Genomic DNA, 57671 nt, shown 5'->3' with positions numbered 1-57671 from the left:
CGCTTTCGAGGTTCAGCATGTGCCGGATCGGGCAGCACTCGATCGAAATCCCCCCCGCACCGAGGATGTCCCTCGCATCGCGGGCGATGTCCAGCCCCATCCGCACGTTGTTCCACTTCGCCATGCTCACGTGGCTGTGGTGCAGCATCCCCTGGTCTTTTAGTCGCCCGAGCTGCAGCGCGAGCAACTGCCCGGTCGTGATCCGCCGGGCCATATCCGCCAGCCGCCGCTGGATCGTCTGCGTATGTGCGATCGGCTTGCCGAAGACCACGCGGATCTTCGCGAACTCCAGCGCCTCCTTGAAGCACGCAATGGCCGAGCCAATCGCCCCCCACGCAATCCCGTACCGCGCCTGCGTCAAACACCCCAGCGGCCCCTTGAGCCCCACGACGTTCGGCAGCCGCTGGCTCTCCGGCACGCGGACGTTGTCCAGGAACAACTCGCTCGTCACACTCGCCCGCAGCGAAAACTTCCGCAGGATATCCCGCGCCGTGTAACCCGGCGTCCCCTTCTCCACGATGAAGCCCATGATCCCCTGCTCGGTCTTCGCCCACACGATGGCGAGGTCCGCGATCGTCCCGTTCGTGATCCACATCTTCGCCCCATTGATCACCCAATCCCCGCCCTTCTTGACCGCGTGCGTCTTCATCGTCCCGGGATCGCTCCCCCCGTCTGGCTCGGTCAGCCCGAAGCAACCGATGCACTCACCCTTCGCCATCCGCGGCAGGTACTTCGTCCGCTGCTCTTCCGTCCCGTAGGTCAGGATTGGGTACATGCACAGGCTGCCCTGCACGGACACAAAGCTCCGCACGCCGCTGTCCCCGCGTTCAAGTTCCTGACACACCAGCCCGTAGCAGACATTGTTCAGCCCAGCGCAGTCGTATCCCTCAATGTTGCAGCCGAGCAGTCCCATCCCCGCGATCTCCGGAACCAGCTCCTTCGGAAAGCGATGGTCCTCAAACGCCTTCGGGATGATCGGCAGGACTTTCTCATCCACCAACCGCGCGACCGCCTCCTGAATGGCGATCTCGTCCTCGGACAAGAGCGAGCGGACGTTGAAGTAGTCAAACGCGCTGGGCGTCTCGACGGATCGGCTGGCGGTGGCAGTCATGATGCACTCCGATTCTTTCCTGACGGTGGTGATCCAAATTCAAGCTTCACTAATCAAGCATCGATCCGGAATTGTACCAAAATGCACAGAACGGGCATCCCGCCGGGTGATTGCGCCTCGCAATCGCAACAAAACCAGCTGAGCGGGTTGGTATTTTTACCACGTCGGCCGCTCAGGCCTTGATCCGGTCACTCCGATTTGGTTACCATTGCCCTTGAGTTCGAGCTTGCCCTCATCGGCAAGAAATTCGGGATCGAGGCGGAAAGAGGTGTTCCCATGTTCAGAGCGGCACTCTTGGTTTCAGCATTGACGGCGATGGTGTCAGTCAGCCCGGCGATGGCCACGATCCACGTCTACGACTTCGTCATGGATGGATTCCAGGAGACGCCCCCGGTCGCCACTCCCGGCACAGGCAATTGCCATGTGACGCTGGACGATTTGAGTTTTGATTACACGGTAAATTGCACGTTCTCGGGTTTGATCGGAACCACCAACAACGCCCACATCCACGGCCCCGCCCCGATCGGTTCGCCCGCCAGCGTCATCGTCGGCCTTACTTTCGATTTCGGCGTTACCGCGGGCAACATCACGGGCGCCGGAACTCTCTCGGCCGTCAACGCCCAGCACGTCCTCGACGGCAACACGTACGTAAACCTGCATACCACCTTCCGCCCCGGCGGCGAGATCCGCGGCCAGATCGTCCCCGAGCCTGCGACCGCGATGCTGCTGGCCTTCGGCGGACTGATTGCGATCCGGCGGCGACGTCGCCGCTGAGAATCAACTCCCTTTCGAGTTTCCAAATCAACTGGTAGATGCGCGGGGCCGATCTCGCGATTGTCCTCCTTTATTGAATCGCGAACTCCTCGGGATGGGCGCGGATGTACTTAATCCGAAGTTCACTCACGTTCTCTTTGAGCTTGAAGAACTCGTCGTCGATCTTTCCCAGGTCGACGTCGGGGTAGGTCTCCATGTACTTCTTGACGGACTTGTCCGCCTTGAATTGTTTCTGTCCGGGTTCGGCACGCACGAACGCGGCAATGGCCCGCTTTGTGAGGGTCGCGTGCTTCTTGGCCTTGATGAGCGTGAATCCGCGAACGGCGTCTCGTACGAGCCAACCGTTGTTGTTGGAAAAGAACTGGTCGTAACCGCCATTGTTGACCTCGCCCTCCACGGTAAAAGTGGAATAGATCATCTTCATCCCCTTGGGCAGCTTCTTAAACGCCCCTTTGCTTTCGCCGCCCTCAGGGCCGAAGATCCGCGCGAGGCACTGCGTGTGCAGTCTCTCCTCCAGTTTCTCATCCGGGATGGACGCGATTATTTCGACCGTGACCGGCTCCGGCTTCCCAAATGTGCCGGATGCGCGGACGACCGCGCCCCCACCATCACCACCTCCTTTCGAATCATCCCCCGCCTCCTCAATGTCCGCGCGCAAAGCCAGCAGGGATTTCTTTAGGTCCTGACGATTGTATTGGTTCGCCTGGCTGACCATCGAGCGAAAAAAGGCCTGAAGATATTGGTCTTCGTCAAATTCGGCGGCCCGGCGCCGTCCGCCCCCGGTGTAGGCCTTGTCGAACGCCACTGTATGCGCCAGATCGGCCATCGGCAGCAAAGCCACCTTGTGGTCGTCGAAACCTTCCATCGTCGACAGAATCTGCATGGCCTCGGCGCGAATCTTCGCCGAATCATCGGACCGCTGGCGCATGCGATTCCAAAAGACGAAACCAAAGACCAATAGCCCGACGGCGATGCCGGTGAGGGTTCTCCCGCTCATGATAGGCCTCCTTCTGGTGGACTTGACGCCCCTAGTATGCCCGAAAAGGCGCCCAAAAATCAATTGGCGGGATGTGCGGTACTGGTACAGTTTCAAATAATAGGTGAAAGCTGTGTTTTTTGAACGGTCTTAATCTCGTTCTTTCGGGGTCCATAGACAACCCTCACCAAATATGTACACGGCGATGGATTAGAGCCCCAGCCGTCTTTGTTTGACTCAAAGCCGCCTGGCGTCTCACCTTCGATTACTACTTCGTCGCGGCCATCATCATCATCGCACCATGCCATATCTCCGACTTTCCAATTAGGGGATTGCATTGATTTTCGCCTCCTAGATCAGCCCTACCAATTGTTCGAGCGTCCACGGCTTATCGGCCAGCCCGCAAGCCTGAGCGGGCGTCTTACCCTTGAGGGTCATGTGCTTGCGACACCAATTGTAGTGCATGACGAAAAGGCTGAAAGAGTGGCCGTGGTTTTCGATTTTCTTGGAGTGACCGTTCGTCAGCCGCGTGAACCGGCGCATCGACATCCGTATCGTGAGGTTCGACCGTTCAACGTGGCTGGTCGAGATATGGGCCGGGTCGGGGTAGCCGATCAGGGTTTCATGCTTGCATCCGATGCACGTGGCCGGGCTGTAGTGGGCTTCGCGCGAGCGATCCTCTTTGTACACCTTGATTAGCTGCGCGTAATCGACCATCGACCCGAAAGCGTTTTTGACCGCCTCGGGGTAGGCCGGAAAGCCATCGGTCGTTAGCTGGGTGTGGCTGTTCACGCGGCTGGCAAGGTCCAGCATGAAGATATCCGCATCGGCCGCGCTGCGCTGCCCGACGTAGTACGTGACGATCATCTTGGAATCGCTGTCGAGAGCGGTCCACGTCCACACGTCGCCGTAGCTGATATCGCGTAGCTTCGTTTTGGCGACGTTCTTAGCCTTGCAGAAATTGAAGCTCCAAACCTCATCGCACTGGACACGGGCGGGCTTGAGGCCGCGAACGTGGTCATCGTGGTATCGGGCGCACGCGCAGCCCAAGTCTTTCAGGAGCTTGAGGATCGTCACCTTCGATACGCCCGTCATGCGGACTATCGAATTGATGCTCATGCCCTCAACCAGGGCCGAAACGACCGCGACACGCTTGGCTGTAGGTAGCTTGTTCATACTGTACAAATATACTTGCTCGACAAGGCATTGTCAAGTGAAATTATCGAATTTCGTAAAACGATAACTTGACAAAACGTGGTTGGCAAGCCCAGAATAGCCCCATGAGCGAAAACCAGTCGGAACATCGAACCGTAGGGGATGCCCTGAGAGACTGCTTGGGCCGTCGCGGCTGGACACAGGCCGACCTTGCCCAAGTGATCGGAAAGACCACGGCGGCAGTGAATGAGATCATCCAAGGCAAACGATCTGTAAGTCCTGAGATGGCCGCGCTCTTCTCGGCAGCGTTCAACACCAGCGCCGGGTACTGGCTGGTTCTAGATGCGGGGACGCGAGTAACAGAAGAAGAATTGGAGGAAGCGAGGCGGCGCGCTCGCCTGTATCACATCGCGCCGGTTAGAGAAATGGTGCGCCGGGGATGGATAAAGCCAGCGGCGGATTTAGCTGGCGTCGAGGCCGAATTGAAAGCGTTTTTCCGCGTCGTGTCTTTGGAACACGATCCAATCCTGTCGGTGGCAACACGAAGACAGGCGGCCGAAGAATCGCCGCTGTCGTCGCAGCAACGTGCATGGTGTTTTCGAGCGCGGAACCTGGCGGCTGATTTACTTGCCCCCCCTTTTGATGATCGTCGTGTTGACGAGTGCGAAGAAAAACTAAAGGGATTACTGGCCCACGCACCTGAAGCCGCTCAGATATCACGGCTGTTGGCTACATTCGGGGTAAGGTTTGTAGTGATCGAGCCGCTAAGTGAATCGAAAATCGACGGAGCCGCACTCTGGTTGGACGACAAGAAGCCTGTGATTGCTCTCTCCCTGCGGCGCGATCGCATCGATTCATTATGGTTTACCCTGTTTCACGAGTGGTCCCACATTCGGCACAAGGACGGTCTTTCGATTGATTCTCGCCTAACCGGCGAGGACGCCATACCGACAGAATCTAAGCCGTCGTTTGAGCAACGGGCCGATTCCGAATCAGCCGCCTCGCTCATACCCCCGGACTCGATTGACTCGTTCATACGGCGCATCGCCCCTTTTTACTCCAAGGAGCGCATTATCCAATTTGCACACCGAAACAAGGTTCATCCTGGAATCGTCGTCGGCCAGTTGCAGCATCGCCGAAAGATTCGCTGGAGCGCGAACCGTGAAATGTTGGCAAAAATCCGCCAGCGCGTTATTTCTACTTCCGTAGTAGATGGCTGGGGAAATACAATCGGATAGCGAGGTTTTAGTATGGCAGCGAAACGTAGGACATCAGCCAAGTTGGAGCAGGCCCAGCGGGACATCAACGACTACATGGCCGAAACCGGCGAAGAAGTTGTTGACATGATGAAAGTCGCAGATTGGCGGATTAAGAATGGAAGATGGAAGCCGCCCCGTATTAGTCCGACCACACTTTGCGCGCGCGAACTCTCCCGCGCGGCTCGACAAGAATTTTACGTTGACCCCCAAGGGCGCGATGTCCGCAAGAAGCACTGTTTCACGTTCATAGATCAAGGCGGCCAGTATCGATGGCTTTGGTTTGATATCATCAACGCGGACGAGCAACAGATGCACAAGTCTGCACAAGCGCGAAGGCGGATGGCGCTCGGCGACGTATCGCAACTTAACACCGACATCTCGTCGTTCAACGATAATAACAAGTACGGCGCACATATCGACATGAGTTTCAATTTCGACGAAGACCTGGCCGAAATGGAACATCCGACGGTTTATCCTGGCGATGAGGAGGACGAATACGACGACGCCGATGATGACGATGATGGAATGGGGGTTACTGTTTCCACCTAGCGGCAGCGGCCTTTTTCGCAATTTCCTTGCGTTTCTTCGCGGTGAGCTTCTCCGCCCTCGCCTTGCCGCCCTTGCTCGCGCCCAGCTTGCTAAGCGCCACCGCAGCCTGATTCCGCGTATCAGGCTTGTCCGGCTCCGGCTTGTCTAACGGCTCGCCCGTCAGCTTCTCGCCGATGATGTGTTCGAGGTTCTCGCGGGCGATCTGGGCCGTATCGCGACGGGTCTTTTTCTTCGCCATGCCCCCATTATACCACACGCCCCGGAGCGGCTAGGATTTCAAACTGTACCAGTACCGGATGTGCCCGGTCGGCCGCAAAAAAACAGGATAACCTATAGCTTGAGTTCCCATGTCTCCGCCGCGAGTGACCGCCCGAAGCTGTGATGCCGCTCCGAGCCGACGCAGTGAAAGCCCGCCCGCTCATAAATCCGCCGCGCGGCGTACAAATCGCTCTGCGTCCAGAGGGCAATCTTCCGATAGCCAGCCGCCCGCGCGAACCGCACACATTCGTCGACCAGTCGCCCGCCGATGCCCAACCCCCGCGCCGTCGGCTCCACCAGAAACAACCGCAGCTTGGCCGTCGCCGTCGCCCCCTTCACCAGAAAGATGCACCCGGCGTTGACGCCGTCGCGTTCGGCGATCCAACAGCGGTCGCGCTTGGCGTCGAATTTCTGGATGAATTCCGCGACAATGCCCGCCACCAGCGCCTCGAACTCTTCGTTGTAGCCTTCCTCCTGGAAATACAACTCGCCATGCCGCTGAACCACCCAGCCCATGTCGCCCGGTCGCGGTTGGCGAATACGAATCGCGGTGGGCTCACTTCTTCGGGGTTCCCCAAGAAGCGTCTCAATCACCTGCATCGCCGCTACCAGTCGACTCTGGTTCGTCGCGGACACCCGCTTCAGGAGGGCGGCCACAGCGTCGTGCGATCGCCGGTCAAGTGGCGAAAACGCTTTGCGCCCCGACGGTGTCAGTGAAAGAATTAGGCTGCGGCCGTCTTCCAGTGATCGCCGCCGTTCGATCCACCGCCGCCGGCGAAATCCAGCAAGAATCCGACTCGCATAGCCGGCATCCATATCCAACTCTCGCACCAGATTGCTCGCGGTCGTTTCTTTCCGCTGAGCCAGCTCGTACAACACGCGAACCTTGGCCAGGGAAAAACCGCTGTCAAGATAATCGTCGCGTAGAAGCCCGATCTGCCGGACATATAGCCGGTTGAACCGGCGAACGGCGGCAACACGCTGTTCGAGGGCGCTGGCGGCCATTGACTCATTGTTGTCCAAATAGTTGACTTTGTCAACTATTTGGGCGAACGGGGGGCCGGGTCCAAGTCCCGTCATTTCGTAACACCTTATTTCTCCTTCAACTCCAGCGCCCCCGCCCACCCATCCTCCGGCGGAAACGCCTTGAACTCCTGGCACGCGTCGATGTACCGGCTCGCCCCCGCGTCGTCGAACCGCCGCGCGAGGATTCGCGTAAAGTGAACGATGCACTCATCCCACTTCCGCTGCTTGTAAAGCTCGACACCCGCCTCGAACCGCTCGATGTACTCCCGCTGCTCCGCCGAAAGCGAGCCCTTTCGCCCGACGATCTCATAGACCGGCACCGTCCGTCCCTTTCCCTTTACCTGCAACTCCGCCAGATACCGAAACTCGTACCGATCGCGCACCGCCTCCCGCGTCGGCCCCGAAACGAGAATCTGCGTCCCGAACACCTTGTTGGCCGGCTCCAGCCGCGCCGCCAGATTCACCACATCGCCGATCACCGTGTAGTCCGTCTTGAGCACCGAGCCCATGTCGCCGTTCTTGCACGGCCCGCTGGCCAGCCCGATGCGCATGTACAGCGCGTCGAAAATCTTCGTCGCCGGGTCGCTCCGCCGATCCACCTTGAGCTTCTCCAGCTCTTCCATCGCCTCTAGCGCCGTCTCGCACGCCGCCTGCACATGCTCCGGCAGCGGATCGACCGACGGGTTGTAAAACGCCATGATCCCGTCGCCCATGAACTTGTTGATCAGCCCCCGCCGCGCCCAGATGACCTGACTCATCCGGTGCAGGTACGTGTTCAGCACGTGCTGCGTCACTTCCGGGTCCTGCTCCTCCGTCATCGTCGTGAAGCCCCGCAGGTCGGAGAAAAAGCACGTCACCTCCCGCGTCTGCACCGTCTTGAACGCCAGCGCCGCCTCCGGGCTCTCCGCGATCCTCGCGGCGATGAGCGGCGACGTGTATTGCCCCAGCTCGCGGGCAAACAGCCGCCGGTCGCGCTCTGCCGTCAATTGACGAAACAGCGTCACGAACGCCCAGGTGACAAACAGGGTCGCCACCGGCGCGACGAGCAGCACCCACCAGTTCATCAGCATGAAGAACACGTACGCGTTGACCAGTGTGTAGGCCGCGATCAACCCCAGCGTCAGCGTCAAGGCGATGCGCGGCCCGCGCGCGCTGGTAAACCAACTGACGACGGCCCCGCCCAGCAGCGAGATCCAGATCCCCAGATTCCTGCTCGGCGGCGTGATGAACTGCCCCTGCAAAATCCCGTTCAGCACATGCGCGTGGCACATCACGCCGTTCGTCTGCGAGTCGATCGGCGTGCTCACGATATCCCCCTGCGCCGTCGCGGCGAACCCCAGGAACACGTACTTGTCTTTGATCAGGGGCCCCAGTTCGTCCCGCACCGCCGCCATGTCGCGCTCCAGCGCCTCATTGGCCGCCCGTAACCGCGCCACATCCTCCTGAATGATCCGTTGTGCGCCCTTGAATCGCTTCGCCTCGGCCGCCGTGGCCGGATCCGCCAGGTCCTCCGCCGTCAACCCATCGATGTCCTGGCACATCATTTCGACCGCCGAGACCGCCAGCTCCTGCTCCGCGCGAATCTGCGTCAGCATCGCCTCGGATTGCCGCTCCATTTCCGCGACCTCCGCGGCGGGGCGATTCTCCAGCAGTCGCGCAAACCGCGCCCGCCGGGCCAGCGCCAACTGCTCGTTCACCCGCTCGCGATAGGGATTGTCCGCCGCCACCACCCGCGCAGACTCCGCCGGTCCGCTCGCGGTCACCACTTGATACTGGCCTTTGCTGGCGGCAATCACTTCCGCTAGTGCATAATTGATCGCCGTCTCGTTGCTGCGGATCTGCCGCCGCGCATCGGCCAGCACCCAGACCTTCGCCGCCGAGATATGCGGAAAGTCCCGTCCCAGCCGCCAGAATTTGCCCGTCGCCGTCCACGGAATAATGAGATTGCCCCCGTCGTCGAGCGGCATTCGCACGGGCGCTCCCTCCGCCCGGGGGATCGACAATACGCCCGCTTCCGACATCGTCGCCCCGCCGATGTCCAGCCCCATGATCTGCCGCGCCGCCGCCAGCCCCAGGTGCGCCAGCGCACGGCCCTCGTAATTCATCAGGATCGGCACGCGCCGCACCGCGCCGTCCGCATCCGCGCGAAAGTTGACTGCCGCAATGTCCTTCGCGGCCCGCCCCAGCGTATTTAACAACGGCACCGGATCATACGCCCGATGCAGCCTCCCCCGCGCGCTTGAGTCCAGCGGCGCGGTCGAGCGCCGCAGGGCCGCGAGCCCCAGTTGGGTACGAATCGCGCTCAGCACATCGGCCCGATCCGCGGTCTGCCGGTCTTTGTCCGCGCCGAGGATAAGCTCCAGGACTGTGTCCGGCGTGGCGCCGTCCGCAAAGTGCCGCCCGACCAGCTCCACGGCGACCTCCGTCTTCACGCCCGCGACCACCGCCGCCGCCTCCGCCGGCGTGCATTGCAGCCGCTCGGCCAGTTCACGATCGCTCAGCGTAAACCGCTGCAAGAGGACGTCTCGCATCCTCAGCCGCAATAACTCGCGCCCAACCCTCGCCCGCTCCTCGCGCGTGTCCGGCAGCGACAAAAACTGCAACACCTCGTCGATCGTCGCGTCTTTTTTTCGCGACCACCACCGCTTCAATCGCTCGGCCGCGAGTTCCGGCTCGCGCGGATCGCGAACCTCGAACTGCGACGCCATGATGACGTTCCCGCCCGACCGTATGGCCTCCGCCAGCTCCAGGTCGCCATAGACGCGGTTCTCCTCTGAAATCCGGCCGACGACGGTAACGCCCCCGTCCATGGGCACCGCTTCGTCCAATCGCGGATCGTCGTCGTACGGCCGCTCCGGCTCGCTGAGCAGCAAGTCCACCATGACACACGCCGGCTTCAATTCCTGCAGTGCCGCAAGTAACTCCCCCGTCTGCCGCCGGCGCCACGGCCACCGCCCGACGCGCTCCAGCGAGTTATCATCAATATCCACATGCACAATCGGCGTGGTCGGCATCAGCCGGTTGTACTCTTTCACCCTCCAATCCAGGGTCCAGAGTTCGGGCTTCTGCCGGGTATCCAGGGCAAAAAAATACATGACGCACAGCGTCGTCACCGCCATGCCGGTCAGCGTCCCACTGAGTTGTTGCCGACGTTTCAGGGTCAAGGAGATGTGCCTCGCACGTGTAGCGGCCGGCGTCAGTATATCTTCTTGATCGTGGCCCCGGGATAGTAGGTCGCCAGGATCTGCCGGTGGTCCATCCCCCGCCGCGCCTTCGTCTCCATCCCGTACTGGCACAGGCCCATTCCGTGCCCGAACCCGCGGCCATCCTTGAAAATGAAGTTTCCGCCCTGTGCCACAATCGTGCACTTCGTCGACTTCACGATCCGCCCGCCCATGGAAAGCCGAAAATCCTCGCCCATCAGCGTCTCTTTTTGCCCGCCGGAGCCGATCAGCTCGATCCGAATGATTCGGCCATCTTTCGTCAGTTCCTTCGGGCGAACATTCGTGATAAGGCCCAATTTGCTGAGGGTCGGATAGCGGGCCAGCAGCCGCTTCGTCGCCTCCGCCTTGGAAATCGTCACGGGCCCCCAGCGATAATGCCGCGCCGATTGGCAGTCATCGCACGCCACTCCCCCGGCCAATGGCGGCACATCGGGATCGCGCGGCTTAACGTTGTTGACGTGCTGCGAAAGTCCCCCACAGCACGAAGAGTAATACGTGCAGAACATCGCGTCCGTTCCGCCGCCGCCCCAGACACAAACCTCCCCGCTGGTCGCCGACACCGCCGCCACCGCCCCCGCTTCCTCCGCCTGAACGCCGTCGTACACCTGGCTGCTTTCGTCGTCGGTCACATCAAACGACCGGCCGGCCGGCGTCTGCCCCCGCATGTACAGCGCATACGTGCGTGCCGCCACCGCCTGCGCCCGGAATGCCTCGGGATGAAAAGATCGCGGAAGCTCCCCGCGCAATACGCCCCGGAGATACGCCTCAATATCCACATGATTGGTAAAGACGAGTCCCTCGCCGGTCCGTTGAATCCGCAGCAGCCCGCGATAGGTCTTGTCTTCCAGGATGATGCTCGCGTCGCGCGCCGGATGGATCAGGATGTCGCCGCTGGCCAGGGTCAGCGCGCCGATCTGAATCCCGGTTCCGGGAACCGTGCGAACCTCCGCCCGGCTCAACCGCTCCTGCGGACCGGCCAGTTCCCGCCCGCTTTTTGTTTCCGTGATCTTGTACGGAGAGGTGATGGCCAACTGCGCCGTCGATCGCGCCTTGCGGTCCAACAGCCGAACGCGAATCTGCCGCTCGACGACCGTCTCCGGCGGCGCCTCTTCCGGGCGCAGCGGTCGCCAGCCCATGGATTCGGTAAAGCTCAGGCAGCCGACAAAAAAAAGTGTGATCGTCGCCAGGGCCAGGGCGAGGCTGACCACCGGCCCCCGCCGCCGCAGCCATCGGGCGAGCGCCAGAACGGATTTGCTCTTTCCGATGTTTGACAGCACTCCGCCGTTTCCTGTGCTACGGACGTCTCCCTACGCCGTCGGACGTTCGGCGGCGCCTATGAATTCTTGAGCGAGACCCCCATCTCCACCAGGCGGTCCTTGATTTCCTTCAGCGAAGTCGCGCCAAAGTTCCGGGACGCCAGCAGCTCCTGCTCCGATCGCGACACCAGCTCGCCGATCGTGTTGATGCCCAACCGCTGCAGGCACTTTCGCGACCGAACCGAAAGCTCCATTGTCGCCACCGACTTGGAATATACCTCGGGATCGCCGCCCTCGGGCGCCGCCGCCTCCGGCGCAACCTCGACCGGCTCGGCCTTCTCGGGGGCGTTTTGCCCCAGCGACAGGCCCTTTTGCAGCAACATCGCCTTGATCTCGCGAAGAGAAGTATCGCCGAAGTTCTTATACGCCAGCAGCTCCGCCTCCGTCGTGCGCAACAAATCACCCAGCGTGTTGATGTTCATTTTCTTCAGGCAGTTACGGCTGCGCACCGAAAGCTCAAAATCCGTCACCGGAATGTCGAGGACCGCGTCGTGCTTCTCCTGCAGCTTCATCTGCTGCTCGTCGATGTACATGTCCTCGGCCGCCATGACATCCTTCATATAGAGCTGCGCCCGGGCGTGATTCGGATTCACGTCCAGCACGCCCTGCAGGCACTCCGCCGCCTTGTCGTATTCGCACCGGTCTTCATGAATCACCGCGAGATTGATGAGGGCGTGGCTGTGGATGTAGGGCAATTCCGTGCACCGCTGGTAAAGCTCCATCGCCCGATCGTCGCTCCCGTGCAAATCCAGCAGGTACGCCAGATGAAACAGGCTATACACATGATCGGGGTTGAGGCTGATCGCTTTTTCATAGGAGGCAATCGCCGCGTCGATGTCTCCCTGTTCCGCTTGCAACCGGCCTTTCGTGTAGTGCCATTGCGCCGAGCGCTCGCCCGCTCCTGCCTGCCGTTGCAGAGACTCGGCCGCCGCCGAAAGGTCGCCCATGGCGATCAGACATTCGGCCCGCTGACATTCGCACTCCAGGCGATCCCACCCGGCCTGGGCCGCCGACTGGAACGCCGCCATCGCCGGCTCCAGGCGCTTGGAGTCGCGCAGCACCTGGCCGAGGTAATAATCGCGCTGCGCCCCGGGTCGCGCCTTCTCCAGCCATTCGTGCGCCGCCGTCGTGTTCCCCAGGAGCAGGTAACACATCCCCAGCTTGAGCGCGTCACCTTCGCCCGACGCCCGCTCGGCAAGCTGGCGGACCGCGCTGGCAAACCGCTCAACGGACTCGTCGTCGGAAAACGCCGCCTCCTTCAGCGCGCGATATTGTTCTTCGTCAAAGGTCGGATGGGACAACAAACTGCTGAAATCGAGAATCGTCTCCATGAGTCTGCGGGGCTCCTCGGATGATGGGCGTGTTCGACAATCAAGAACATCCGGCAGAGCGATTTCCGGCCGCGCCAAGGCCAAGAATATCACTGGATGCCGAACCATGCATTGTAACAAATCCCGGTAAAGCTTCAACCTGCAATAACACACCCGCCTTCCTCGGCATCCTGGCCTGCGGGGAAAATCACCCTAGCCTTCGGGAAGATAGAACCTTAGGAAAAATCCGCCTCGCTCGCGAACAGCCATCGCTTTTCCGACTTTCAGGGTGTTGTGGTTCAACATCGGGTTTGATATCATGCGCGTACATCGATCATTCGCGGTTGGTTCGTTGCATAACTGCTTGACTTGTAAGTAATTAACGCTGCTGTTCGCGGGCTTCGCCGCTTGGGCTCCCGCTTGATTAAGAAATCCCAATGGACCGCATCAGCGAGACTGTCTGGGCCGACATCCTCGGGTTTGTCCGCGCCCATCATCCCGCCATCTCGCGCGGCTGGTTCAGTCAACTTCGTCCCGGTCATCTCGTCGGCGGCGAACTTCAGGTTCTTGCCGAAAACAGCGCTCAATTGTGCTACCTGGAGGAACATTGCCTCCACCCGTTTGTCGAGGCCGCCCAGGCCGCGACGGGCCGACTGGTCTCCGTCCGATTTGAAGGATCTGGCGACTCGCCGGTGGCCCCGCCCGATCACGCCCAGGGTCCCTCCTATGGTATGGAGCCGGGCGTGCCGCCCGTCCGCCTGAACGGCGACTACGTCTTCGAGAATTTCGTCGTCGGCCCCTGCAACCAACTGGCTCATGCCACCTGCTCCGCCGTCAGCCAGTCCCCCGGCACCGTCTATAACCCTCTCTTCATCCACGGCAGCGCGGGCCTGGGCAAGACGCACCTCTTACAGGCCGTCTGCCACCGAATCCTCGACCACTCGCCGGCAGTACGAATCGTCTACCTCTCGTGTGAGATGTTCGTCAACCATTTTGTCGAGGCGGTGGAGAAAGGCGCCATGGGCAGCTTCCGCTACCGCTACCGCCACGCCGACCTCCTGCTCATCGACGATCTGCAATTCCTGACCGGCAAGGATCGTACGCAGGAGGAATTCTTTCATACCTTCAACACCCTCTACCAACTTCACAAGCAGATCGTCCTCTCGGCCGACTGCTCCCCGGCGGACATTCCACAACTCGAAGAGCGCCTCATCAGTCGCTTCAAATGGGGACTCGTCGCCCGAATCGACTCCCCTTGTTTCGAAACCCGCTTGGCCATCCTCCGCAAAAAGCTCGGCCTCCGCGGTTGGCAGCTTCCCGACGATGTTATCAACCACCTCGCCACGACCATCAAATCCAATGCCCGCGAGTTGGAAGGAGCGCTGAACCGCCTCCACAGCCATGCCATGGTCGAAAATCGGCCCGTCGATCTGGCCTTTGCCCAGCGCGTGCTGGGGGGGGATCGCCCGCTCCAGCAGCGTGCAATCCGCATTCAGGACATCATGAACGTCGTCACCGATCGGTTTGCAGTCAAACTAACGGACCTGCAGAGTCGAAAACGAAGCCGATCGATCGTCCTGCCGCGGCAGGTGTGCATGTACTTCGCCCGCCAACTCACGCCGCACAGCTTGGGCGAGATCGGCGGGTTCTTCGGCGGACGCGACCATACCACCGTCATCCATGCCAATCGACTCGTCGCCCGTCGCCGCCAAAAAGATTCGGCCTTCCGCACCAGATTGGAAGAAATCGAAATGGCCCTGCAGGGAACGTGACATCCCCGGCCAAAATGGTCGTCGAAAAGCAATCACCGGGCGTGGGATTTGTTGTGGATAACGTGAATCGGCCTCGCAGTTACACACAGGGCGCGGCGTCCGGGGCGCGGTCTCCTGTGTGCAAGTACGGTTGGCGTGGCCTTGCCAACAGGACTCCTGACAGCTTATCCAGCGTGGACGAATGACCCGATTTCTTGTAGGATTCCCGTGGTACGAAGGTTGGCGCTCGACGCCCTCTCAATCGTCCATTTTTACAGTCGTTATTAGCATGACGAAGAACTTATATATACATTCATCAAGACATAACCTGCCAACCGAATCGTTGAGTTTCTCTTCAAGGAGGGAACTGCCGTGAAATTCGTCTGTGATCGACTCGCCCTTTTGGACGCCCTCTCGGCCACCTCGGCCATCACGTCCGCGCGAACACCCAAGCCGATACTCCAGTGCGTCCGCCTCACCGCGGAAAAGGACCAGTTGACCCTCTCCGCCTACGACCAGGAGGTCGGCCTTCGTTACCGCGTGCGTCAGGTGGACGTCACCAAGCCCGGCGACACCCTCGTCGGCGGCGACCGGCTTTTTAACATTGTCCGCGAATCAGCCGACGAAACCCTCTCGTTCGACACGGCCCAGGACGTACTCAATATCCGCGGCTCGGACAGCCACTTCCAGATCGTCGGCCAGAACGTCCGCGAGTTCCCCCCGATACCCGACATGGAAGGCGACCCCAATTTCACAATCAAGATCGGACCCCTCCGGGCCGCCGTCGATCAAACGCTCTTCGCCGCCGCCCGCGAAAATACCCGCTATGCCATCAATGGCGTCTTGTGGGAAAAACAGGACAAGAAGCTCAACTTGGTCGCGACCGACGGCCGGCGCCTGGCCATGTCCAGTGCCTCCCTCGAAAAATCCGTCGGTGACGACGCCCATGCCATCGTGCCGACCAAGGCCCTGAACCTCCTCAGCAAGCTCCACTTTTCCGCCGACGAATCCCTCGACATCCGGCTCTCCTCCAACCAGATCGTCCTCCGTTCAGAACGCGCCACCATCAGCAGCGTCCTCGTCGAGGGCCACTTTCCCAAGTACCAGGATGTCATCCCCCGCGACCAGGACAAGAAAATCCCCCTCGATACCGGTGAATTCCTCAGCGCCGTAAAACGGGCCGCTCTCCTGGCCAGCGTCGAATCCAAGGGCATCCGCATCGCCCTCAGTTCCGAGGGCATGGTCCTTTCTAGCCGTGCCCCTGAACAGGGCGAAGCGACGGTCCGGCTCAAGGCCGAGTACGCCGGCCCCGATCTGGTCATCGGTTTCAACCCCGAATTCCTCATCGACGCCCTCCGCATCTGCGGCGAAAATATCACCCTTGAGCTGAAAGACGGCGCCAAGCCCGGCGTCATTAAAAGCGGGCCCAGCTTTCAATATGTTGTAATGCCCGTAAACCTGTCGTAATTCAAGGAGGAAGCGGCAGGCCGCTTCTCGAAGGATTCCACCATGAGAACCGGCGCCGACCGCCGCGCAATCCTGCGTTCCCATCGCCTGGATACGGCCCCGCGGGCGCTACAAGAATTGTTCTGGCGGCGCTATAATCAAACCTCCTGGCGAACCCGCCCGCCGGCGAGCTTGCAGGATCTGCTCGACACGGTCGCGAAAGATTCCCGGTTGCAGCCGGCCGGCCCGCTCGACGAAATCCGGGTCGCTTGGCAACGGCTGGTGCCCTCGGAGTTCCGGGAGTCCGCTAGCGTCGAGGGGCTCTCCTCGGGTCGTCTCCGCGTCGTGGCCGATAGCGCGGCGACTCGTTACGTCCTCGGTCGCCAGTGGGGACAGGCCCTGATCGACGCCTTGAATACGGCAGTCGGCTCCGAAGTCATCAAGCGAATCGACTTTCGCTTGGGACAGCAGGCGAAGGAAAGCGCAAGCACTCAACCGCCCCGGTCGAAGATCGGCCGCGGCGGACGCGGAACAAGAAATAAACGCCCATGAGTCAAACCACCGTCAACCCCGACGCCGCCGCGACGCTGGAACCCCCGCGCCCGGCCCCGCCCTCGCCCCAGGCCTACGATGCCGACAGCATTCGCGTCCTCGAAGGCATGGAAGCCGTCCGCAAACGCCCTTCCATGTACATCGGGGACACCGGTCTCCACGGCCTGCACCACCTGGTATGGGAGGTCGTCGATAACTCCGTCGATGAATCCCTCGCCGGCTACTGCCGCAACATCCTCATCAAGATTAACGCCGACGGCAGTTGCACCGTCACCGACGATGGCCGCGGCATCCCCGTCGAGCCCAAGAGTCTTCCCGAAAACCCCCAACTCGACGGCAAGAGTTCCCTCGAAATCGTCCTCACCGTCCTTCACGCCGGCGGAAAGTTCGATCGCGACTCCTACGCCGTCAGCGGCGGCCTCCACGGCGTCGGCGTCAGCGTCGTCAACGCCCTCTCCGAGTACCTCGTCGTCGAGGTCCAGCGCGGCGGCAAGGTCTACACCATGCGCTTCGAGCGCGGCAAGGCCGTCAAGGAGATCGAGGTTATCGGTGAAACCACGCGCACCGGAACGCGCGTCGAATTCAAGCCCGACCCGGAGATCTTCGCCGACACCAATTTCCGCACCGAGACTCTGCTGACGCGCCTTCGCGAACTCGCCTATCTCAACGAGGGCCTCAAGGTCCAGTTCGTCGACGAGCGGATCGGCAAGCAGGAAGAGTTCTGCTACACCGACGGTCTCCGCGCCTTCGTCGACCACATGAACGAAGGCAAGGAGGGCCTGCACAAGGTCAAGGTACTCAGCAGCCGCGACGAAGCCGCCGGTCTGGGCTGCAAGATCGCCTTCCAGTTCAACAACAGCTACAACGAAAACATCCTCGCCTTCGCCAACAACATCAAAAACCGCGACGGCGGAACGCATCTCTCCGGCTTCCAGACCGGCCTCACGCGCACCCTCAACGCCTACGCCAAGAAAAACAACCTGGTGAAGGGCGACCTCACGCTCAAGGGCGAAGACTGGCGCGAGGGCCTCACCGCCGTCGTCTCCGTCCAGGTCCGCGAGCCTGACTTCCAGGGCCAGACCAAAGACCGGCTCATGAACCTGGACGTCGAGTCCTTCGTCCAGCAGGTCGTCAACGAACAACTCGGCAACTGGTTGGAGGAAAGCCCCGGCGACGCCAAGCGCGTCATCAACAAAGGCATCCAGGCCGCCGCCGCCCGCGAGGCCGCCCGCAAGGCCCGCGAAGCCACACGAAAGAGCGCGCTCTCCAGCGGCAACCTCCCCGGCAAACTCTGGGACTGCCGCAGCAAGAATCCCGACGAATCCGAACTCTTCCTCGTCGAGGGCGATTCCGCCGGCGGCTCCGCCAAGCAGGGCCGCGACTCCCTCGCCCAGGCGATCCTGCCCCTCAAGGGTAAAATCCTTAACGTCGAAAAGGCCCGCGCCGACAAGATCCTGGCGCACGAAGAAATCAAAACCATCATCGGCGCCCTCGGCTGCGGCGTACCCGGCACGGAGGATTTCGACCCGACGAAGTGCCGCTACGGCAAGATCATCATCATGACCGACGCCGATGTGGACGGCAGCCACATCCGCACGCTCTTGCTCACCTTTTTCTTCCGCAACATGTCCGAGCTGATCAAGCAGGGCTATATGTACATTGCCCAGCCCCCGCTTTATTTACTCAAGCGCGGCAAGAAGGCCGAATTCGTCCTCAACGACACCATCCTCGACGGCAAGCTGACCGATTGGGGCCTCGATAACACCCGCCTGGCCATCCGCGAATCCGGCCCGGACGGTCGCCACAACGGAAAGGAACGCTCCCTCACCGGCGACGACCTCCGCGAACTCGTCCGCGTCCTCGACGACATGCAATACATCGATCGCGTCCTGCGCCGCCGCGGCATCGATTTCGAAGCCTTCATCAAGACTCACCACAAATCCAGTGGCCCGCCATTGCCGCAAATCCGTGCAGTCCTCGGCGCCGAGGAGCACTATTTCGCGGACGACGACGCGTTCAACCGCTTCCGCCGCGAAACGCAGGAGCGCCTCGGCGCATTGGAGGTCCTCGAAGGCGGCATGAGCATCCCCACGACCCCCTCCGCCGAAGGTCAGGTTACCCAGCTCGTCCGCTACGAACTGCCCGAATGCCGCCGCCTCGACAAGTGCCTCCGCTGGCTGGAGGACCACCAGCTCGTCCTCGCCGACTACTTCGCCAAACGCGAGGAACTCGTCACCGGCGAACTCTCCCCCGCCAAGTATGTCCTCATGCCCGAGGGTCACGACCCCGCCGAACTCAGCAACCTCGCCTCCGTCGCCGAAGGCGTCCGTAAGCTCGGCCAGCAGGGCGCCACCATCAAGCGCTTCAAAGGCCTCGGCGAAATGAATCCCGAGGAACTCTGGGAAACCACCCTCGACCCCACCAAGCGCCAGCTCCTGAAGGTCGTCATCACCGAAGAAGTCGAAGACCGCGAGCAACTGGAAGTCGACTGGCGCGCCGCCGACCGCATCTTCTCCATCCTCATGGGCGACGACGTAGAAATCCGCCGCGGCTTCATCGAGACGAACGCCATCCACGTCAAAGACCTGGATATCTGATTTTGTGGTACCACTGTAGTGTCCGGCCTCTGTGCCGGACGACGCCGCGGTAGGGCGGGTTCCACCCGCCGACGCCATCGACAATCCCGCTTGCCATCCACAAGGGACCGCCCATTACGTTCCGCTCGTCAGAATCAGGTCGGCAAACGCACTTACGTCGGCGAACTCAATCGACCCGTTGTCATTGGCATCCGCATGAAAAATGTCGCATCCGCCGCTGCTCGCCGCGAAGCCGGCCGGGTCGATCACGGCCAACACGAACGGCGCGATGTCGTTTCCGTCCACGCGATCGTCACAATTCAGGTCGCCCAGCACGTTGAAAGCGGCGAGATAGGGCTGCGTCCGCCCGCCGATGCTGGTGAAATTGCCGCCGACGTAGACCGTCCCACCGGATATGGCCAGGCCATGCACAGCGTAATTCGAATTGGGGCTCCAGTTGGCTAGCGCATCGCCGGAGTCGTCTAGGGCGGCGATGCAGTTGCGCGCCTGTCCGCCGATGTTTGTAAAACCACCCACGGCAAAAAGCGTCCCGCCATGAACGGCCAGGGCGTTTAGGCTGCCATTCGCATTGGGGTTCCAGCTGGGAAGAGCGTTGCCGGACCCGTCCAGTGCGGCGATAAAGCTGCGCGGCTGCCCGCCGACGCTGGTGAAATTGCCGCCGACATAGACCGTCGCGCTGGAGACAGCGATGGCACGTACAATCCAGCTCGCATTGGGGTTCCAGTCGGGCAGGACGTCGCCGTCGCTATCCAGGGCGGCGACATAGTTGCGCGACTGCCCGCCGATGCTGGTGAAAAAGCCACCGGCATAGACCGTCTCGCCGGAGACGGCCAGCGCGTATACATCGCGATTCGCATTGGGGTTCCAGTTGGGAAGTGCGTTGCCGAAACCGTCCAGTGCGGCGATGAAGTTGCGCGATTGCCCGCCGATGCTCGTGAAATAGCCGCCGGCATAGACCGTCCCGCCGGAAACGGTCAAGACGGATACAGGGAGATTCGCATTGGGGACCCAATTGGGCAGGGCGTTGCCGGAGCTGTCCAGAGCAGCGATGCGGTTGCGTGCTTGTCCGCCGATGCTGGTAAAAGATCCCCCTGCATAGACTGTCCCGCCCGAGGCAGCCAGGGCGCGTACAGAGTTATTCGCATAGGCGTTCCAGTTGGGCAAGGCTTTGCCGGAGCTCTCCAGCGCGGCAATGTAGTTGCACCCCTGCCCGCCGATACTGGTGAACACGCCACCTGCATAGACCGTCTCGCCGGACACGGCCAAGGCAAGCACAGAGTCATTCGCATTCGGGTTCCAGTCGGCCAAGGCATTTCCGGAACTGTCCAGAGCGGCGATATAGTTGCGCGGCTGCCCACCGATGCTTGTGAATAAGCCTCCGGCATAGACCGTTCCGCCGCAGACGTTCAGAGCCGACACATAGCTGTTCGCATCGGGATTCCAGTTAGGCAGGACATTACCGGAGCCATCCAGCGCGGCGATGCGCCTGCGCGTCTGGCCGCCGATGCTGGTGAACCAGCCGCCGGCATAGACGGTTTCGCCGGTGACAGCCAGAGCCCGCACATTGTTGTTCGCATTCGGGTTCCAGTTGGGCAGTGCGTTGCCGGAGCCATCGAGGGCGGCGATTCGGTTGCGCGCCTGACCGCCGATGATGGTGAAATTGCCCCCGGTATAGACCGTCCCGCCGGAAACAGTTAGCGCGTACACTGAATCGTTTGCATCGGGGTTCCAGTCAGACAGGGCAACGCCGGTGCTATCCAGGGCGGCGATGCGGTTGCGCGCCTGACCGCCGATTGTGGTGAACCAGCCTCCGGCATAAACGGTCCCGCCGGAGACGGTCAGAGCGAATACAAAGTCATTCGCGTCGGGGTCCCACTCGGTAAGAGCGTTTCCGGAGCTATCGAGGGCGGCGACGTGGTTTCGTGCCTGCCCGCCGATGCTGGTGAAAAGGCCTCCGGCGTAAACTCTCCCGCCGGAAATGGCTAGAGCGTACACCCAATCGTTCGCATCGGGGTTCCAGTTGGCATCGACGCTGCCGTCGCCAAGGATGTGGGCAATGTGATTTCGCGGCGTCGTGCCGATCGAGGTGAAGTTGCCCCCAATGTACCAGCCGCCCGCGCCATCGCTGATTGTCGAATAGACATGCCCGGTTATCGCCGGGCGACCCGTTGAAATTTCGCCGGTCGCGGCGTCGACGAAGGCCCCGCCGCCTGTGTTAGGACCGACGTAGGTAAAGTCGCCGCCAATGTAGAGGATGCCCGATTCCTGCGCCATGGCATAGACAAGTCCGTCGGTGACCCACAAGTCCGGCCGTGGTCGGTTCGAGACGGCTTGGGCGCCGGCCCGATCGGCGAGAGTCAACACGGGAAAAGCCGCGATCAGGAACAACAGAACGCGATGAGCACAGTTTCTTCGCGTGTCAGCAACGAGAGACACAAAGCCTCCTCCTTGGTAGCACGCCCTCACGAATCATCTTACGAAAATGCGGGCGGTGCCACGCATCGGCCCGCAAAGCCGGTCATCGCGACGTCCGTTAGCACCGTCTTGCATTTTCCGTGCCATCCACTTCCGAAACACCGGCAATTCAAACGGAAGTCTCGCCCCCATCAAGGCTTGCACCGCCTAACTGCGAGGGCGTCTCCGCCCCTTCAGCTTTCCGCAAATGGAAAAGGCTCATGGCTAACGCTCATATTCTAGGCAGTGCTAAGCAAGGATTGAGGAAAAGGACAAGAAAAGCGGCGAAGCCGTCGTTGTCGTCAAAGTTATGGCTCACGGCTTCTGGCTGAAAGCTCGCCGCCCCGGTCGAAGTCGCAGATCCGCCTGGGCGGGACCCGGCGTGGAGCGCCGAAGAGTCGCCGCGGCGAAAGTTTCCGCGCCTGCCCCGAGGTACCAAACCATGTCGCCAACGAAGTGCAAGTCCCGTCCATTTTTCCGGTCGTTTTCGCTGGATTTCCCCCCCCTGCCCTCCCCCCTCCCCCCGGGTGGCTCGCTACGAATCTCATCTGCGCCATCTGCGTTCATCTGTGGAAACCACATCGCTATTCGCTATTCGCCATTCGCCATTAAACTCCGCCGATGCCCCCCGCCCCCCGCAAGCGCGCCCGCTTCGCCCTCTGGTACGAATCCACGCCGCGCCCGCAATATTTCCTCATCGCCCTCATCGCCGCCCTCTTCGCCCCCTCGCTCGCCGGCGACTTCATGGTCGACGACCACCGCATGCTCCGCGTCTTCCGTGAATATCACGAAGGCCTCCGCGACTCGCCCGGCGCCTACCAGTTCCTCCCCGGCGGCGAGCAGAACAAGATTGAGCGCACCGCCGGCTGGTACCCCTGGTGGCTGCAAGACTCGTTCAAATACAAGCACTTCCGCCCCCTCTCCGAGCGCTTCCTCTATGCCGAGTACCTCCTCTTCGGCGACCGGCCGCTGGGTTTCCGCCTCGTCGGCATCGCCCTCTACGTCGTCGGCGTCCTCCTCGTCCTGCAGCTCTTCCGCCTCCTTGGTCGCGACGAGCGCCTCGCCCGCTGGGGCGCGCTCATCTTCACCGTCGCCAGTTGCCACGCCATCCCCATCGTCTTCATCTCCGCCCACTGCGACATCGTCGCCCTCATCCTCTCCGTCGCCGCCGCCCTCCTCGCCTCGCGTTACCTCTACGACGGATCGCTCGCCGCCCTCATCGGCTCACTCCTCCTCCTCGTCGCCGGTCTCTTCTCCAAAGAAGCCGTCCTCCCCCTCATCCTCTGGCCCATCTGCGCCTGGCTGATCTTCCGCCGCGAACACGACGCCGCCCGCCGCGCACGCATCATTACCAGTTGCTGGCTCATGCTCGGCGTCGCCTGGTTCGCGCTCTACCTCCGCTCGGAAAGCGGCGCGAACGGTTCGCCGATGCTCGACCCCCTCGCCGCCCCGCTCGATTACCTCCGCACCGCGCCCATCCGCGCCGTACTTCTGCTCACGGCCTGGATCATTCCCGTCAATCCCTTCCTGCTCGAATTCCAGGTCGGCCGCGGAGACTTGCTGCCGTACTTCGCCCTCGTCGGCGCCCTCGCCCTCACCGCCCTCGCCATCATGTTCCTCCTCCACCATCGCCGGCAGCGCGGTCTCGCCGCCATGGCCCTCTGGCCCCTCCTCTTCCTCCCCATCCTCGCCTGCACCCCGCCCGACGACCGCGTCATGGTCCTGCCCAGTGTCGGCCTGGCCTTCCTCGCCGCCGCCTGGCTGACGCGCCCGCGCGACAACGGCTCCTATCGCCTTCGCGCCCTCCCCCTCGCGCTCTTTATTGTCATCCAACTCGTGACCTCCGCCGCAACCGTACACATCATGAACTACATGGAGCACTGCGCGCAGAATAACCTCCGCGCCATGCTTGCCACGTTCCAACGCCCGCCCCAGCCCGGCGATGAACTCTTCGTCGTCAACAGCCGCTTCTCGTATGACGGGCTCTTCTTGCAGGACCGCTTCCGCCGCGTTCACCCCGACCCGCCCGTCGGCGTCCGTCTCCTTACTGACGCCGCCGACCCCGTCGCCACGCGCGTCGATGCCCGCACCCTCCGCCTGGATGTCGCCGGTACGCGCTTCCTGCAAAATTTCCTCGGCCGCATGGGATCTCAGCGCAACCGCCCACGCCAGATCGGCGATGAGTCCGATGCTGGCCCCTTTACCTGCCGGATCACGGACGTCGACGAGCGCGGCGTGAAGTCGATCGAGCTTAAATTCGATCAGCCCCTCGACTCCGATTCCTATCGCTTCATCTGGATCGACGCGTACGGCGCACCGCAACCGTGGGCGGTGCCGACAGGGCCTTAGAAAGGTATAGGGATTTACAAGATTTACAGGGATGGGCTGAAGGCAGGCGACACGAACCTCTTTTGGGACCGAAAGATAAATAGTGGAGATTGTCGTCCCGCTTTTCTGCTTTTTCACCGTGAGCATGGCCGCCACATCGGCCGGTAACAAATTAACCCAATGCAGCCAAGTGCAAACAGAGCCAAAGCGCCCGGCTCCGGCAACTGTACAATCCACGCTTCGCCCCGTCCTTCCGGGTTTGCACCATAGCCCGCAATGATTTGGCCATCAGAAGTTATCGCGGTAGCCGCTGCGAGGAACCATCCGTCGAGATCGATTCCATATTGTTGGGTTAGAACGTCACGGAGAGATCGCATTCCATGAGTTTCGTCCCAAATGAACGCTTCCCAACTGGAACCCGATGCACTTTGACCGACGATCACAGAATTATCTGATACTCCGAGCGCTGTACTGTATCGGCTACGGAACGGATCAACCGGCAACGTGCCGAGATCGATCATTCCAGTTGACTGAGACCATCGAAATGCGTGCGAATCTGTGGCTGCCGCAGCATATCCAACAACAAGGGCTCCATCCGCAGAAACTGCATTCGCACGATCGCTCAGTCTGCCTCCAGGCAGCCCACCGAGGCCGACCATCCCTGTCGCTTCTGTCCAGCGAAATGCCTCAATTCCGACGCGATTGCCCACTCTTGTATGGCTGTAGCCGACAACGACAGTACCGTCAGCCGACACCGCTGAAGCATCGCTCAATATTCCCCCCGGTAAAATACCCAAGGTCATCGGAGGATCTGCGCCAACCCAACGACAGGCCTCTCTGCCGCTCGAACTGGTTGATAGTCCCACGATTACACTGCCGTCCCACGAGACTCCTCGTGCAGCACTTTCCGTACCCCCCAAGTTCGCTAAGGGGAGCATTCCGCTCGCTTCGGTCCAACGAAAGGCCACTTCGGTTTGTTCGGGGGTCAACCCAGTTCCGATTACGACAGTTCCACCGAGCGAAACACCGTATGCAAAAGTGTTGGGAACGCCCGCAAGTACTCCAAGTCCGCTGACCCCAGTATCGGCCGTCCAGCGAAAAGCGTGTCCGAACTCAGAGAATCCACTGGCTGAATAGTCCCCAACCCCCACCACAGTTCCGCCGTCGGGGGAGATACCCAACGCTTGGCTCCAATGGGGATCACCAGGCAAATCGCCAAGTCCCATGAAGGTGGCGGGCCGAGCAACAGCAAGGCACGGGATTGCAAAGACGCTTATGAACGCGGATATGTGCGCGAGTCGACAGGAGCCCATATTCCCTCCACTAAAAAACCACGAACCGCCACAGCTTTCGCTCGCCCCGGCGACGTCGAAGAGACCACTAGCAAGAAGCGTGCCAAGCCGCACTCCCAAGTCGCCCGTTGCCCCTGAAAGAGCCTCGAACCCCGTCCGCCGGCAAATGTTATGAAAAAGTTGTCCTCGGCGCTTCTGGGCCACTATCTGGCCACTTGCAATCGTCCCCGCGGATGACTCCACATGAAAGCGGAAATATCCGCAGACCGCCCGGCAGCCTGTACCGTACCCGTATTGTGGTTGCCGCAATCCGCCATTGTCCAAGATTTCCGCCCCCGGCTGGGCGCGAGATCTTCTACTCCGGCCAAATGAGATTCCCCAACGACCGCGCGTCATAGCAATGCCGCGGCGCACGCGCCCAATCCGAATACTCTCCGCGCTGCGGCTCCATCCGCGCCAGGTTGATCCCCCACACCCGGCTCCGCGCCGCCTGCGGCCCCAACGACGAAATCGGGATCGCAATCTCCGCCGTCCAGCCGTCGTCGCTGATCGACACCGCATAGTCCGGTCGCTTGCCCGCCCACGGCTCCGTTCGACCGATCGGCGGCGTCACCCCGACGCCGCGCTCGACAACAAGGTCCCCCGTCGACTTGATGACGATGTGATACAGATCGTCGCTGAGCGTTCCCGCGCCCGTCGGATCCAACAGGATCTCCACCAGATCCTCGCCGACCGGCGTCAAATCCTCGTACTCCACGATGTTCCGCCGCATCATCCCCGCACTCGCCGTCGCCCCGGGAGGCACGGCAGCGCGAACGCCGACGTATAGATAATCGCCGGCATAGCAGAAATACGCGACCGTTTGCCGCTCTGCGCGCGGTCGCGGCGCTTGATCGTCGACCAGGCGAAAATCTCCCGCTACGTTCGACTCCCCCGGCCCCCAATCATCGAGCCGGCCATCCATCAGAATCGGACGCGCCGCCTTCACCGGCGCGACGACGGAGACGACCCCCTCGACCTGCACCCGCCCCGATGCCCCGGCATCGAACACGATCGTCTGGCGGAAATGCCCGTCCAGATCGCGCGGCGGCAGTTCGGTCGTCTCGTACGCGATCGCGCGCTTGACCATTCCCCATTCCTGCACCGGTCCGACGCGCGCGGGAACCTTGATCGCCCGCGCCCCCGCGGGCAATCCCCCAAAACTCAGCTCTCCTTCGATGCTCGTCCGCAGGCTGCTGCGAATCGCCACGTCAAACGTCACAAGATATTTCGGCTGCCGCGTACGCGGATCGACGCTCACCCGCGCCGACTCCACCCGCGCCTCCAGACGCCGCGTCGCCCCCAGAAACCGCGCCCATCCCATCAGGTTCAGCGAGGAATCTACAGCGTCCTCCCGTTCCTCCGCCAGCGCCAGGGCCGTCTCCTGGGTCAATAGCGCGCGCGCCTGCTCCCACACCTCCGGATCGTCCACTCTCCGCCCCGTCACGCCGTCCTGATAGTGATCGCCGTATGCGTCCGTCCCGCTCGCCTGTATCAATGATGCCGCCAGGAGCCGCGCCGTCTCCGCCCGCCCGTTTTCCTCCAGCAGCCGCAGGTATTGATACTCCTGCAGGCCGATCTGCAATTGTTTAAGCCGCACGGATGGCACGAATCCATCCACCCCGAAATGCTTCCCCGGATAAATCAACCATGTATCGGTCGCCGTTTCAGAATCGGCAATCGGCTCTCCAAGAATCGTCGCCGGCCAATCTGTCGTCTTCGGAAGCAGGATCGCTTCATGCCCCCGCAAGAACGCCTGCCACGCAAGACTTCTCGCGTGGACGGGCGGCGCTTCGACCCCCAGCGACCCCGAGTAGGGCGGTCGATCCGGCAGCATCCACGTTCGCTTTCCGTTTGATCGCAGCGACGCCAAAGTCGCCGCATGTTCATAACGCGCCGGCGTCGCCCAGATCCCCACCACTTCATCGAGTTCCTCGTGGCGATAGTCGAACCACCCGAAGGCCCCCATGGGCTGAGGAATCAGTCGCGAGAGGATCACCGGTCGAGGATCGAGCCCTTTAGCCGGCGAGGCGAGCCCGCGAAATCGCTCGTATTCTTCCGCCGACGGGTTGACCGACGGCGGATAATCAAAATCGAGATAGCTCTTTTCCAGCCACCCCGCGGATTTGAAATGGCGATGCACCTCCGCGAGTTGCGCCCGCAGCGCCGCCCGATAGCTCGGCGAAGCGAGGCCCTCGTACTGCGCCGGATCCGGCTGATGTACGTCAACCGGAAGCGGCCACGCATGCGCCGCCCGCCCGTCGCCATACGCCGTCCCGTCGATCAGCGGCCCGCAGAAACGATCGTACGATTCCCAGTCCATCGCGCCGCCCTCGCCGGTCGGCAGCGCCCTCGGCCGAACGTCGTTCGTGTAGGGCGACAGCCCGTGCTCGTGCAGAAGCTCGAACGCTTCCCGCATCACCCCCCGCGCCCCGTCGTTGTCCAGTGCCGCCCCGATGTTGCGCGGATCGAGCCCCGTCTGCGCCTCGAGGATCGGCCCGAGCTGCACACCCGCCACAACAGGCAACGCGTCCTCCGGTGACAAAAAAACGTCCCTCACCACCAGCTCAATCGGCGCTCGACACGTTTCATTCTCTCCGGTCCGCAGCACAATGGCCGAATGATACGTCTCCGGTCGCGCGTCCTTGGGAATGCGCACCTCGATGTAAACGGGCAGGTTGGTCCCCGCCGCGACGACCAGCGTATCCGCCGCCCCGCTCTCCATATTTCCCAGTGGCACCAGTGCGTCTGGAAATTCCCGCCCCTCGCTCGGCCCCAGTGTCCGCACATACCACCGCGGGAAGCGCTCAATCGTGACCGGATAGTGCCGGTACATCCGTACCGCAGATCGCTCGATCGTCGCCGTCGCGCCGACAAAATCCTCCACCCCAATCCCCACGCTCGCCGGAGGCCGGCCGATCGCCGACAAAACGCACTCCACCCCCACCGTCTCATTCACCGCCCCCACGAGGCGAATCATATTTTCCGTCGACCGGAAATAAGGCGACTCCTCGCGCAGCGGTTCCCCTGAATCGATTCGTTCCGAAGGCCCCGTCGCCCAAACCTGCGGAAAAACCGCCTCCTTCTTGCGCAGCGAGCACCCGGCGATGGCGATCAAACAAGCGAAGCAGGCGCCCAAAAACCACCCCTGAATTGCAGATCGTGAAGAGATCCCGACAAAGGTCCCTCTCACTCGTCTTTCGCTATTCGCCATTCGTAATTCGCCATTCGTAATTCGCCATTCGCCATTCGCCCAAGCCGCAGCCTATCATATACCCGTCTCTCCAACCGTAGACCATCGGACCACCGAATGCGAACCCCCAAAAAGGATGTCTGCCTCCCGGTCATCCCGGCCTCAGCCACAGACCACCACGGTCCGCGCCCCTCGCGCTCCGGCCGTTGGCGGGCGGTCTCGCTTCTGCTGGTCCACATCTTCATGCTTGCCCACGCCCTGCAATGGCTCCGCGACGGTCGCACCGTCACCCCCATCGAACCCTCCGAGTCCATGGAAACGCTTATCACCGGCCGCATCAACGCCGGCTTCATCTTCTTCGCCGTCGCCATCCTGCTCACCATCGTCCTCGGACGCTGGCTCTGCGGCTGGGGCTGCCACCTCGTCGCCTACCAGGACCTCACGAACTGGCTGCTCAAGAAACTCCGCCTCCGCCCCAAGGCCTTCCGCTCGCGCGTGCTCATCCTCGCCCCGCTCCTCGCCGCCCTCTACATGTTCGTCTGGCCCGCCGCCTATCGCCTCGCCGTCGGCGCGCCGCAGCCCAGACTCACCGCGCATCTCACCACGACCGGCTTCTGGGACACCTTCCCGCAGTATGGCATCGCCGCCCTCACCGTCCTCATCTGCGGCGTCGCCATCATCTACCTCCTCGGCCCCAAAGGCTTCTGCACCTACGCCTGCCCCTACGGCGCCTTCTTCGGCCTCGCCGACAAGCTCGCCCTCTTCCGCATCCGCGTCACCGACGCCTGCCGCCAGTGCGGTCACTGCACCGCCGTCTGCACGTCGAACGTGAAAGTTTCCGAGGAAGTGAACCTCTACAAGATGGTCGTCGACCCCGGCTGCATGAAATGCCTCGACTGCGTCAGCGTCTGCCCCAACGACGCCCTCTACTACGGCTTCGGATTCCCCTCGCTTGGCGCGAAGCCGCTCGCCGCAGCGGCCAGCGCTTCCAACGTACCCCGCCGCTACGACCTCACCCTCGCCGAAGAACTTGCCGCCGCCCTGATCTTCGTCGCCGCCTTCTTCTCCTTCCGCGGCCTGTACGGCAAGCTCCCCTTCCTCCTCTCGCTCGGCATCGCCGGCATCATCGCTTATCTCGTCATGAAAGCCGCGCGCCTCATCTACGCCCGCGATGTCCTCATCCAGCGAACCCGCCTCAAATCCACCGGTCGCATTCGCCCCTTCGGCATCGCGTACCTGTTTCTCACCGCCGCAATCGTCGGCCTGATGGCCCACAGCGGCTACTGGCGATACCACGACTACCTTGGCAACCTCGCTTTTGAAAAATCCCCCCCGGAACTCTTCGGCTGGCAATACCAACCCGATCGGCTCGGCGCCGCAAGCGACGAACAACAATCCGCCGTCGCCGCCGGCATTCATCACTTGGAAAAGGCGCGGCGCAGCGCCCTTGCCCTCGTCCCCGAAAACGATCGCGAACTCGCCTGGCTCTATCTGCAAATGAAACTACCGGATCGCGCCGCCGCGGCGATCCGCCGGGCTTTACATTCCGAGCCCAAAGACATGATCGCCTGGGCGCACCTTGCTAAAATCGAAACGCTACGTGGCGATCTGGCGGCGGCGCGAGGCGCCTATCAAAAAGCCCTCTCCCTCGAAAGCGCCCGCCGCGCCGACTGGACCACCAAGCTCGGCGAGGCTGTCCCCATGCCGGGCGCCGCCGACCTCCTCGCCGAGTGGGGCCTCTTCCAGGCGCACTGCGGCGAAACCGACGCCGCCGACGCGACACTGCGCTGGGCCGCCCAATACGACGCCGTTTCCCCAACGGCCCACCTCGCCCTCGGTCTCTTCCAGATCCGCATGAACCAGATCGACGCCGCCCGCGCCTCCCTCATCCGCGCGGTCGCCGCCTCCCCCCACGCCCCGGAGCCGCGCAGGGCACTCGCGGACCTCTGCAAAGAGCCGCAGTCCTACCCGGCCGCCATCGACCAGTACACCGCCGCCCTCCGCGATCACCCCGCCGAGCCGGTCTATCTCCACAATCGCGCGTATGCGCTTACGCAACTCAATCGCTACGCCGAAGCCGCCGCCGATTACCGCGCCGTGCTAAAACATCAGCCGTCCTACGCCGAGGCCCGCGCCAACCTCGGCGCGATCCTCCTCGCCCAGGGCGACATCCCCGGCGCCGCCCGCGAATACGAACAGCTCCTCACCGACCAGCCCGCCAACCCCGAAGCCGCGATCCGCCTCGGTTACATCTACCTGATGTCCAACCGCCCCGCCGACGCCCACCGCCTCTTGCAAGGCGTACTCACCTCCGGCGACCGCGACCAGCGCCGCACCGCCCAATCACTTCTCTCTCAACTCGCCCCGTAGCGTCACCCTGGCGAGGCTCCCGCCGAGCCAGCGTAACTGCCGGGGGGAAAAACCAAAACGAATCCGCAGGTGGCGCAGATGAACGCAGATGGGAAATGAGGGGGACGCATTCAGCGTTTTTGCCCCGCAGTCTTCATAGACAGGGTGCTGTCGCGGGCGCGACGGCATCGTTCGAAAACGCGGAGATATCGTCCGCTGCATCGAGATTGGCGGTCTGATCGTCGCCGTCGGGGTCGATGCCGACACAAGCTCCACCGCCATTGAGGATACAATTGACCAGTAGTTGCACGTCCATCCCGTTCACCACGCAGTCGAGGTTCAGATCGCTCTGCGGCCGGCCGCTTGCATCGGACAACACGCACGGCGAAGCCGCCGCGCATGCATCCACGTCGTTATCGACTTCGTCGCCGTCCATGTCAGCATCGCATACATTCCCGATCCCGTCGCCGTCGAGATCGGCTTGATCGTCATTGGCCACGGAGGGGCAGTTGTCGCAGACATCCCCATGCGCATCATTGTCGCCATTCTCCTGACCGGGATTGACAACCAGCGGACAATTGTCAACGGGGTCGATCACTCCGTCGTCGTCCTCGTCCAAATCAAAGACGTACGCCGCGCCGGAATCGACGGCGCTGTTGTCGGCCTGATTGCCTCCCACTCCTGTGGCGCTGCTGTCCTCGAAATACGCCGCGGCCACCACCGTGTCGCCGCTCGCGGCCACCGAGATGCCGAACCAGTCATCCACCCCGGTGTTCGAGGCCTTCAGGTAGACCTGCTGGCTCCAGACGCCGCCGCTGCGGACGAAGACGTAGGCCGCGCCGGCATTCAGAGCGCTGTTGTCGGCCTGGTTGCCGTTCACCCCCGTGGCGTTGCTGGCCTCGAATGCCGCCCCGACCACCACCATGTCGCCGCTCGCGGCTGCCGAAGCGCCGAATACGTCGCCCGCCCCCGTGTTCGATGCCTTGAGGTAGGCCTGCTGGTTCCAGATGCCGCCGCTGCGGACGAAAACATAGGCCGCACCAGCATCCGCGGCGCTGTTGTCGGCCTGGTTGCCGTTCATTCCGGTGGCGCCGCTGTCCTCCCAGATCGCTCCGACGACGAGCGTATCGCCGCTTGCGGCAACGGAATAGCCAAACTGGTCATCCGCCCCGGTGTTCGACGCCTTGAGGTAGGCCTGTTGGCTCCACACGCCGCCGCCGCGGACGAAGACGTAGGCCGCGCCGGAAGCAGAGGCGCTGTTGTCGGCCTGGTTGCCGTTCACGCCCGTGGCGCTGCTGTCCTCAAGCCACGCCCCGACCACTACCGTGTCACCCGACACGGCCACCGAGAAGAACTGGTCGCCCGCGCCGGTGTTCGACGCCTTGAGGTAGGCCTGCTGGCTCCAGACGCCTGCGTTGCGGACGAAAACGTACGCCGCGCCGGAATTGAGAGCACTATTGTCGGCCTGGTTGCCGTTCACGCCCGTGGCGCTGCTGTCCTCGTTGTCCGCCCCGACCACTACCGTGTCGCCACTGGCGGCCACCGAAAAGCCGAACACGTCTCCCTCTTGCGTGTTCGAGGCTTTGAGGTAGGCCTGTTGGCTCCAGATCCCGCCGTTGCGGACGAAGATGTAGGCCGCGCCGGCATCGGGGGCGCTGTTGTCGCCCTGGTTGCCGTTGACGCCCGTGGCGTTGCTGGCCTCCTGCGGCGCTCCGACCACCATCGTGTCGCCGCTGACGGCCACCGAATAGCCAAACTCGTCATCCGCCCCAGTGTTGGAGGCCTTGAGGTAGGCCTGCTGGGCGACGGGGTCGATGGTGAGGGGATACGTGGCATCCGCATCATCAATGATGATGCGGATGAATTGCGAATGATGAATTGCGAATAGCGAAGTGACGGACTCATCGCTGACCGCAACCGACTCAAACCAGGCAGGCACTAACGCGCCCGTGGCATCGAAGACGGTCAGGCCGGTGTAGTTCACGACCGCCGCGCCGTTTGAATCGACGAACGTTAATCCGCGCCCGTCCGCGCCCACTTGCGGGCGCAGATCGCCGCGTACCGCCAACGTGAAATGCAGCGGCCCAAACCGCCCGGAGGGCGCACGATGGTTGCCAGAGGCTTCAGCCTCTGGAAGAGGATCTTCTAATTTCCCCGCCCGGAGGGCGGACGAATCGGGCCGCCGATACACCGTGTAACCATGCCCCAGCCCGCGCGCGTCGTTGACGTACCACTCGGTCAGGTGCTCGCCCCACTCGTAGATAACGCGCTGGCCTGTGGCGTCGGCGCAGGTCGGTGCGACGAATTCATGCACCGCACCCTCGACGCCATAGCTGACCAGTTCAAGCCCCCATGACCAATCTCCCGCATCCGGCGTTGTAACGAAGCCGCGACCGTCAAACCGGGTTCGCCATTGCTGGCCGGGGTTGCGCGCCTGATAGCCGCCTTCGATCGCGAAGGCCGCATGGCGATTCGCCTCATAGGCCGCGCGGATGGACGTCCACTCCGAGGCCGAGAGCCCGGCGGGCACGGGTTCGGCAGCGCGGGCTTGAGCCCATGCGCCGGCAGAGTAAACCAGGAGCACGGTTTCTAAAACGGCAAGTAAAACGGCCGATCTCACGGCGAGCCCTCCTCTGTCGATTGGCCATCCGGGGAGCAATCCATTCTACCCGATTTGCACCCCGTCCGCACTTTGCGCTTCAGGGCCCCTTCGCTCATTCTATTCATTCAATTGGGGCTCGCGGGCATGACGTCGTCCGCTGGGGTTCCCCTCCAAGTCTGGGCGTCAACGCGATTAACGCTTTTTTCTTCGAAAGAGTGCGGATTAGAGGGAGCGCTGAGCAAGTACTGAAGATAGGGACAAGAAAGAAGCGGCGAAGTCACCGCCTTCGTTCAGCTTACGGCTCGTAAGGTCGGAGACTCCGCGCCATATGTACGAATTTCAAGCGATTCAACCGTTTTCAAGCACGCGAGCCATGCGTTTTCATCTATTTTCGGCTTTTCTCGGCCCCAAAAAATATCTGCGCCGATCGGCGTCATCTGTGGATCCGGTTTTTCATTCCGCATTCCGCCCACTCGCCACCAACCACTACTCGCTCCCCACGATTCTCCGATACAGCCCCTCAATCCGCTCCACCATTGCCCGATGGTCAAACTCCCGCAGACAAAGTTCCCGCCCCGCCGCCCCATACCCCCGCCGACGCTCGACGTCCCGGGCCAGCGCGACCAGCTTCTCCGCGAAGGCTCCGAAATCCCCCAGCGCCGCCAGTTCCCCCGTCCGACCGGGTATCACCACCTCCGGCGCGCCGTCGATATCAAAGCTCACCACCGGCCTTTGCATCAGGAGCGCCTGCACCGCCGCCCGCGGCAATCCCTCCCACTGCGACGTGTGCGCCAGGACATCGATCGACGCCATCACCCGCGGCATCTCGCCCGGTGGCAGCAATCCCGTCAATCGCGTCCGCCCCGCCAAGCCCCGCCGCGCCAGCTCCGCCTCATACGCCGCCCGGTGCGAACCACCACCGACCCACAAGAAGCGCAGCCGCGGCTCGCGCCCCGCCGCAATTGACATGATCTCCAGCAACTGCTCATACCCCTTATTGGGAAACAACCGCGCAACCGTCCCGACGACGATGTCGTCCTCCGCAAACCCCCATCTGCGTTTATCTGCGTGCATCTGCGGATCAAATTCTTCGACCTCCATGCCGCTGCGAATCGTCTCATACTGCTCCGCCCGCCCCACTCCCGCCGCCAGCGCCTGCCGCGTCATCGCGTCCGCCACGCTGACGATCGCATGGCACCGCCGCGCGCAATAGCGCTCCGCCGCCGCATACGCCGCCCGCACCATCCACGGCTGCGTCCGATTGAAGCTCATCCCATGAATCGTGTGGACGATCGCCGGCACGCCCGCCCGATGCGCCGCCACCCGCCCCAGCACCCCCGCCTTGCTCGAATGCGTATGCACCACGTCCGGTCGCAGCTCCCGAAACCGCCGCGTCAGCGCCGACCGCGCCGCCCAGTCGCGCGACGGACTGACCTGCCGCACCAGCGATGGAATCTCTTCAAACGTGTACCGCCCCGACCGCGCCCGATCGACAAGCGACCCCTCCGGCCCTGTCGTCGGTCCACTCAGGAGATACACCTCATGACCGCGCTGCGCCAATCCCTCGCACGTCAGAATGGTATTCTCCTGCGCCCCCCCGACAATCAACCGCGTAATGACGTGAACAATGCGCACAAAGACCTACGTCCTTTATCGGGGGTGGCACGGTCTGACCGCGAAGCGGACAGGCCGTGGCGGCGCGTAGGGTGGGCCGTGCCCACCAATTTGTTACGCCGGCGGATCCTCCTCCGCCTCAAACCCCGCCGGCATCGGCGCCGTGCTCCGCGGTTTTTTGTCCACCAGTGCCCGCTCCGCGCCCGCCGGCGGCGCAGCCCGCTCCGCCCGCTCCAGTTGCTCCGCCGTCGGCGCGGGCAATCCCGGAAGGTCATACCGCACCCATTGCAAACAGAGTCCCCGCGCTGGCGCCGTCGGCCCCGCCAGGTTCCGGTTCTTGCCCGCGAGGATTTGCTTCGCCTTCTCGGCCTTCCAATGACCCCGCCCGATCTCCACCAGCGTCCCCATCATGTTGCGGACCTGTTTGTACAGAAACCCTTCGCCCTCAATGTCCATGCGGATCTCCTGGTCGTCGCGATACAGCTCAATCCGCCGGATCGTCCGAACGTTCGACTGCCGGTCATTCCCCGCCGAGGCAAAGGACGAAAAGTCATGCTCGCCGACCCACGCCTCCGCCGCCTGCCGCATCGCCTCCAGATCGAGCGGCTGCCAGAAGTGGTAGACGAACCGCTGGGCCAGATGTTCGCACGGTCGGCTCGGCGTGTTGTGAATTCGATAGCGATAGAGCTTGGTCACCGCCGACCGCGTCGCGTGAAAGGTCAGCGGCACTTCGTCGAGGTGCAGAAGCGTCATGTCCTTGGGCAAACGCGCCCCAACGCTGCGGGAGATGTTGATGTTCGGCGCCGGGCTGGTCGTGAAAAAATTGGCGACGTACCCGGCGGCGTGGACTCCCGCGTCCGTCCGGCTGCACCCGACGAGCACGATCTGGTGCCGCACCGTCCGTCGCAGCGCCTGTTCCAGGATGTCCTGCACCGTCCGTAGGTTCGGCTGGTGCTGCCAACCATGGAAGTCCGCCCCGTCGTAAGCCAGCGTCAACATCAGGTTCCGCATCATCGCGGAACCATCCTATGCGAGGCTCATTCCTTCGGCGACGGGGCCGGCGCGGCATCGGTCGCTGGCGCGGTCAATGCCGCGACATACGCCCGCTGGCAGCGCTTCCGCGCCTTGGAGCGGGCGTGGCGCTTCTTCGGGGAAAGGATCGGCAGGCTCTCCGGATCGAGCTGCCAGAAAGACGCCATGCGGTTGCGCCCCCGCTCCTTCGCGGCGCACAGGGCGATGTCCGCCTGCAGGAGAAAATGATCCACATCGAATTCGGCGGGATGGCCCGCGTAGCTCGACATCCCAAAGCAGGCCGTGAAGTGTTTCGGGCTGGTCATTGCGTCAAAGGCGATCGCCGCGAACGTCTGCCGCAGCCGGTCACACAGACTCCACGCCGCCTGCCGCGACGAGCGCGACAAGACCATGGCGAGTTCCTCTCCGCCCAATCGGCCGACGCGGCAGGTCGGGCTCTGGAACCGCTTGAACAGGCGGGCAAGCGTCAGGATCGCTTCATCGCCCAGGTCGTGACCGTACCGATCGTTGTACGACATGAGGTTATCGATGTCGGCGATGACCAGGATGCTTTCCTCTCCCGTCCGCTGCGCCGTAAGGATCGCCTCGGTGATACTCAGGATGAAATGCCGTCGATTGGCCAGCCCGGTGTACGGGTCTTCGACGGCCAGGCGGCGATACGCCTCGCGAAGGTTCTGCTCCCGCAGGGCCACGCGAATCCGCGAGATCAGCTCCACATCGCTGAGCGGCTTGAAGATCAGATCGTGACCGCCCGCGTCAAAGCTCTGCCGGATCAGCTCATCCGTCTTTTCCATCGCCGTGACGAAAATGACCGGCGTATCCGCCAGGCGAATCCGATCCTTCATCTGCCGGCAGATCTCGAAGCCATCGGGACGCGGAGGCTTGAGGTCGAGCAGGATGAGGTGGGGTTCGTATTTCTCCGCGATGGCCAGCCCCATCCCGCTGTCCTCGGCGTACATCGTTCGAAAGCCCGCCGGCTGCAGCACGTGCGCGACCCGGCGAACCGTCTCCGCGTCGCTGTCGATGATCAGCACCAGCGGGTGGCTTTCGCGCTCGACATCGTTAAAGGAAGTGGCCATGCCGTTTTCCAAATGCGGTTTCCAACGAATCTCCGGCGCTGATATCGGAATGCAGGAGTGCCCTCACGATCTTAAACCCACCGCTCCCGCCTTTGTCATTAAGCCCCAATCGCGCAAGACCGATATATCCGCCGCGTTCAACCGTCCAAGGGGCCGCGCGATGTCTGACTGGATTCCCCGTGAATCGCTCCAAAGCACCTCTGGTCCGTTAGGAGCGATCCTCGCGACCTGGCTGATCTGGCCGGTCTTGTGCGGCCTGATCGGGCTGCGCAAGGGCGAACTCGGCCGCGGCGCGATGCAGGGTCTGTTGTGGGGGCCCTTCGGCCTCATCTTCGTCCTGATGGCACAACGCAAATACCTCTGCCCGACCTGCGGGCAAAAGACCCTGAAGTCGCCGCATTCGCGCGACAACTCGCCGCTCGCAGTGCCGCCGCTCGTTATCCCATCGCTCAACGTGGAGATCCCGGAACCCCGGTCCACCCCGCTGCCACCCATGCGCCCGTCGGCGCGCCCTCTGGTCGCCAACGAGCCCCGCGAGGCGGCGCCACTGAGCAAAGAGGAACGCGAAAAAATCGTGGCCGCGGCCTGCGCCGGCTACGACGCCGAAGAGGCCGCCCGCCTGCGCTCGTGGCTGAATAATGAGTAAGTACAACACCCAGTAGCCGGCTACGGATTTTTCCTGCGATGTCGAAGTTTGTCGAGCGCATCGGCAATGCCGATCCAGAAACTGTCGTTGGTGCGTGACTCAACCCTCGTCTTTTGAAGAGCATCTTCAAGCAGCAGTTCGGCTTCGTGATCCCGCCCCAGGGCGGCCAGACACTCGCCCAGACTCGCCTGCGTCTTGAGCAAACGTTCATCCTCCGGCGTCAACCGGCCGCGGCGAATCTCCAGCGATTCTCTGAGTAGAGGCTCCGCTTCCGAATATCGTCCTTGCTGGAGCAGCATTCGACCCAATCCCGAGAGATCGACGGCCAATGTGGGATGTTGGTCGCCGAACACCTTGCGATCCAACCTTACGACCTCCCGGAGCAACTTCTCGCTTAGCCGATGGTCTCCAAGTGCCGACGCCAAGACACCCAGGTTGGCCATGCTTTGCAGGACGAGGGGGTGTTCCTCGCGAAGGAGCTTGCGCCGAGTCTCCAAGACCTCGGTGATCAACTCCAGGGCCCCTTTAATATCGCCCTTGGCGCGCAGCGCGCCGGCGAGATTGTTCAAACTCTCCGCGACTTCCAGGCTTTCGCGGCCCGCCAGTTTTTCGCGAATTACCAGCGCCTCGCGATGGGTGGATTCCGCCTCGGCGATCTTTCCCGCGGCCCGCTGCACTGCCCCCAGGTCGTTCAGCACGCGGGCCGTGTCGAGGTTCTCCGCGCCTCGCAGCCGCCGGTGCGTCTCAAGGCAATGGGCCAGGAGCGCCTCAGCTTCCGTGAATTTGCCTTGTGCGTAATACAACTGCGCCTGATCGAACTCACTCTCGGCGAGATCGTGATGGCCCGGCTCCAGTTGGGCGGCGCGAATAGCCTTTGCCGCGTTGATATTCGATTCCGCCGGCTCCAGCAGACCGAGCCCCAGGTACGTGCGACCGATCGTGCTTCGGACCGCGGCCTGCACCAGCGGTTGGCTCTTCAGGTCGGAATCCACGCGCAGCGCCGCCACATCCAGTACTGATCGTACCGTTGCATCCGGACCTTCGTTCACCGGATCGGCGGCGGACATCATGCGCTGCATAAAGTCGGCGGTGGCTTCCGCCTGATCCCTCGCCAGATAGGCGGCATCCCGTTCGCGCCGCGCCGCACGGCCCTCCCAGACCGCGACGCCGAAGCCGACCGCCAGCAACAGGACGGCGGCCACTCCCAGGGCCGCCGCGAGCGCATGCCGCCGCACGAATTTCTGGACGCGATAGGCGATCGTATCCGGTCGCGCTAAGACCGGCAGTCCCGCAAGATGCCGCTCGATGTCGGCGACGAGCTGTTCGACGGACGCATAGCGGCGCGCTGGGTCCTTGTATGTCGCCTTCAGGACAATCGTGTCAAGATCCCCTGCGAGCCGACGGCCAAGACGCTCCGTCGTGGCCTCCCGCCGCCGATTCGCCGCTTCCGAGGCGGTGGTCGAAGACGAGGCCGAGGCCGCCGGGCCATCGCCACGTCGAACCGCAACACTGGGCGGAGCAATCTCTTCCTCGCAGACCACCCGGCTTACCTCTGCAACCGAACGCGTCGAAAAACGGTACGGGCGCCTGCCGGTCAGCAACTCAAAGAGGATGATGCCGAGAGAATAGACATCGCTCGCGGTGCTCAGCGGCAGGCCGGAAACCTGTTCAGGGCTGGCGTATTCCGGAGTGAACCGCCTTTCTTCGACGGCCGTGACGTCGACGGACCCCGTGCCCACGAGCACCTTGGAGACGCCGAAATCGAGAAGCTTGGGATCGCCACTGTCGTTCACAAGAATGTTGCCAGGTTTGAGATCACGGTGGATCACCAGCTTTTGGTGAGCGAGGCGCACGGCTTCGCAGACGACGGAGAAAAGACGAAGGCGCTGCGAAATCGGCAGTCGATGGTCGTCGCAGTATTGGTCGATCGGAACCCCCTCGACGTACTCCATGACCAGATACGGCCGGCCATTGGGCATAGCGCCCGCATCGAGAAGCCGGGCGATATTGGGATGCTGAAGTGTGGCGAGCGTATTCCGCTCGAGGGCGAAGCGGTGGAGGATTTCCTCGGTATCCATGCCACGCTTGACGACCTTGATCGCCACCTGTTGGTCGAATTGCCCGTCTGCTCGGACGGCTCGATAGACGGTTCCCATGCCCCCGGAGGCCCGCCGATGCACGACCCGATAGGGACCGATCCTCGCTCCGTCCAAATCGTCCTCGGGTGGTGAAAATGCCGGCAGCGCCAGACTGGCGCCCAAGGCGGAATCCGAGAGAAACGCGTCGGGCGGATCAGCGTGCTTCAGCAAGGACTCTACCTCTGCGCGCAGCATGCCGTCGCTGCCACAAGTGACTTGCAATGCATCGTCCCGTTGCACGCGGGGTAGTTCGAGGACGCGAGAAAAGATTTCCTCGATTTGTTGCAATCGCTGAGGCGTCATTTGGGTTGATCGCCCGTTAATTCTCGGTAAAGCCAGCTGCGCGCGAAGCGCCAGGTACGGGCCAGCGTGCTGGGAGAAACACCCGTTGCGAGACCGATCTCCTCCATGCTTAGCCCGCCAAAAAACCGCAGTTCCACGAGATTCGCCATATTCGAGTCCAGGGTTCCCAGTCGCTCGAGTGCTTCATTCAGCGCGAGAATGTCCAGATTCATCCCGTCCACGCAGACGTCAGCCTCGTTCAGCGGCGAGGGCCGCACGCCCTCCCCTCTTTTCATGCGTCGTCTGGCCCGGGCATGGTCAATCAGGATTCGCCGGATCGCCTTTGCTGCGGCTCCGAAGAAATGTCGCCGATTCTCCCAGGAACTGTCGCCCGGGCCGACCAGGCGGATGAAGGCCTCGTGAACAAGTGCAGTGGGCTGAAGGGTTTGGGCCCCGGAATCCCGCGAAAGGTGCCGGGCGGCGAGGGTACGAAGCTCTTCATAAACCAGAGGGAAGAGTTCTTCCGTCGCCAGGCGATCGCCTTTTTGGGCTCTCACCAGGAGCGTCGTAACGTCGCCTCCAGTTAGGGGTTGCGATTCCGGCATGGTTTTTGCCTTTCCCGCCTGACACATCTTGCCACCAAACGGAGCATGACGAAAGGAGGGGGTGTGTCGCCCTCTCGACATTGAATGTCGCCAGTGTTGGCGATGCAGGCAACAAAATGAGCGGGTTGGTACGCAAATTGCTATGGGAAGTTTCGATCGGGCTGCCGGCAACCAAGCGGTCTTGTTGAAGCGGCCGTTCGCCAGGAATGGAGATCGTTATGAAGCGTTTCTTACAAAACACGGCATCAGTCTTAGTTCTGGCGTCCATCCTGGTTGGCCAGAGCGGCGCTCGTCTCGAAGCCCAGGCCCCAAGCTGGAAAATCGTCAAACCCAGCATGACGGGCGTGCCCGGCGACGAAGTGCGGGTGATGAAATTCGATGCCGAGGGGAATCTGTGGATCGTGAGCCGCATGATCGACTGGTGGGAAGTAGCGGTGGCGATGCTCCCGGCTTCCGAGCTTCCCTACACGCCGCTGTCCGGCGGCGGCTTCGACACCGGCGCTTGGACCGTCTGGTCCAGTGTCGAGCATCCGATTCCCTCGGTGTTCATCCATGACCTCGAATTCGGGGCCGGGGGAGTCATCTGGCTGACGAGCGATGCCGGGTTGACGCGCTTTGACCCGAACGGCGCCACGCCGCAGCAGATGTGGTTTACCTACAACACCTCCAATTCGCCGCTCGTCCTGAATGGCGTCCGGTCGATCGACACAGACAGCCAGGGGAATCTCTGGCTGACCAACGTGACCGTCTCGAACTCCAATGGGGCGCTTTTCAAGTTCAATCCGGCGGCGAATCAATGGACGAAGTTTGAAGTTGGGCAACAGTTGCCATGGTACACGCCGTGGAGGGACGTGAACTCGGTCCTGGTCGGGGCGGACGATCGGGTCTGGCTGACACATTCGACGCTGGGCGGGATGGCGGAATTCAACGGGACAAGCTGGGTATTGCACGCTTGTCCTTATCCGATGGGCGACATGCTGGAGGACCTCCAAGGGAACATCTGGATCACGACCGGCGAATTCGGGTTGTGGAAGTGGAATGGCACGGGCTACCAGGTCTTTGATCTGGGTTCGCAGGGCACGGTCATGTGTTTGGGTATGAATTCGGACACTGGACTGGTCTATGCGGGGGCGTGGTACGGCGACATCTACCAAATGGTGAACGGCAATTCGCCGCAGTTCTTCGTGAACGCCGACAACATCCCGGGCTCGATTCATGTGCGGCCAAATGGCGACATCTGGATTAACAACTATGGTGGAAACGGGACGCTCGGCACCGTGCGGCACTACAAAGAGGGCGGCGAATTGCTGGAGCGGTTCAACACTTTCAACAGCGGGCTTCCGGATTACTTCATCGACAGGATTCAAAGCGATTCATCGGGCAATGTCTGGTTCGCCTCCGGCGAAGGCGGTCTGTCGCGGATGACCGGCAACGACGCGTATGCACCGGCCCGCTGGCGGAATTGGGGCAATCACAACGATCTCTCCGAGCCCTATCCCTGGGCCGGCAGCGAGCCCATGTACGAAATGCTTGAGGCCAGCGATGGGAAAATCTGGATGGCGGGCAACGGCGTGGGGCGATGGGACCCGGAGACGGGGACCTTTACCGGTTTTTGGAATACGCAGAACTCCAATTTGAGTCCGATGATCTGCACGGGCATCACCCAGGACGGCGACGGCACGATATGGGCCGGCGATCGCTATGTCGGCGTGTGGGAATTGGATACGGAGATCAACGACTGGGTGCTGCACACCTGGGCGCCGTCCGGCTGGACGGCCAATGACGTGATCGACGTCGCCACGGACACGGAGGGCGCGCTCTGGGTGCTCACGTATATTCAGCTTCATCGCCGCAACGCCAATGGGACGTGGTCAACATGGGACGTTTCCAATTCTCCCTTGCCGCTCGACGGCACCCTCTTCAACCTGGAGCCGGATCCGACCAACGGCGTGTGGGTGGGAATACAGGGCCGGCTTCTCCACTTTGACGGAACGAACTGGACCACGATCACACAGGCCCAGGCGGGTTGGCCGGGAACCAATGTGAACGGGATCGCATTTCGGTCATCGGATGGTAAGCTCGCCGTCACTACTCAACAGCCGAGCGTATGGCCCTACACCGGTGGCATCAGCGTCCGTAACGACAATGGAACGTGGACGCACTACACCACGGCCAATTCGCCGTTAACGCATTGGCAGGTCAGCGCGCCGCACTTTGACGCCGGAGGCCACCTCTGGGCCAGCGCGATGAGTGAAGGCGTCGTGCAGATATTGATCGGCCTCAAGCCGGGCGATATCGACGGCGACGGTTTTGTCAATCTGATCGACGCCAATCTGTTCGTCGGCGCCCTCCTGGGAACCAATACGCTCGCGCCGCAAATCAACCGCTCGGATCTGAACGGCGATGGAGAAGCGAACGGCGCGGACACGCAGTTATTCGTCGATCTCCTGCTCGCGCCGTAGAAACTTCGTGGCCGGCGGGAGCGGGGCATGATCGAGTTTAGGCACTATTTGCGGTTCGGGAAATCCCGAGCCAGGTACGCGAGGGTTCACCATGACTACGAAATTCAATGGATGTGTCGTTTATGCGCTGGCCACTGTGGCGCTGGTCCTGATGGGGGTTTCGCCCGCTCTGGCACAAGCGAACTTCTCGGAGAACATGGACACGCTTGGTGACACCAGCTTCGGCCAGCCCGGTCCACCGGAACTGGTCAGCGGCGGCTGGATCTTCCGCAACCAATCGAATCCGATTGGTTCCCAGACCTTTTATGCCGGCCCATGCTACTACTGTGGCACGGCCCACTCAGGGACTCGCACGCTCAGTTCGGACTTCAACAGCATCGAAACCGGGTCGGCCGGCACGGTCAGCAACTGGGCCCTCTTCCCCGCTATTCCCAATCAGATCGCCGGCGACACCGTCACCGTCTACGCCCGCGCATTGATGACTGGGAACGTCCCGGCCCAACTGCAAATCCGCTATTCTCCAACCGGCGGAACGAACACCGGCTCGGGCGTCACCGACGTTGGAAACTTCACGCAACTGCTGCTGGACGTGAATCCAGTCTCCTCCACGGGTTGGACGCAATACAGCGCGACCGCTCCAGGAAATGGCCGCCTGGCGTTGCGCTTCTACGCGCCCAATATTGAGCCTGTTTTCATTGCCGGCAACACCTGGCTGGAATTGGACACGCTTAGCGTCGGGCCTCCACAAACACCGTCTTGTAACCTTCCCCCTGTCCCTCAATCGGGCCAGACCATTACGTGGAGCACTTCGAACAGCCCTTACCGCGCCTGCCAGAGCCTGTCGATCCCCGCCGGCGGGACTGTCAATGTTCAGCCGGGCGTGCAGATCAATTTCGACAGCGGCCGGCAACTGATCGTCGCGGGCACGTTGAATATCAATGCCAGCGCCGCGGCCCCGGCGGTCTTCACCGCGCCGAACTCCTTTCCGCCATTCCTGGTGGTCAGCGGCGGTACCCTGGAAGCACATTTCACGGAGTTCCACCAACAGCTCCGTATCGGCAGCGCCGCCAACGTACTACTGTCGGACTGCACGTTCGCCTTCGACGGCCTTCTTAGTTCCGATGACATCCCCAATTCCTTGCCCTACGTCAGGCTCGAACGCTGCACCTTCACCGACTCGTACATGTCTCTCTCGGGATGCCTGGCGGTGCTCCGCGATAACACATTCACCAATACCTATGCTCAACTTCTACGCACATTCGCCGACGTCACCGCCCCCAACACTTTCAACGGCCAGCCGCTCCGCATCAACCGCCAAGAGAGCATCCAGCCGCTTGCCATCGACGGCATATCGGGCGCCGGCAGCACAATGGCCGGGCTGGCGCTTGACGGCGGCATGTATCGCCTCGGCCCCAACGTCGTGCTTCAAGGCAACGCCTATCCGCTGGAGTTGCACGGCGGCCTCACGCCCGACAGCGTCGTACCGATGACCGGCAACACGAACAACGCGATCAACGTCGGGGACGGCGGCTTTGCCGGGACTGGGCAATGGTCGGACCTGGGTTTGCCCTACCGGCTCACCGAGCCGAGCACGGAATTTCCGGGCGGCCACCTGACCATCAGTCCAGGCGTGGTGGTCGAGGCGTCTGATCCGAATGCCGGCCTGTTGTTCCGCTCGACGCGACAGGGCGTGCTCGACGGACTGCCCGGCGCCCCGATTACCTTCCGCGGACTGAACGGCCAACTTTGGTCCGGGCTGACTTTCTATACGAACAGCACTACCGGCTGCCGCATGGAATATTGCGTTGTCGAAGACGCCCACTTCGGCGTGACCAGCACCGATAACGCGCTATACGTCGACAACTGCATGTTTACCGGCAACGTGATCGGAGCCAACATGAACACGTCCGGCAGTATTCGCTTCCGCAAGGCGCGATTCGTGACCAACTATGTCGGCCTCGATTTCACGGATCAGGGAAGTCCGACGCTAAACAGCCCCAATAACCCCAACTCGTTCGAAGGCAATAACTTTGGGATCGACGCCTTTGAGTTCGGGTCCAGCGCTGATGCCCGCAATTGCTGGTGGAACCACCCGTCGGGGCCGCAGGTGCCGGGCAACCCCGGGGGTCAGGGTGACTCGATCAGCGGTGACGGCGCCACGGGCGTGCAGTATCAGCCGTTCCTCACGGCGCCGCCGGATTTCACCAACACGCCGCCGGTCGTGCGAATGATCGAGCCGGGGATGACACAGCGCTATGCCTCTCCCGATTACATCCACCCCGACTACCTGCTCGACCAGGGTACCAAGTACATCGTGTGCTGGGACGTGCAGAGCGATGACGCGATCGCCAACCAACGGATCGAGTTCTCGCCCGATGGCCACTATCAGGATCGTTTCACCGTCCTGGTCGACGGTATTCCTGGCGACGCGCGCTCCTGGGAACTCACCATCCCCAATCCGGGCTACGCTGTCACTAACCAGCCGCAGTTCCTTCGCGTGGTCGCGGTCGATGCGGCCGGACAGGAGGCCTGGGATCAGGCAGCGGTGCTGGTTCCCTCTGGGGACGTCGTTGGATCGCTAACCATCACCACTGACCTGAGCGGTCAGACATTCTTTGGAGGCTTTGCGATCCCTCCAGACGTGCAGTGGACGGGTTCGGTGAACTTCGGGCTCGTCACGCCGCTGATCGTGCTGGAAAGCGACGGGGCGGCAATCAAGGGCCTGAGTTCAGGCAATGGACAGGGCTTTTTCTTCCAGGACTTCCCGTTCGTCAGCACTGACCGGGCGCGTCTGGCTCTCCAAGTGACGAACAATTCCAATGCCGTGGCCTGGTTCTTCGCCGACGGATATTTCTCTATCCGCCACGATCCGCGCCTGGGCTTCGAACCGCCGATCGTGACGATGCAGACACCCCAGGCCGGCGGGAGCTTCCCGGGCGGCGGCACCGTTCCCATCACATGGAGCGCCAGCGCGCCCGAGGGCATACGCTCCTTCGACATTCAGGCGTCCTACGATCAGGGACGAACGTGGCATCCGATCGTACTCGACCTGCCGGCGGCGGCGAGAGACTACGCCTGGCAACTCCCTGCCAGTGGAGGAATTGCCGACGTGCGGTTGCGGGTCATCGCTCGTGACCAGCGCTTCCAGAATTCCTCGGACGAGACCGAGGGGTCCTTCTCGATCGTTCCTGCCGCTATCTTTGGAGATATCAACGGCGATGGCTTCGTCAACCTCGTGGATGCCGACGTGTTCGTCGCCGTGATTTTGGGTTCTGATCCCGATCCGATGCACCGCGCCCGTTCGGACCTGAACGGCGATGGAATGGCGAATGGCGCCGACACACAGATCTTTGTCGACCACCTGCTTGCACAATAGTAGTTTCCCCCGGGCGACCAGGCCGGTCCTTTTATCCCTGCGCCGGGGCGGTCTGCGGCGGGGGTGCCGCGCGATTGCGGAGGACTTCGAGGATATCCTGTTCGAGTTTTCGATCGCGCGGCATCGGTGTCCAGACCTGGTCCTGGCTGGCACTAATCCCCGCGTCGCGATCGATCGGCGTCTCCGAGGGATAATCCTGAAACCGCTCCTGATCGCGGAAGACGCGATGGTCGGCTGTGTCCAGCCGCTCGACGCTCACCATGCACTTCGCCACGCTGCCGGTCCCCTGGGTGGCGACCAACAATGTCGCCTGATGGCGCATGCGGTTGCGATACCCGATCGCCGTGTCGCGGATCCGCCCCGTTCCCCCCTTTTGGTCGTACTCCGTCACCGCGCTGCGGACGACGCCGTCCTGCGGGGAGATGTCTTCTAGCCGAAACCACTGCCGTAGGGCGTGGACGCCCGCGTCAAAGGCCTCGTCGCGCGGGACGTTGGGCAGCGCGGCCTGCGACCAGCCTTCCGTCCGCTCGCCGCCAATATCCGAGCCGCCCATCTCCGAGCAGCCTGCCAGCGCCGCCAACGTCCAGACGCTGAACCCCAATCGCCGCGGCCATGTTCGCATCACACGACTCCTGCGTTCCCCCGCGATGGCCCACGTTACTCCCCTCGACCCGCCCGCGTCAACCGCGCCGAAACCCCCTGCTTCGGCTAGACTGCACCCGACACATGGCCTTTCTTACCGGCGCTTACCTGGAACTCGTCGCCCATCGTCGCCGCGGCCTTTTCGCGGACATCCTCCGCGCCCTCCTGGCCGTCGTCGCTGTTCCTTATGCCGCTGTCGTAATTATCCGCAACACCTACTACGATCTTTTTCCCGGCGCTGCGAAGCGGGTCGATGCCCCCGTGATCTCCATCGGCAACCTCACCGTTGGCGGGACCGGAAAGACGCCCATCGCCGCCGCGATCTGCCAGAGGCTCGCTGACCGCGGGCGAAAGCCCGCCATTCTTTTGCGCGGGTACAAGTCGAAGGCCTCGACGCGCAACGCCAATGAATCCGACGCGGTCACCGCCCGCTGGCGCGAAAAAAGCGACGAGGCGATGGTCCTCGCGCGCCGCTGTCCCGGCGCCGCGGTGCTCGTGGATCCGGATCGTGTGGCGTCCGGCCGGCGTGCGATACACCAGGGCGCCGATGTGCTCGTTCTGGATGACGGCTTTCAGCATCGCCGTCTGGCCCGCGATCTGGACATCGTGCTCATCGACGCCACCGCCCCCTTTGGCCACGGCCACTTTCTGCCTCGCGGCTTGCTGCGCGAGCCGCCGACGGCGCTCCGCCGCGCCGATCTCGTTGTCCTTACGCGCAGTAACGAAGTCGACGGAACGACAAGGTCGCTGATCCAGCGCACGCTTCGACGCCTCGCGAAAGACCGCCCGATCATCGAAGCGACGCACTCGACCCATGGTTTTCTCGATCTTTCAGGCCGACCGGTCCAGGAGACGGACCCCACCGATATGCAGGCGGTCCTCTTTGCCGGAATTGCCAATTTCGAGAGCTTTCGGAGAAGCGTCGAGCGGCTTGGCGTCCGGGTGCTGGCGGCCTATCAATACCCGGACCACCATCCCTATAGCGCCGAGGAGCTGACCGGCCTGGCGGACGTCGCCGGGGAGATGGAGGCCAACATCCTGCTCACCACGGAAAAGGACGCCGTCAAAATCGAGGGCCGCTGGGACGAAAAGGCGCCGCGGTTGCTCGCGCTGAATTTGGCGGTCGAGTTTCCAGGCGATGGCGATAAAATACTCGCCGACGCAATCGATCGTATCCTCCGGGATGCGTGAGGCGCGACGGTTCCACACTGGGCGAATTATGAAATACCAGCCCGCCGACCTCTCGAAGATCAAGACGTATTCGGTCTCCCGCCGCGCGCACAAGTTCGACGCGCAGCAGGCCGCCGGCCTGCCCCCCCGGGGGGCGAAATTCGCGGACTGGTGGGATTCGCTTCCGCCCTATCTCGGCGCGAAAGCGCTCAAGGCGCTGGCGACCGCCATCGTGGAAGCCCGCCGTGCCGATCGCCCCGTCGTCGCCGCGCTCGGCGCGCATGTTGTAAAGGTCGGTTGCTCGCCGATCGTTTGTGACCTGATCGAGCGCGGGATGATCACGGCCGTAGCAATGAACGGGGCCACGGCCATCCATGACATCGAGACCGCCCTTTTCGGCGAGACCAGCGAAGAAGTATCCGACACGATCAATGACGGCACGTTCGGCATGGTTCAGGAAACCCCCGCCTTCTTCGCCGAAGCGCTGTCGCCTAAAGCATCCACCGACGCCGGTCTCGGCGCGGCCCTGGGGGCGCATTTGGTAAAGACCGCGCCGCCCCATGGCCAGCTCAGTATTCTTGCCGCCGCGCACAGGGCCGCGATCCCCGCCGCCGTCATCGTCGCCATCGGCACCGATACGATTCACATGCACCCGGCGATCGCAAAAAGCGACCTGCTGCAGCGCAGCGAATCCGACTTTCGCCTGACCTGTACAGTCGTCGCCGATATGGCGCCGGGCAAGAGCGGCTCGCCCGCGGGCGTGTGGTGCAACATCGGCTCGGCGGTCGTGCTCCCCGAGGTCTTCCTCAAAGCGGTGGCCGTCGCCCGCAACCTCGGCGCGAACCTCGACGACATCAGCACGGCCAATCTCGACATGATCCGCCACTATCGTCCGAGCGAAAACGTTGTCGGCCGCCCGGTCAAGAAGGGCCGCGGGCACCATATCACCGGGCATCATGAAATTCTGCTGCCGCTCTTGCGGCAGGCGATCATCGAGATGATGTAGGCAATGACCACGTCCGTGAACCAGCCGAATCAGAATGGACGCCGCGCCGTCTTCCTCGATCGCGACAACACGCTGATCCACGATCCGGGCTACCTCAAGGATCCCGCGCACGTGCGTCTGCTCGACGGCGCCGCCGAGGCCACCGCCCGCCTTCGCCGCGCCGGCTACGCGGTCGTCGTCGTGACGAACCAATCCGGCGTCGCGCGAGGGCTGATGGCCGAGAGCGACGTCGAGGCCGTCAACGGCCGAATGAAAGAACTCCTCGTCGCCGGGGGCGGTGGCCTGGACGCCGTGTACTTCTGTCCCTATCTCGACGGGCTCGATGCGATTCGTGAGGAGTACCGCCGTGACAGCGAACTGCGAAAACCCCGGCCCGGCATGTTGGAACTTGCGGCACGGGAAATGGGCCTCGACTTGCCGCGCTCCTGGATGGTCGGCGATTCTTCGCGCGACATCGAGGCCGGCCGCGCCGCCGGTTGCCGCACCATCTTCGTCGGACCCGGTGGGCAAGCCGCGCGGGCCGATGCGGTCGCTCCCGATCTCGCCGCGGCCGCGCGGCACATTCTGGCGAACACGAGTCCTCAGCCGGCGCCCGCCCCGAAGGCTGACCGTCCGGAGAAAACGCCGCCGCCCGCGGCCCCCCCGGCCGGAGATTCAGCCGCGCTGAATGCCGTGCTGGAAGAGCTGCGCCTGATGCGCCGCGACCGGCAATTCGACGACTTCTCTGTCGGTCGACTGGCCGGCGCGATTGTGCAGGCCTTCGCCGCGATCGCCATCCTCTGGGGGCTGTACGCGGCAGTCGATATCGGGCCGAATAACCCCGGCGCGGCGACGAACGCGACGATCCGCCTGCTGGCGGGCATCGCTTTTCAAATCGTTGCGCTGACGTGGTTTTCCGCCTCCCGGCGGAAATAATTACGGGTTGGGAACGCTCTGCACAATCGGCGGATCAACGGGCTCAACGACTTCGCCGTTTTCTTCCAACAACTCCCGTGCCCTCATGATCGTCCCCTCGAGGGAGCGTACCTCTTCGTCGGAGGGAGCCTTGCCGGACGACAAAAGCGAGGCCCGCTTCTCAATCGCCTCTTCCATTTTGATCCGAATCGTCGCGTAGATCATGCTCTCGGTCTGCTTGCGCCGCGAGGCCTCCGACTCAAAATCATCCTCCGTCGAGGCGGCCGCACTCGGCGGCGTCGGTGCGGGAGTATGGGATACGGATTGCATCGGCGGCTCCGCGGTGGTCGTCGGGGCCGGATTCTTAGTATCCATGGTATTCGCGGGCTTCTCCGCAGCGGCCGACGCCGGGGCCTCGCTCTGTGACTTCGTCCCCGATGGCCCGTCTTGTTGGCAGCCGACCAGCATGAGGGCCAACGCGCACACCGAAAAACCTCGCAACCAACTTGTCATCGAATCCATCACCTGTTTCTCCAATTGCTCCAGTTGTTCACGTGGCGATTTTTTTGACGCCCCTATGGTGCTGCCCCTGCCGTCGGCGAAGCGGGTTTCGTACCTTCCGCCGGCTGAGTCGTCGGGCTCCCCACCGTCTTCCAATCCAGGTCCTGGGGTCGGGATACTTCAATCCGCGTGGCAATCAGTTTTTCCATGTCGCCGATCTTCTCGCGAAATCCAAAGACCACGACGGCGTCCCCCTCGCGGAGGTCTTCCAGCTTGTGGGCGCGGCCGTTGATGGTTATTTCCGCATCCTCCTTGACCGTGCCCTTCAACTCGATTTCCTTGCCCTTGTCGTTCTTCCATAACATGGACACGACGCCGGCGCGCAGGTCGATCTGCTTGGCGACGCCTTCCAGGCGGCGCATCTTCGGGGTCTTGTCCTTCCCACTGGAGCAACCGGAGGTTGCCGCGCCCGCCAGCAGCAGGACACCCGCCATCGTGATTTTCGCCATACGCACAAACATGATTCCGTTTCTCCGCGGGCGCACCGGCCGCCTTGACGTTGATCGAGGGCCGCATAATGTAGCCTCGTTTACCGGGTAAGGCAAATAGCGTCGAAAACAGCAATGATGATGAATCCTTCCAAGCCGACCGCGGATGCAAGCCCGATCGCCCCCCTTCCGGACCCACCGCAGCACGCGGCCTGGTGGCTCGCTCTCGCCGTCGCCTTCGTGCTGCTCGCCATCCTTGCCTGGCTGCTCGCGCGCCTGGTCTGGCTGCCGATGTACTTCGGCCTGTTCTTCTTCCTCGTCGCGGGGCTTCTGGTCAGTGCCGTCGCTTTTCGCATCGCCCGCCCGGCCCGGCCGCTCTCGCGCGGGACCATCCTCCGCGGCGCCTTGATCGTCTCCCTGTTGACCATCGCCGTGACACTTTTTTGGGAATACCAGCACTTCGCCGCAACGGTCGGCGACGCGCCGCACTTTCCCGATGCCCGCAACGCCGCGGTCCGCGCCGGCCGCTCCGCCAAAGAGGTGCGCGCCCAGGCTGGACAGGAGTTCAAATCCGCCTTGCGTTCTCAGTACCCGCCCGGCGGCGTGGTCGGCTATGCACTGTGGACCGTCCGTTCTGGAGAACTGAAACTCACAGTCGACGGCGTGAATGACACTATCCATTCCTCCCATCGCGGAATCGCCTGGCCGTTGCGAACCCTTGCCGCGGCGGCGCTCCTCACCGCCGGCCTCTGGTTGGGCCTGGAATCCCTACGGTCGACGACCCCCGTGACCAACGTCTTGGCTCCCGGCGAGGAGGCCTTGGAAGAGAACGAGTGATTGGTCTCAAAGGACATTTCGGGTGGCACGGTCTCGCAGCAGCGAGGCCGTGGCGTGCATGTCCAACACGGCCTGCCCGCTTCGCGGTCAGACCGTGCCACCCGTGAGCTTGCCCGTACAACGAAGACATTGCCCCCTTGCCTTCCAGAATCGGGCGGCCTAAGCTTGGGCAATCAGGCGCGCTATTCGGCGCTGTTCTGCGGGCGGTTTTTCATCTCTCCCACGTCCGCTATTGAAGCCGAACGTCGATCGTAGAATCTGCGCGCTCTATAGCGTCTGCAACAACTTTTTGCTCATTCAGGAGCAGGGCGAGCCGATCAGGGGAACGGAAGCGCACCGATCGATCCGGCGGGCGCCAGGGTCCGCCGGACCGATCACGACAACCCCAGGGATTGGCGCTCATGGCTCGTGTAAAAGATGTTCTGACCACCGGCGACGTCGCACGAATCTGCAATGTCGCGCCCCGAACCGTCTCTAAATGGTTCGACACCGGCAAACTCCGCGGGTATCGCATCCCCGGCAGTAAAGACCGCCGCATACCACTGCAACAACTCGTCCGCTTCATGAAGTCGCACGGCATTCCGCTGAACGGGCTGGAGACCGGCGCGGCGAAGGTGCTCATCGCGGAAAACGATTCGGCCCTCGCTGACCTGCTCTCTCGCGCACTGGCCGACGAAGCCGGCTACGAGGTGCAAGTGGCTCGATCGGCATTTGAGGCCGGCTCCATCGCCGATGCCTTCAAGCCCCATGTAATGTGCATGGACATCGAAATGCCCGGTTTGTCCGGCCGCGAAACGCTCCGCGCGATCCGCGGGCTGCCCGATCTCGCCGTGACGCGCCTGGTCGCGATGACCGGGGCATTGCGGGAGGGAGATGCTGAGACGCTCCGGCAGCAGGGCTTCGACGCCGTTCTGCCCAAACCGTTCGAAATCTCGCAGGCCGTTCGAACCATTGAAGAGACGCTCTCCCTGGAGATGTGATGCCGTCCGCCGATCGGGCCATACCCGGAGATGATTCCATGATTGGTAATCCGACGCGCGGCGAAATCGACTCCATCGAATCCCTCTGCGGCGTCGCCGCGCTCCTCGGCCGCTCGCGAATTGCCTGCCTGTCCAACCGGCTCTACGCCTCCCCGCCGCCCGGGCCCGTGGAAACAGCCTCGGTCCTCGCCTTAAGCCCCGCGCTCAGCGCCGGCTTGATTCGCATTGCCAATGCCGTCCGTCACGGAGCGGGGATTCCCGCGCTGAACATCGAAGCCGCCACGGTCCGGCTCGGCACCGATCGCACGCGCGCCTTGGCCGTGGCGTTCGAATGCGCTCAGGCGCTTTGCGTCGCCGTGGGTGACGCGATCGACTTCGGCGCATACTGGAGGCAGGGCCTCATCCGCGGCTGCGTGGCCCGCGCGCTGGCGATGAATACCGACCGCCGCCTGGCGAGCGAGGCGTTTCTCGTGGGCCTGTTGCAGGACGTCGGCTCGGCGACCATTGCCGCCGCCCAGCCGCGGGAAATTGATCGCCTCCGCCAAAACAGCGAAGGCTGCCCGGTCCAACTCGCCGCGCTCGAATGGCAGTCGTTCGGTCTCAATCACATCCACGTCGGCCTTGAACTGCTGCGCCAATGGCAGCTTCCCGCGATCATCGTCGATGCCGTCGGTCGTCATCATACGAACCCGCCGCTTTCACCGGCGAATTCCCCCGCGATGCGCCTCTGGCAGATCGCCTACGTCGCAGGCGCGCTGCCCATCGGCCCCTCGGCCGCGCCGCCGACCAATCCATCCCTGCTCCTGCGACTTCTCCATTCCGCATTCAACATCCACGCCGGTCGCGTTGCCGCCCTGATTGAACAGGCGGCGGATGAATATCGCGATATCGAGAGCCTGTTCGCCCGCTATTTCACCGCGCCGATCAGCGTCGCCGATTTGCTCGGCCCCGCGACGATGCTGGCGATGGATGCAGCCTCGCCGCTCGATGTGGTCCCCGCCTCGCATCCGGTCCGCGAATTCGCTAGACGGGAAGCACCGCTATCACCCGTACTCTCGGTCTAATCCGAAACGGGTAAAGGGCATCATTCCGGCCGGTCGGCGAGTGTAGACTCTTCATTCCGCATTCTGCATTCCGACTTCCGCATTCGTCACAGCCCGATCGTCTCCAGGATTTCGCACGTACCCGGCAGAACGCCCTCCATGACCCGCACCTCGGCCGGCGTCATCCACCGCGCCTCGGCAACCTCCTTCGGGTTGGCGGCAAGCGCGCCGCCCACGATTTCGGCCGACCAGCAATAAAGCACGAGCCGCCCCTCGTGCTTGGTCTGCGTCATAAGCAGTTCACCGGGTTGAACGACGAGTTCCAATTCCTCCTGCATCTCGCGCACCAGCGCCTCGATCTGGGATTCCCCCACTTCAATCGCCCCGCCCGGAAAACACCACGCCAGCGGCACGCGCACGGTCTTCGACCGCTGGATCATCAGGACGCGCTCGCCGTCGCGGAGGATGCCCAGGACGCCCTGCACGGGGTTCGCCACCGTTCGTGTACGCGGATCGCTCATTCCTCTTATTGTATCTGTTCGCCGACGGATCGCTGAGCCGTTATTTGGCTGGGCCATCTGTCTTCACCATCGAATCCGCGCAATTAGGAATGGGCGCGTCGGGCTTGATCAGGCCGTAGGCGATGGCGACGCGGTGGAATTCGCGGAGCCGGCGCTCTTCGGGGGTGATACGGAATTGGTCGTCGGCGGTGGAGGTGATGGCGTCTGCAGAATGCGGAATGCGGATTTCGGAATGCGGAATTGACGGAGAATGCGGAAGTGGGAACGCGGAATTCGGAATGGAAGGAGAAGGAGCGGCGGGATTTGAGATTTGAGAGGCAGAATCGCCCCGGGGTGAAGGGACAGAAGTGACCGAAGGGACGGAAGGGACAGGGGCAACGTCAGCAGCCGAGGGCGGCTGCTCCACAGAAGGGTTGGTGTTGCGGAGGATCTCTTCGAGTTCGTCGAGGGTCCGGCACTCGGCGACGGGGTAGCCCATGGCGGCGAGGTCCTTCTTGACTTGTTCGAAGTAAGCGAGCGCCCGGGCCTCGTCGCTGGCGAGGGCGGCTTTTTCCTCGGCGAGCGCTGCTTGTTCGGCCGCGAGGGCCTCTTTTTCCGCGGCAAGGGCGGCCTCGCTTTCGGCCAGCTCGCGGTCGACACGGGCGAGGAGGTCGGAGGTTTTTTCCGCAGATGACGCAGATGAACACAGATTTGGAGAAGGCGGAGTGGGAGATGGGGAAGGGACAGAAGGGACCAAAGGGACCAAAGGGACCAAAGGGACGGAAGTGACGGAAGAGGAAACCCCACCCCGGCCCTCCCCTTCGCAAGGGGAGGGAGCATTGCGGGGGAAGACGTGGCGGGCTTCGTGGACGGTGATGGCGTTGTTGATGGCGGCGGTGTAGGCGAGCATGAGGCGGTAGACGGCCTGCGGGGAGGCGTCGTCGCCGGTCATGAGCTGGTCGATGAGGCACTGACCGACGAGGCCAGGGAGGAGGCGGACGGAGTCGCGTTCGTCGGGCAGGGCGGTGAGGGCCATGTCGGTGGCGGCGGCGCGGCGGCGGAGTCGGCGGGCGTAGTAGTAGAAGGCGGTGAAGCTGACGCCGAGTTCGGGGAGCCCGTACTTTTTGTAGAGGGCGCGGTATCCGGGCGGATCGTAGTTGAGGATGGCGCGGTCGAGCTTGCGACGGAGTTCGGGGGTGGTTTTTTCGAAGACGGACGAGCGCGGGCCGAGTTCGATGGGCAGTTCGGGCAGTTGGTTTGGGTCATTCATTGGTCAAACTCCTTTCAGGCAGGCCCCCCGGGGGGGTGAATGAGGCTGAACGAGGCTGAATGAGGCTGAACGAGCAGCCGATCACCAGAGAGGCACAGAGGACACCGAGATCGTTTTTGTGTGGTGGAACAACGCGGAAACGGGGGGAGGAAATGGACATGATTTACAGGATTCACAAGATTCACCGGTTGTTTAGCGTTCATGGCGCAGAGACTCCGATCTCACGGGCCATCAGCCATTAGCCTTAAGCCGTAAGCCAAGGGAGGCGGCGGGTTCGCCGCCGCTTTTGTTGTCCACTGCACAGGACCCTTGCTCAGCGCTCCCTCTAATCTTGGGCCGAGAAACGGGAGGCTTGAAACTAGAGGCGGGACAAGGAGTTAGGGCTGGGGGGTGAATCGTGAGATCAGATTTCGCCAGTCGAAGATCGGCCGGGGCGGATGAATCACCGGGGGCTTCACCAACTGCCACTCATGGAACGTGGGCCCGATATGCCCATATCTCATCCGCTCTTGCTTAGGACAGCTCTCGCACGTTCGAGCATTGCCTCCGTGTTCTGTTGTTTGACCTCCACAAGAACCGAGTCCGTATCGAATGACCGAAGCGTATCAACAATAATTTGTTTGCGTTGCTTTTCGTCTGTCATAAGTAGCGGGTTGACGACGCGAGTTTGATAAGTTGATCCTCCCTTTAGGCTGACTGCGTATGGGATCGCTAACTCGTCGAGCGTGATAACAGGCCGCGTAGGAATCATGTCGTCGGAAATCCAGGACTGAGCCGATCTCGCAAGCCATACGAACCCACCATCAGCAAGCGGCGATTTTTCTGCTGCCTCATCGACGGCAGGACCGAGAAATATGTCACTATCGATCAGCATTTCACCTGCACAAACACAGCCGCGATAAACCAAGACGGGTTTCTTGGCAATTGCAATAGACAAAAACATGCATACATCGAATAGCACAGTCAAGACAACCCTGTTTTTTAGCCACGCTTCGTCTTTTCCTAGCCCTACAAGCTTCTCGCGGAGCTCGCTCGGATCGAAATGCACAGCGATCAACACCGTATCGCTAAACATTCTGACTGTACTTGTAACTCCGATCCTACTCATTACGGGGTCGACCGTAAATTGGTATTGTGATGCCTTTGCGATTGCGCGCCCGAACTTCACGGATTCTCTTAGATGATTAATAAGCGTGCTTAAATCCTGCCTTCGCCATATTCCTTTGAACCCCAGAGCGTCCAAGACAGCAATAACTCCAATGTTCATTCGGTTAGCCATTTCAAATACCGCCGTGCGCAACGACTTCTGCGCCTCCCGCCGCTGACGATGAATCCGAGGAAGAGGCAACTGCTGAGCTTAACAGTTGTTGCAATAATGGATTAATTAGCGCGCACTCCGCGGCAACTTCTTCAGCGATCCGACGCGATTTTCCAGTACCTCGCCCTAATTCTTTTCCGTCGAAGACGACTCGCACTTGGAATAACGGATCGTGGCTTTGGTTAAGCTTATGCAAGGGTTTTAATTCAAACTTCAAGAGTTCTTTT

41 protein-coding genes (2 of these 41 only partly in view) are annotated in these 57671 nt (G+C 62.3%); 18 read left to right on the top strand and 23 right to left on the bottom strand.

The features are described from left to right. Positions 1–1111, bottom strand: the 5' portion of a protein-coding gene (locus VJZ71_10155; GenBank protein HKQ48420.1) for an acyl-CoA dehydrogenase family protein. It extends 77 nt beyond the left edge of the window; only the first 1111 of its 1188 coding nucleotides appear in the window; its start codon is at positions 1109–1111; the stop codon falls past the left edge of the window. A gap of 276 nt (positions 1112–1387) precedes the next feature. On the opposite strand from VJZ71_10155, the gene VJZ71_10150 reads away from it, so the two are divergent. Then, positions 1388–1885 (top strand): CHRD domain-containing protein, encoded by a 498-nt coding sequence (locus tag VJZ71_10150; protein ID HKQ48419.1) that lies wholly within the window; start codon positions 1388–1390, stop codon positions 1883–1885. 70 nt (positions 1886–1955) lie between these two features. On the opposite strand, the gene VJZ71_10145 is transcribed toward VJZ71_10150, so the two are convergent. Next, positions 1956–2882: a DUF4375 domain-containing protein gene (locus tag VJZ71_10145; protein ID HKQ48418.1), complete on the bottom strand. Its 927-nt coding sequence runs from the start codon at positions 2880–2882 to the stop codon at positions 1956–1958. A 330-nt stretch (positions 2883–3212) separates the two neighbouring features. Beyond that, on the bottom strand, positions 3213–4037 hold the full coding sequence (locus VJZ71_10140; GenBank protein HKQ48417.1) for an IS1 family transposase: 825 nt from the start codon (positions 4035–4037) through the stop codon (positions 3213–3215). A gap of 104 nt (positions 4038–4141) precedes the next feature. Between VJZ71_10140 and VJZ71_10135 the strand changes: the two genes are divergently transcribed. Together VJZ71_10135 and VJZ71_10130 are read left to right on the top strand one after the other, a co-directional pair. Beyond that, a complete protein-coding gene (locus VJZ71_10135) occupies positions 4142–5254 on the top strand; it encodes a helix-turn-helix domain-containing protein (GenBank protein ID HKQ48416.1) in 1113 nt (370 codons plus the stop codon). Positions 5255–5266: 12 nt separating this feature from the next. Further along, a complete protein-coding gene (locus VJZ71_10130; protein HKQ48415.1) occupies positions 5267–5824 on the top strand; it encodes a hypothetical protein in 558 nt (185 codons plus the stop codon). On the opposite strand, the gene VJZ71_10125 is transcribed toward VJZ71_10130, so the two are convergent. From VJZ71_10125 to VJZ71_10105, 5 genes are all read right to left on the bottom strand, one after another. After that, complete coding sequence (locus VJZ71_10125; GenBank protein ID HKQ48414.1) at positions 5808–6062, bottom strand: histone H1; 255 nt, start codon at positions 6060–6062, stop codon at positions 5808–5810. The genes VJZ71_10130 and VJZ71_10125 overlap by 17 nt on opposite strands. Before the next feature lie 92 nt (positions 6063–6154). After that, positions 6155–7087, bottom strand: coding sequence for a helix-turn-helix domain-containing GNAT family N-acetyltransferase (locus tag VJZ71_10120; GenBank protein ID HKQ48413.1), 933 nt, complete (start codon positions 7085–7087; stop codon positions 6155–6157). A gap of 86 nt (positions 7088–7173) precedes the next feature. Continuing rightward, the gene (locus VJZ71_10115) at positions 7174–10272 is read right to left on the bottom strand and encodes a CHASE2 domain-containing protein (GenBank protein HKQ48412.1); all 3099 of its coding nucleotides are present in this window, start codon (positions 10270–10272) and stop codon (positions 7174–7176) included. A 32-nt stretch (positions 10273–10304) separates the two neighbouring features. Beyond that, entirely contained in the window at positions 10305–11609 is a 1305-nt protein-coding gene (locus VJZ71_10110) for a SpoIID/LytB domain-containing protein (protein HKQ48411.1), read from the bottom strand. 56 nt (positions 11610–11665) lie between these two features. Next, positions 11666–12979 carry a DNA-directed RNA polymerase subunit alpha C-terminal domain-containing protein gene (locus VJZ71_10105; GenBank protein HKQ48410.1) on the bottom strand — a complete coding sequence of 438 codons (1314 nt, stop codon included), beginning with the start codon at positions 12977–12979 and terminating at the stop codon, positions 11666–11668. Between the two features lie 416 nt (positions 12980–13395). On the opposite strand from VJZ71_10105, the gene dnaA reads away from it, so the two are divergent. The 4 genes from dnaA to gyrB all read left to right on the top strand — a co-directional run bounded on the left by dnaA (position 13396) and on the right by gyrB (position 19304). After that, on the top strand, positions 13396–14730 hold the full coding sequence (dnaA, locus tag VJZ71_10100) for a chromosomal replication initiator protein DnaA (protein ID HKQ48409.1): 1335 nt from the start codon (positions 13396–13398) through the stop codon (positions 14728–14730). Positions 14731–15081: 351 nt separating this feature from the next. Next, positions 15082–16176: a DNA polymerase III subunit beta gene (dnaN, locus tag VJZ71_10095; GenBank protein HKQ48408.1), complete on the top strand. Its 1095-nt coding sequence runs from the start codon at positions 15082–15084 to the stop codon at positions 16174–16176. Between the two features lie 42 nt (positions 16177–16218). Next, on the top strand, positions 16219–16707 hold the full coding sequence (locus VJZ71_10090) for a DciA family protein (protein HKQ48407.1): 489 nt from the start codon (positions 16219–16221) through the stop codon (positions 16705–16707). Beyond that, positions 16704–19304 carry a DNA topoisomerase (ATP-hydrolyzing) subunit B gene (gene gyrB, locus VJZ71_10085; protein HKQ48406.1) on the top strand — a complete coding sequence of 867 codons (2601 nt, stop codon included), beginning with the start codon at positions 16704–16706 and terminating at the stop codon, positions 19302–19304. The genes VJZ71_10090 and gyrB overlap by 4 nt, the downstream gene beginning before the upstream one ends. A gap of 114 nt (positions 19305–19418) precedes the next feature. Here gyrB and VJZ71_10080 read toward each other — a convergent pair whose 3' ends face one another. Further along, positions 19419–21740: a hypothetical protein gene (locus tag VJZ71_10080; protein HKQ48405.1), complete on the bottom strand. Its 2322-nt coding sequence runs from the start codon at positions 21738–21740 to the stop codon at positions 19419–19421. A 639-nt stretch (positions 21741–22379) separates the two neighbouring features. On the opposite strand from VJZ71_10080, the gene VJZ71_10075 reads away from it, so the two are divergent. Beyond that, positions 22380–24107 carry a hypothetical protein gene (locus VJZ71_10075; protein ID HKQ48404.1) on the top strand — a complete coding sequence of 576 codons (1728 nt, stop codon included), beginning with the start codon at positions 22380–22382 and terminating at the stop codon, positions 24105–24107. Between the two features lie 1626 nt (positions 24108–25733). On the opposite strand, the gene VJZ71_10070 is transcribed toward VJZ71_10075, so the two are convergent. Beyond that, complete coding sequence (locus VJZ71_10070; protein HKQ48403.1) at positions 25734–28397, bottom strand: glycoside hydrolase domain-containing protein; 2664 nt, start codon at positions 28395–28397, stop codon at positions 25734–25736. Positions 28398–28727: 330 nt separating this feature from the next. Here VJZ71_10070 and VJZ71_10065 point away from each other — a divergent pair, with 330 nt between their 5' ends. Next, complete coding sequence (locus VJZ71_10065) at positions 28728–30980, top strand: tetratricopeptide repeat protein (protein ID HKQ48402.1); 2253 nt, start codon at positions 28728–28730, stop codon at positions 30978–30980. A 133-nt stretch (positions 30981–31113) separates the two neighbouring features. On the opposite strand, the gene VJZ71_10060 is transcribed toward VJZ71_10065, so the two are convergent. The 4 genes from VJZ71_10060 to VJZ71_10045 all read right to left on the bottom strand — a co-directional run bounded on the left by VJZ71_10060 (position 31114) and on the right by VJZ71_10045 (position 37286). After that, positions 31114–33579 carry a thrombospondin type 3 repeat-containing protein gene (locus VJZ71_10060; GenBank protein HKQ48401.1) on the bottom strand — a complete coding sequence of 822 codons (2466 nt, stop codon included), beginning with the start codon at positions 33577–33579 and terminating at the stop codon, positions 31114–31116. A 468-nt stretch (positions 33580–34047) separates the two neighbouring features. Further along, a complete protein-coding gene (locus VJZ71_10055) occupies positions 34048–35196 on the bottom strand; it encodes a glycosyltransferase family 4 protein (GenBank protein ID HKQ48400.1) in 1149 nt (382 codons plus the stop codon). Positions 35197–35289: 93 nt separating this feature from the next. Then, entirely contained in the window at positions 35290–36189 is a 900-nt protein-coding gene (gene truA, locus VJZ71_10050) for a tRNA pseudouridine(38-40) synthase TruA (GenBank protein ID HKQ48399.1), read from the bottom strand. Between the two features lie 23 nt (positions 36190–36212). Further along, a complete protein-coding gene (locus VJZ71_10045; protein ID HKQ48398.1) occupies positions 36213–37286 on the bottom strand; it encodes a diguanylate cyclase in 1074 nt (357 codons plus the stop codon). A 160-nt stretch (positions 37287–37446) separates the two neighbouring features. Here VJZ71_10045 and VJZ71_10040 point away from each other — a divergent pair, with 160 nt between their 5' ends. Then, positions 37447–37932, top strand: coding sequence for a hypothetical protein (locus VJZ71_10040; GenBank protein HKQ48397.1), 486 nt, complete (start codon positions 37447–37449; stop codon positions 37930–37932). A 20-nt stretch (positions 37933–37952) separates the two neighbouring features. Here VJZ71_10040 and VJZ71_10035 read toward each other — a convergent pair whose 3' ends face one another. Together VJZ71_10035 and VJZ71_10030 are read right to left on the bottom strand one after the other, a co-directional pair. Then, positions 37953–40373, bottom strand: coding sequence for a serine/threonine-protein kinase (locus tag VJZ71_10035; protein ID HKQ48396.1), 2421 nt, complete (start codon positions 40371–40373; stop codon positions 37953–37955). Next, positions 40370–40957 carry a sigma-70 family RNA polymerase sigma factor gene (locus tag VJZ71_10030; GenBank protein HKQ48395.1) on the bottom strand — a complete coding sequence of 196 codons (588 nt, stop codon included), beginning with the start codon at positions 40955–40957 and terminating at the stop codon, positions 40370–40372. Before VJZ71_10030 ends, VJZ71_10035 begins: the two co-directional genes overlap by 4 nt. Positions 40958–41175: 218 nt before the next feature. Between VJZ71_10030 and VJZ71_10025 the strand changes: the two genes are divergently transcribed. Both VJZ71_10025 and VJZ71_10020 read left to right on the top strand, forming a co-directional pair. Beyond that, positions 41176–43419, top strand: a complete 2244-nt coding sequence (locus VJZ71_10025; GenBank protein HKQ48394.1) for a dockerin type I domain-containing protein — start codon at positions 41176–41178, stop codon at positions 43417–43419. Positions 43420–43510: 91 nt separating this feature from the next. Continuing rightward, the gene (locus VJZ71_10020; protein ID HKQ48393.1) at positions 43511–46795 is read left to right on the top strand and encodes a choice-of-anchor J domain-containing protein; all 3285 of its coding nucleotides are present in this window, start codon (positions 43511–43513) and stop codon (positions 46793–46795) included. Positions 46796–46826: 31 nt separating this feature from the next. Here VJZ71_10020 and VJZ71_10015 read toward each other — a convergent pair whose 3' ends face one another. Continuing rightward, positions 46827–47417, bottom strand: coding sequence for a hypothetical protein (locus VJZ71_10015; GenBank protein ID HKQ48392.1), 591 nt, complete (start codon positions 47415–47417; stop codon positions 46827–46829). Between the two features lie 104 nt (positions 47418–47521). Here VJZ71_10015 and lpxK point away from each other — a divergent pair, with 104 nt between their 5' ends. Genes lpxK through VJZ71_10000 form a run of 3 tightly spaced genes read left to right on the top strand, consistent with a single transcriptional unit; the run spans position 47522 to position 50528 of the window. Beyond that, positions 47522–48628 (top strand): tetraacyldisaccharide 4'-kinase, encoded by a 1107-nt coding sequence (gene lpxK / locus VJZ71_10010; GenBank protein ID HKQ48391.1) that lies wholly within the window; start codon positions 47522–47524, stop codon positions 48626–48628. Between the two features lie 28 nt (positions 48629–48656). Beyond that, positions 48657–49613: a hypothetical protein gene (locus VJZ71_10005; protein ID HKQ48390.1), complete on the top strand. Its 957-nt coding sequence runs from the start codon at positions 48657–48659 to the stop codon at positions 49611–49613. A 3-nt stretch (positions 49614–49616) separates the two neighbouring features. Then, positions 49617–50528, top strand: coding sequence for an HAD family hydrolase (locus VJZ71_10000; GenBank protein ID HKQ48389.1), 912 nt, complete (start codon positions 49617–49619; stop codon positions 50526–50528). Here VJZ71_10000 and VJZ71_09995 read toward each other — a convergent pair whose 3' ends face one another. Both VJZ71_09995 and VJZ71_09990 read right to left on the bottom strand, forming a co-directional pair. After that, complete coding sequence (locus VJZ71_09995; protein ID HKQ48388.1) at positions 50529–51029, bottom strand: hypothetical protein; 501 nt, start codon at positions 51027–51029, stop codon at positions 50529–50531. A gap of 53 nt (positions 51030–51082) precedes the next feature. Then, the gene (locus VJZ71_09990; protein ID HKQ48387.1) at positions 51083–51529 is read right to left on the bottom strand and encodes a hypothetical protein; all 447 of its coding nucleotides are present in this window, start codon (positions 51527–51529) and stop codon (positions 51083–51085) included. Between the two features lie 102 nt (positions 51530–51631). On the opposite strand from VJZ71_09990, the gene VJZ71_09985 reads away from it, so the two are divergent. From VJZ71_09985 to VJZ71_09975, 3 genes are all read left to right on the top strand, one after another. Continuing rightward, positions 51632–52333 (top strand): hypothetical protein, encoded by a 702-nt coding sequence (locus tag VJZ71_09985; GenBank protein HKQ48386.1) that lies wholly within the window; start codon positions 51632–51634, stop codon positions 52331–52333. Positions 52334–52734: 401 nt separating this feature from the next. Then, positions 52735–53313 (top strand): response regulator, encoded by a 579-nt coding sequence (locus VJZ71_09980; GenBank protein ID HKQ48385.1) that lies wholly within the window; start codon positions 52735–52737, stop codon positions 53311–53313. Positions 53314–53351: 38 nt separating this feature from the next. Further along, on the top strand, positions 53352–54377 hold the full coding sequence (locus tag VJZ71_09975) for an HDOD domain-containing protein (protein ID HKQ48384.1): 1026 nt from the start codon (positions 53352–53354) through the stop codon (positions 54375–54377). A gap of 86 nt (positions 54378–54463) precedes the next feature. On the opposite strand, the gene VJZ71_09970 is transcribed toward VJZ71_09975, so the two are convergent. The 4 genes from VJZ71_09970 to VJZ71_09955 form a co-directional block, all read right to left on the bottom strand. After that, complete coding sequence (locus VJZ71_09970; GenBank protein ID HKQ48383.1) at positions 54464–54877, bottom strand: NUDIX domain-containing protein; 414 nt, start codon at positions 54875–54877, stop codon at positions 54464–54466. Between the two features lie 40 nt (positions 54878–54917). Next, positions 54918–56126 carry a hypothetical protein gene (locus VJZ71_09965; protein ID HKQ48382.1) on the bottom strand — a complete coding sequence of 403 codons (1209 nt, stop codon included), beginning with the start codon at positions 56124–56126 and terminating at the stop codon, positions 54918–54920. 499 nt (positions 56127–56625) lie between these two features. Further along, positions 56626–57201, bottom strand: a complete 576-nt coding sequence (locus tag VJZ71_09960) for a hypothetical protein (GenBank protein HKQ48381.1) — start codon at positions 57199–57201, stop codon at positions 56626–56628. Positions 57202–57406: 205 nt separating this feature from the next. Continuing rightward, positions 57407–57671 carry the 3' end of a putative dsRNA-binding protein gene (locus tag VJZ71_09955; GenBank protein HKQ48380.1) on the bottom strand. 2042 nt of this gene lie beyond the right edge of the window, so 265 of the gene's 2307 nt are visible here — the last part of the coding sequence; its start codon lies beyond the right edge, outside the window; its stop codon occupies positions 57407–57409.

The organism is Phycisphaerae bacterium, from assembly GCA_035275405.1.
Taxonomy (GTDB): Bacteria; Planctomycetota; Phycisphaerae; order UBA1845; family UTPLA1; genus DATEMU01.
The sequence above is the reverse complement of the archived record's forward strand: the minus strand, read 5'-3'. Positions and strand labels throughout refer to the sequence as shown.

Bases quoted from the DNA above. Each gene is read 5' to 3' on its own strand.
- VJZ71_10045 (HKQ48398.1), bottom strand. From the start codon at position 37,286: ATGGCCACTTCCTTTAACGATGTCGAGCGCGAAAGCCACCCGCTGGTG.
- VJZ71_10065 (HKQ48402.1), top strand. From the start codon at position 28,728: ATGCGAACCCCCAAAAAGGATGTCTGCCTCCCGGTCATCCCGGCCTCA.
- dnaA (HKQ48409.1), top strand. From the start codon at position 13,396: ATGGACCGCATCAGCGAGACTGTCTGGGCCGACATCCTCGGGTTTGTC.
- VJZ71_10130 (HKQ48415.1), top strand. From the start codon at position 5,267: ATGGCAGCGAAACGTAGGACATCAGCCAAGTTGGAGCAGGCCCAGCGG.
- VJZ71_10020 (HKQ48393.1), top strand. From the start codon at position 43,511: ATGACTACGAAATTCAATGGATGTGTCGTTTATGCGCTGGCCACTGTG.
- VJZ71_10040 (HKQ48397.1), top strand. From the start codon at position 37,447: ATGTCTGACTGGATTCCCCGTGAATCGCTCCAAAGCACCTCTGGTCCG.
- VJZ71_09985 (HKQ48386.1), top strand. From the start codon at position 51,632: ATGATGATGAATCCTTCCAAGCCGACCGCGGATGCAAGCCCGATCGCC.
- VJZ71_09975 (HKQ48384.1), top strand. From the start codon at position 53,352: ATGATTGGTAATCCGACGCGCGGCGAAATCGACTCCATCGAATCCCTC.
- VJZ71_10005 (HKQ48390.1), top strand. From the start codon at position 48,657: ATGAAATACCAGCCCGCCGACCTCTCGAAGATCAAGACGTATTCGGTC.
- VJZ71_10035 (HKQ48396.1), bottom strand. From the start codon at position 40,373: ATGACGCCTCAGCGATTGCAACAAATCGAGGAAATCTTTTCTCGCGTC.
- VJZ71_09990 (HKQ48387.1), bottom strand. From the start codon at position 51,529: ATGTTTGTGCGTATGGCGAAAATCACGATGGCGGGTGTCCTGCTGCTG.
- VJZ71_10025 (HKQ48394.1), top strand. From the start codon at position 41,176: ATGAAGCGTTTCTTACAAAACACGGCATCAGTCTTAGTTCTGGCGTCC.
- VJZ71_10120 (HKQ48413.1), bottom strand. From the start codon at position 7,087: ATGGCCGCCAGCGCCCTCGAACAGCGTGTTGCCGCCGTTCGCCGGTTC.
- VJZ71_09980 (HKQ48385.1), top strand. From the start codon at position 52,735: ATGGCTCGTGTAAAAGATGTTCTGACCACCGGCGACGTCGCACGAATC.
- gyrB (HKQ48406.1), top strand. From the start codon at position 16,704: ATGAGTCAAACCACCGTCAACCCCGACGCCGCCGCGACGCTGGAACCC.
- VJZ71_10030 (HKQ48395.1), bottom strand. From the start codon at position 40,957: ATGCCGGAATCGCAACCCCTAACTGGAGGCGACGTTACGACGCTCCTG.
- VJZ71_09965 (HKQ48382.1), bottom strand. From the start codon at position 56,126: ATGAATGACCCAAACCAACTGCCCGAACTGCCCATCGAACTCGGCCCG.
- lpxK (HKQ48391.1), top strand. From the start codon at position 47,522: ATGGCCTTTCTTACCGGCGCTTACCTGGAACTCGTCGCCCATCGTCGC.
- VJZ71_10000 (HKQ48389.1), top strand. From the start codon at position 49,617: ATGACCACGTCCGTGAACCAGCCGAATCAGAATGGACGCCGCGCCGTC.
- VJZ71_10125 (HKQ48414.1), bottom strand. From the start codon at position 6,062: ATGGCGAAGAAAAAGACCCGTCGCGATACGGCCCAGATCGCCCGCGAG.
- VJZ71_10140 (HKQ48417.1), bottom strand. From the start codon at position 4,037: ATGAACAAGCTACCTACAGCCAAGCGTGTCGCGGTCGTTTCGGCCCTG.
- truA (HKQ48399.1), bottom strand. From the start codon at position 36,189: ATGATGCGGAACCTGATGTTGACGCTGGCTTACGACGGGGCGGACTTC.
- VJZ71_10075 (HKQ48404.1), top strand. From the start codon at position 22,380: ATGCCCCCCGCCCCCCGCAAGCGCGCCCGCTTCGCCCTCTGGTACGAA.
- VJZ71_10150 (HKQ48419.1), top strand. From the start codon at position 1,388: ATGTTCAGAGCGGCACTCTTGGTTTCAGCATTGACGGCGATGGTGTCA.
- VJZ71_09995 (HKQ48388.1), bottom strand. From the start codon at position 51,029: ATGGATTCGATGACAAGTTGGTTGCGAGGTTTTTCGGTGTGCGCGTTG.
- VJZ71_10015 (HKQ48392.1), bottom strand. From the start codon at position 47,417: ATGCGAACATGGCCGCGGCGATTGGGGTTCAGCGTCTGGACGTTGGCG.
- VJZ71_10135 (HKQ48416.1), top strand. From the start codon at position 4,142: ATGAGCGAAAACCAGTCGGAACATCGAACCGTAGGGGATGCCCTGAGA.
- VJZ71_10105 (HKQ48410.1), bottom strand. From the start codon at position 12,979: ATGGAGACGATTCTCGATTTCAGCAGTTTGTTGTCCCATCCGACCTTT.
- VJZ71_09960 (HKQ48381.1), bottom strand. From the start codon at position 57,201: ATGTTTAGCGATACGGTGTTGATCGCTGTGCATTTCGATCCGAGCGAG.
- VJZ71_10145 (HKQ48418.1), bottom strand. From the start codon at position 2,882: ATGAGCGGGAGAACCCTCACCGGCATCGCCGTCGGGCTATTGGTCTTT.
- VJZ71_10070 (HKQ48403.1), bottom strand. From the start codon at position 28,397: ATGATTCGCCTCGTGGGGGCGGTGAATGAGACGGTGGGGGTGGAGTGC.
- VJZ71_10090 (HKQ48407.1), top strand. From the start codon at position 16,219: ATGAGAACCGGCGCCGACCGCCGCGCAATCCTGCGTTCCCATCGCCTG.
- VJZ71_09970 (HKQ48383.1), bottom strand. From the start codon at position 54,877: ATGAGCGATCCGCGTACACGAACGGTGGCGAACCCCGTGCAGGGCGTC.